Genomic DNA, 57,671 nt, shown 5'->3' with positions numbered 1-57,671 from the left:
ATCAGCTACAGGTGTCACATTGATAGTGAAGTCTTGATTCGCTTCCAATGCGGTACCCGATGCATTTTCGAAGTACACGCCGTTGTCTTCGACTTTCACCGATAAAGTGATTGAAGCTGCGTTGACATCTCCTGCATCCACAAATACACCCTCAGAAGCGTCTGTTGCTCCAAGAACGGAGTTAATATTATCTGGTGTGCCCATTAGGGTGATTTCACCAGCCATCCCCGCCCCAACAGTCACACCACTACCTGCTGGCGGCTCGACACGAAGGTCGCCCTCGGTAACTGTAAGAGTCACGGTCATGCTTTCATTTGCTTGTGCGCCCACAAAGTCGACGTCACTCACACTAATACCCGTTACTTTCTGGCCATCAGCTTCATTGATCGTATCCGTTACCGAAGTTGCAGTGATTTCAGGTGCGTCATTGGTCGCTTCAACATTCAACACTGCTGTGCCCGCGATTGTAATTGGGTCTGGAGCGCCGTTAGTGGTTCCGTCATCTGTGATTTCATAAGTGAAATTAACGTCACCAAAGAAATCTGCTGCGGGTTCAAACGTCCACTCTGTCGCACTCACTTGAGTCAGCGTGCCGGAAGCTGGATCCACTAACACAACATTATCGACGGTCAAGTTGTCTGACTCAGGATCACTTGCGTTGCTCAGCAACTCAGTAGCCGTAATAGTTACCGAACCACCATCTTCTTCGGTACTACTCAACGTTACCTCTGATGTTACCGGTGCATCGTTCACCTCAGTGACTTCGAAGGTCGCCGTTCCTGACACCGTTTGAGGATCTGAAACACCGTTCGTTGTACCGTTGTCGGTAATGTCGTAGGTTAGATCGACCTTGCCGTTGTAGCCAGGCGCAGGAGTAAATGACCATGTACCTGTTACGTTGTCGAAATCCAATGTGCCGCTGCTTGGATCAACCAACTGGACATTGCTCACCATCAAGGTGTCGTTTTCAATATCAGACGCATTCGCCAACAAATCAGCTTGGGTAATATCAACCGCCGTACTGTCTTCTGCGATATCAGAAAGTGTCACTTCAGACGTCGTTGGAGCATCATTGGCTTCCGTTACGTTGAACGATGCGCTGCCGTTAACCGATTTAGGATCGGATGCACCATTTGTCGTGCCATCATCTGTAATGGTGTACGTGATTTCAACTGGACCGTTGTAATCTGGTGCTGGGGTAAATTCCCACTCTCCCGTGCCACTGTTGAAAGTAATGCTGCCCGAATTCGGATCCGTTAACTGAACATTGCTAACCGTGAGATTATCGTTCTCTACGTCTGTCGCATTCGCAATAAGATCCGCTTCAGAGATGGAGAACACACCACTGTCTTCTTCAATATCCGGTAGCGTCACTGGCGTAGTTTCTGGGGTATCATTCACCGCTGTTACTTCAATATTGAAGCTGCTGCTGTTGGTATTTAGGGTGTCATCTACCCCACCAATTACGATACCTTCATTACCTTGGTCATCGACTGTCACGTCCACCTGAACGTCACCAAAGAAGTTCAGCTCTGGGTTAAACTCAATCAGACCGTCTGCAATGGCATTGTTTAGATCGGCCACTGTGCCTTTCAGTTCAACGGAGTCCGTACCATCACCGCTCACGGTTAGGTTGTAAGTAGCGATGAGCGTTGGATTAAGCTCCAAGATACCGCTGTCGACGTTCACATTGAGTACGTATTCAGCATTCGGATCATCGAGTACGGCATCAATATCGGTAATGCTGAAACCATCAAGCAGCATTGGCGTATCTTCTGGTGTTTCCACATCCACGGTATTGACGAACTCTGGACGATCGTTCACTGCTTCAACATCAACAGTGACATCAAACTCCTCTGCGGAGCCCAAGCTTTGACTGCCATCGAGCCCAGTATCAACGGCTTGCACTTTGAAATGCAGCGAACCATCCCATGAGTTATCGTTGCGATCACCAGAATTAAACACCACTTGATCCAAGTCTTGAGCATTGATTTCTAAGACAAAAACGCCGCCTTGGTCAGTAAATACTGTCCCATCAGGTAATGAAACGCTCGCCCCATCAGGGACATTTGAGACCTCAACTCTCAGCGTCTCTGGATCATTTTCCTGGTAGTTTGCACCATCTCCGATGGACTCTTTGTTATCAACCACTAACGCATTTACATTAATAACAATGTCTTCGCCCTCATTACCTGCAGCCGAAGTGTCGGGGTTCACATCAACATCATCACCAATAGGATTGACAATAAGCGTAAAGTTGTTGTTTCGTTCCGTTGGAACTTGTAGCAACTCCTCTTGAATGAAGACCGTAATACCTATCTCAGCCTCGCCACTAAAGTGTTTTGGCGGTTTAATTTGGATGTCACTCAGGTCAATGGACGTCTGAGTGAGATCTTTTAGTTGAATACTCCATTCGCCCCCACCGTTGTTCTTAACAACATAATCAGAGGAATTGGATTTAACGATAAAGTCATCAGGAAGTCCCGTTAACTTGAGTGAAACGAAACTCTCAGAACCATCATTATCGTTCAGGCTGATCGAAACACCAGAGCCCGATTGATTCAGCGAAATTAAAGTATCTTCGTCACCAATCACCGTGATTGGCTGCGTCGGATCGGCACCTGTAATGGTAATGTCATCAACGACTGGCGTAACTTCAAATGTGACATCGTCAGTGAAGGTTCTTACATCTATATTATCGCCAGAGTTATTCAAGATAGACTGATCAAACACAGCTTCATCAGTAATTTCTCCCTCGATATTAATCTTGACGGTATTTTGGCCACCACCTACGGGGTAATTTTCTTTTGGCTTAAACAGAACATTGTCAAGCGCACCAGCTAAAATCTCAGCTTCATTAAACTCAATACTGGTTCCTAAGCTGTTACCATTGGCATCAACAAACTCACCTAATGTTGTGTCATCAAGCTCTAACTTGATGTTCGTTAGTGTTTCTCGACCACCTTGAGTGTTGTTAAATTGATCGGCAAAATCAACACTCAAGTTAAGTTGGATTAAGCCATCTTCGTAACCAACACCATCCGCCGTGGGAACGTCGTTATTTAGATCAGTCACAGGTTGTTTGTTTGCATCCAAGCCGAAAGTACCGACGATATCTACTCTTACATTTGGTGTGACATCGCTATCCAACGGCTGATCCCCGGCTGAACTCGGAACGTCTGCAACCGGTAAAACCTGAACTGGAAACTGAACATTATTTTCTTTTTCATCACCGGACTCAGTGTCTTTAGTGACGAACCGAATTGGTAATTCGAAATCACCTGCGTAATCTTCTGCCAAGTGCATCGTCAAACCATCAAGGCCAGTAATATTTCCACTCGCATCGATATGGGCTTGGAACACGTATTTACCATTGACAAAGTCGATATCCGTCCCCGTGATCACCAAGCCAGGAGGAATACCAGGAGCTGAAGGATCGACGATAATAGTCAAGACATCCTCCACGCCATCTGCATTAATCGCATCAACTTTCGACGTTAACTGAGCACCAAGGTTGATAGAATTATCTTCCAACGCTTGAATTTGGACATCATCAGCCACCTGAATCTCTGCCGCTACACTCATTTGCGGTGTGAGAACGGTAGGAAATTCAAGTGTCACATCCGTTTGGCGCATGACCGTCGCATCTTTTTCGTTGCCCAAATCTTCGCCCAAATCATTCACTTCTGCGTAAATGGTTAAGCCAATTTGAGAGAGACCACCGTTATCGCCATCGTCACTGTCATCGTTTGGTGTTAAATCAAGTCCAGACGGCGCTTTAATTGAGAAGTTGTCTTCATTAGTTACTGTCCAACGACCTCCACCTTCATTTAGTGCACCGACGATAACCAATTGGTTGAGGATCTCAGGGTCCACATTGTGAAATTGAACAACAAGTTGAGTCACCACTTCATCTGAAGACGCATCAAACTCTTGGTATTTAATGATATGAGCGCCAGATTCGCCCCCCATAGAAGTGTTGATCGTAAAGTCAATGTTACCTTGATCATCTGACTTCACGATATCGGTAGCACCACCACCACTTTCAGTGACAAGCAGACGGGTTTGGTCGTCTATTGCCCCCGTCTTATCCTCTGGCTCAACGATTGGATTAACTTGGACATTCACCGTACCATTGATGGTTTTCTCAGCGATACCTTCACCGGGATTCAAAGCGTCAACATATTCATGGTCAATCTCTTTCACAGTGACGGTTGTGGTCAAGTCAAAGTCAGTACTTGAGTCCTGTTCCAACTGAACTTGAACATAGCCACTTTGAGAGATTTTAGCGGAAAAATCTTGCTCTGATTCACCGGCTTGCGGTGAAAGCGTTAGTGTTCCAGAAACAAGCGTTTGTGCCACACCATCTACATAGACCGTGCTGCCTGGAGGAAATCCAGAGATGGTTACATCACTAAAGAATTCATCGGTATCAGGGCTTTGTACGAGCGTCGGTTTCCAATCGATGTCAAAGCGCGTATCTTCATCTCCCTCCGATCGAACAACGTAGTTATCTTGAGCGTCAATAACGGGTTCGACCTTGATCCTTACCTCTCTTTCAATCACACGACTATGACCATCATTCTCGGTAACAATGATCGTCCCTGTAATCGCAATGTTTTCAGTTGAAGAGGCTTCCGGAATAATTTGAATACCGGAATTAAAATTCAGCCCAGTGATGTTTGCTTCGTAAATCGGTTGACCGTTACCATCATAGCCAACAAAGGTGAGGTCAACGCTTGAACCGTCTGAATCTACGACACGAACACCGTCGGGGATGTTGGACAGGATAACAGTAATGGCTTCTGAATCATCCTGTGGTCTATCGGCAACTTCACCAGATACAACCGAGAAGTTAAGGTTTACAACACCATTCTCTTCGATAGTCGTCTCTATCCCGGCCACATCTCCGTCTACGAATCGGTTCCAAACGTTCCCCGCGTCAATTAATACCGTGTCTGGTATGTCAGCAACACCTTTTACACCAACGATGACGGTCTTACTGCCCAGTGACAACACATCTTCTGTCGTACCGGTAGACAATGATGCTGTGTCTTTCACAATGCCTTCGACATTGAAAGTAAAGTCATCATTGCTGTGCAACGGAGGAAGAACTTCGACGTTCGCTAATTCAGACTCTGGCACTTCGTAATAAAGTACATTGCCGCCTGAATCGGTCACTTCTACTATCTGACTTGGGTTTGCTGAGTCCAGCCACACCAAAGTAACCCCATCAATTGAGAAGTTAGAAATGCGCACAAATAACGCTTCAGAACCATCTAAGTCCGCTGATGGTTTCATGGTGATCACTTCACTTAATTGGAGTGGGTCGTGATCAGTGACAGGGTCTACCGTATTTTGAGTTCGAGCATTATCCTCAAACACATTAATTCGGTTTACAGTAAAACTACCTTTATCCGCAACTGGGTTTACATCAATAATGATGGTTTCGGTTTCTGAGCGAGCGGTATCTTTCCCAAGCAGTGGATTGTTGTTTTCCGTCGTAATAGCGGTGACATCAATTCTGATTTCGCCCGAGAAGTTATCTATCGGATCAACTTGAACTTCATCAATTCGGCTTGCATCCACCAGATAAACACCACCGGATTTTGGTATCGCACTACCATCTGAATAGACTAACTCTGCATTACCTTCTCCTTGTGTAAAGACAAGCTCGTACACAATGCCTTCAGGGTTACTAGTGTCTTGGGTTTCAGCCGTGATGTTAAGTGCGACATTGTTTCCATCTTCATCAACCGAGTAGTTAAATTCGCTGCTTGCCGTCCACGTTGCAATATCTGCGACGGCAGCAACTTCAATGTCTAAACGACCATTAATCGTATGATCTGGCGTACCATTGTTAAGAATTTCCACGCGGATACGAGGATCGATACCAGAAGCATCGGTTGATGTATGACGATCTGGTACGAAGTACAAGTTATCTAACGAGACAAGCTCACCATTGAATGACTGCTCAACATTTGATGCGTCGAGAACAACCGTATTGCCCACAGATGTTAATTCAATGTAGTTGCCACTGCCGTCTCTGTAGTAGAACGTACCGTTGTGAGTATCAGCATCTCGAATAGTGATGTCACCTAAGCTCTCGTTACGGTCGATATCATGTAAATTGATAACCAGGTCGACTTTCGCAGGGCTAACATCCAGCGTCGACAAGTTGTCCTGAGTATTTGCAGAGTCAACGCCCACAACGACACCATCACGCCCTTGGTCTTCGAACGCAGTAACGGTAGACGTGTCAATTTGCGCATTGCGGTCTCTTATCGAGATATCCACATCGGCATCTGCGATATCGCCATCACCATCGGTTGCAACAACGTTGATGGTGAAATCAATCGAGTCGGTTTCGGTATGGTCAAGATCGTCATTCGGACGGAATGACACACTGCCATCGGTTCGAACAACCAAACGACCGATTTCAGTATCCACTCCGTCAAGAACCTTGTGAACAAATACGACTTGGTCGCTGCCGTTCAAATCGACAGAATCAGAATCAACACCGTTTTGCTTAAAGTAAATGCCTGAATCATCAGCCGAGAATGAAGTCACTTGTGCGCCGTCAGCACCAAGGTCATCATCCCCCTCTACAGGGTCTCGGAATAAACGAACCGTGCGGCTGCCTTGTCCCTCAACACGCGAAATAGATGCATCGTGCAAGGTTGGAACATCATCGGTAATCGTCACTGGTAAGTTAATACCGGCCGTATCGCCATCGACATCGGTCGCAAAGACTGGGAGATCAAGTATGAGTGTATCTTCGCCTTGAGTTGAGTGATCTAGCGCACCCTCAAGCGTAAACTTGTAAGAGCCGTCAGCGTTCAAAACTAGCGTGAATACTGAGTTACCATCAGGTGTTTGACCTTGATAAGTAAAGTTGTTGTTGCTTACCGCGGTTTGAACTAACGTCACCGCAAGACCACCTGAAGTGACTCCTGGTATCGGGTTAGAAGTAAGATCCAGCTGATAAGAGACAACGGTATCTGCCCCTTCCACCGTATCGAAATTGCCCGTCGCTTCTAGGCTGTCTTTGTTGGTTGCCTGAGAGCCGTTGGCAAGGTCATCCTCATCAACAGCCAAAGCATCTGCTGATTTAATTTCGGGAATGTCATCAACTACGGTAATTGGAAGATTCAGTGATGATGACGTGTCACCATCAAAGTCTGTTACTGTAATTGGAATATCAATGACAAGGTTGTTTTCACCTTGAACAGCGTCATGGTCGATTGGTCCCAACAGCTCAAATTGGTAGCTGTCATTATTCGCATCAAGAGACAGCGTGAAGATCTTAGTTGATGTGCCAGTAATAACCGCTTCGTAACTGGTTACTCCACCATTCGTGCCTACTAGATTCAACTCGATGCTGCTGCCGTTCGACGTTAAGCCAGACACGACTGCATCGAGGTCTGAAACTTGGTAGCTGACAATCTTGTCTGCACCAGCAACGACCTCAAATCCGCCGTTCAATACCGTAGAATCATTACTTGTCGTGTCAGATCCACCGGCAAGATCATCTTCATCAACGGTTTGTTGGCTAGAGTCTGTCACTTTCACAATCGCTGGAACATCGTCCACCACGGTGATCGGCAAGGTGATGTTATTGGACACATCGCCATCAAAATCAGTCGCGTTGACTGGGAAGTTAATGACCAACGAGTTTTCATCGTTACCCTCAGGATGATCAAGTGCACCCAACAGTTCAAATTCATAACTGTCTGCTGAACCATTTAGCGTCAGTTTAAAGACGGTGTCCGTCGTACCTTGTACATAAGCTCGGTACTCAATCACACCGTTTGAATTTGAAAACTCAACCAACTCAAGCGGTTGACTACCTGAGGTAAGTCCAGAAACAGGCGACGTTAAGCTATCCAACTGGAAGCTAACGATAGAGTCGGCACCATCAGTAACGTCAAAGTTGCCACCAATGATATTGGATTCTGGCGTGTCGTCCGAACCTTGGCTTGGAATATCATCCTCATCCACAGACAAGGTACTACCAGAGCTAATAGCATCAATGGTTGGCTTGTCATCTACGATGGTCACTGGCAAGGTCGCAGTGATGATATCGTTGTCGCCATCCGTGATCTTCACAGGTAGATTCAACAAAATCTCATCAGAGTTAACCGCGTGATCTAACTGACCAGATAACTCAAAGTCGTATTTACCATCTTGATGAAGTGTCAACGTGAAGACCGTCACTCCACCCGGAGTTTGTCCCACGTAAACAAGCGCGTCAGCAGTTGAAGCGCCAACGTCTTGAGAAAGTGTTACCTCTTCTCCACCCGATTTCAGATTCGGGATAGGATTTGAGCTTAGATCCAATTCGAAAGCATCAATACCATCTGCGCTAGTGACTTCGAATTCACCTGATACCGTTAACGACTCTTTAGTACCATCAGAACCAAGAGGTAAGTCATCTTCGTCGACACGTAGACTTTCAATATTGGTAACAACTGGAACATCGTCCACAACGGTAATTGGCAATGTGAAGGCTGGTGAAGTATCACCATCATTATCTGTCGCCGTCACAGGGAGGTTAATAACAATCTCGTTTTGCTGATTACCATCTGGATGATCAAGCGGCTTCTGTAAATCGAACTCGTAGGTGTTGTTCGTTGCATCCAACGTCAGTTCGAACACCACTTCAGCAGGATTGCCAGTGACACCTTGGTATACGTTCACGCCGTTTGCGCTAGAAGACAGGACTAAGGTGATAGCTTCACCATCTGAAGTCAGTGACGCAACAGGCGTGGTCAGGTCACTCAGCTGAATAGAGGCAACTTGGTCAGCACCTTCGGTGATATCAAAAGTACCTGAAATAACAGTATCTTCTGCACTTGCAGCATCCGTACCTGCTGGTAGGTCATCTTCATCAACGGTTTGTTCGCTGCCTGCTAGCAAACCATCAATGGTCGGAACATCATCCACAACCGTAATTGGTAAGGTGATGTTGTTCGACACGTCTCCATCAAAGTCAGTCGCGTTTATCGGTAAATTGATGACCAGTTCATTTTGGCCATCAGCATTTGGATGATCGAGAGGAGCAAGCAAATCGAACGTGTAGCTGTCATCAGAGGCATCAAGGGTCACACGGAATACTGGTGTCGTCGTGCCATCAATACGAGCTTCGTAAACTGAAACGCCACCTGCGTTTGATACTTCAACCATAACCAGAGATTGACCACCAGAGGTCAGGCCTTGTACTGGCGTCGTCAGGTCAGAAACGCTGTACTCCAAAATGCCATCAGAACCATCAGTCGCGATGAAGTTACCTGCAATGCTGTTCGACTGCGTACCATCAGATCCGACTGTTGGGATATCGTCCTCGTCAACCGTTTGCACACTTGTTGCTTCGATGCCACCAAGTGTCGGTTTGTCATCAACGATCTTGACAGGAATTGTCTCAGCAGACGTGTCGCCATCAAAGTCGGTTGCGATGATTGGGAAGTTCAGTGTCAGCTCGTCACTATCTACCGCGTGGTCGATTGGACCTTCTAGCGTGAAGTTATAAGAGCCATCGGTATTCACAGTTAACGTAAAGACCGCTTCAGAGCCCGCTGTCGCCTCGTAAGTAAAGCTGCCATCGCCATTTGCGGTTTCCGTCAGTGTGACTGCCACGCCTTGTGATGTGAGTCCAGCTACTGGTGTTGCAGAAGCATCGAGCTGATAGCTCACCACTCGGTCCGAGCCTTGTGTGGTGGTGAAGTTGCCATCGATTGAAATCGGGTCAGTTTGGTCTGAGCCAATCGTACCTAAATCATCCTCATCAACGGTAATCGCATCAACATCGGTAATAGTTGGCTTATCGTCCACGATGGTGACTGGGATCGTTTCTGTGGTGGTATCACCATCAAAATCCGTCGCGATGATTGGGAAGTTCAGCGTCAGCTCATCACTGTCTACCGCATGGTCGATTGGCCCTTCAAGCGTGAAGTTGTATGAACCATCCGTATTAACGGTCAGCGTAAATACGGCTTCAGTTCCTGCTGTTGCTTCATAAGTGTAGCTACCGTCGCCGTTTGCGGTTTCAGTCAGCGTCACTGCCACACCTTGCGATGTTAGACCATCAACTGGCGTTGCAGCAATATCTAATTGGTAGCTTACTACCCCATCAGAGCCTTGCGTTGTAGTGAAGTTGCCATCGATTGAAACTGGATCTGAGCCGTCAGAGCCAATCGCCGCTAGGTCATCTTCATCCACGCGGATGGCGTCTACGTCAGTGATGGTTGGTTTATCGTCAACGATGGTGACAGGCAGTGTTTCTGTCGACGTATCGCCATCAAAGTCTGTTGCGATAATCGGGAAGTCGATTTGCAGGCTGTCGCTATTCACCGCATGGTCTAGTGGGCCCTGCAGAGTAAAGGTGTAGCTGCCGTCTGGCTTCACCACCAATTCAAATACGTCATTGCCATTTGCTGTGGCAGTGTAAGTAAAGCTGCCATCACCATTTGCTGTCTCTGCAAGCACGACAGGCTCACCATGAGAGGTCAACCCTGCTACTGGATCTGCCGTTGCATCAAGCTGGTATTTAACAACGCTGTCTGAGCCTTCAGTTGTGGTGAAAGAACCCGACATAAACGCATCATCGTTTTGGTCTGAGCCAATTGAGGCGAGATCATCTTCGTCCACCGTGAGTGGAACAACGTTGTCGATAGTTGGAACGTCATCAGTAATCGTGACGGGAATGGTCGCGGTCGTCGTATCGCCATCAAAGTCTGTTGCAATGATTGGGAAGTTCAGTACTAATTCATCGCTGTTTAACGCGTGATCGACCGGCCCTTCCAGACGGAAGTTGTATGTGCCATCAGCATTCACGTTCATGGTGAAGACAGGATTGCCATCCGCGGTAGCCACGTAAGTGAAGCTGCCATCGGCATTCGCAGTCTCTACCAAAGTAACAGGCTCACCTTGAGAAGTTAAACCTAAGACAGGATCAGAAGTTGAATCAAGTTGGTAGCTCACCACTCGGTCTGAACCTTGAGTAGTCGTAAACGCGCCTTCCACAAACACAGCGTCAGTTTGGTCTGAGCCAATGCCTGATAAATCATCTTCGTCTACAGCCAGAGGCACGACATTATCAATGATTGGTGCATCATCCGTAATGGTGACTGGAATGGTTGCCGAAGTCGTATCACCATCAAAGTCGGTAGCAATAATTGGGAAATCAATCGTCAGGCTATCGCTGTTGACGGCATGGTCAATCGGGCCTTGCAGCGTAAAGTCGTACGTACCATCTGTTGCGACATTTAACGTGAAGACAGGATTGCCGTCAGCGGTCGCAACATAAGTAAAGCTGCCGTCGCCATTCGCGGTTTCCACCAAGGTAATCGCCTCACCTTGAGACGTTAGCCCCGCAACAGGATCAGCAGTTGAATCCAGTTGATAGCTCACCACTCGGTCAGAGCCTTGAGTGGTCGTAAACGCGCCTTCAACGAACAGATCGCCGCCTGGGTCTGAGCCCACACCGCTAAGGTCGTCTTCATCGACACTCAACGCATCCACCGCAGTGATGGTCGGAACATCATCAACAATGGTGACTGGAATGGTTTCTGTGACAGTGTCACCATCAAAGTCGGTTACGATAATTGGGAAGTTCAGTGTCAGCTCGTCACTATCCACCGCGTGATCAATTGGCCCTTCTAGCGTGAAGTTATAAGAGCCATCAGTATTCACTGTTAGCGTAAAGACCGCTTCAGAGCCCGCGGTTGCTTCGTAGGTGAAGCTGCCATCACCGTTTGCAGTTTCAGTTAATGTGACAGCCACGCCTTGCGATGTTAAACCGTCAACTGGTGTTGATGTGCCATCGAGTTGGTAGCTCACCACTCGGTCTGAGCCTTGTGTGGTGGTGAAGTTACCATCAATAGAAATTGGATTGCTTTGGTCTGAACCGATTGACGCTAGATCATCTTCATCAACCGTAATGGCATCCACGTCAGTAATAACTGGCTTATCGTCCACGATCGTCACAGGGATCGTGGCGTTTGTGGTGTCGCCATCAAAGTCGGTCGCGATGATTGGGAAGTTCAGTGTCAACTCATCGCTATCTACTGCATGGTCAATTGGACCTTCAAGCGTGAAGTTATAAGAGCCATCAGTGTTCACTGTCAGCGTAAAGACCGCTTCAGTACCCGCTGTCGCCTCGTAAGTAAAGCTTCCATCGCCGTTTGCGGTTTCAGTTAGCGTGACTACCACGCCTTGTGATGTGAGGCCGTCAACTGGTGTCGAAGAAGCATCGAGCTGATAGCTCACTACTCGGTCCGAGCCTTGTGTGGTGGTGAAGTGGCCATCGATTGAAATCGGGTCAGTCTGATCTGACCCAATCGTGCCTAAGTCATCTTCATCAACGGTAATCGCATCGACGTCGGTAATGGTTGGCTTATCATCCACGATGGTAACAGGCAATACGATTTGGCTTGTGTCACCATCGAAATCAGTAGCAATAACATTAAAATCGAGGGTTAAGCTGTCGCTATTTGCCGCATGGTCGATTGGACCTTGCAGCGTGAAGTTGTATGAACCATCCGTATTTACTGTTAGCGTGAAGACCGATTCAGTACCTGCCGTCGCTTGGTAAGTGAAGCTACCATCACTGTTTGCAGTTTCAGTCAGGGTCACTGCCACACCTTGCGATGTTAGGCCATCAACTGGCGTTGCAGCAGTATCTAATTGGTAGCTTACTACCCCATCAGAGCCTTGCGTTGTAGTGAAGTTGCCATCGATTGAAATTGGATCTGAGCCGTCAGAGCCAATCGTCGCTAAGTCATCTTCATCCACACGGATCGCGTCTACGTCGGTGATGGTTGGTTTATCGTCAACGATGGTGACAGGCAGTGTTTCTGTCGACGTATCGCCATCAAAGTCTGTTGCGATAATCGGGAAGTCGATTTGCAGGCTGTCGCTATTCACCGCATGGTCTAGTGGGCCCTGCAGAGTAAAGGTGTAGCTGCCGTCTGGCTTCACCACCAATTCAAATACGTCATTGCCATTTGCTGTGGCAGTGTAAGTAAAGCTGCCATCACCATTTGCTGTCTCTGCAAGCACGACAGGCTCACCATGAGAGGTCAACCCTGCTACTGGATCTGCCGTTGCATCAAGCTGGTATTTAACAACGCTGTCTGAGCCTTCAGTTGTGCTGAAAGAGCCCGACATAAACGCATCATCGTTTTGGTCTGAGCCAATTGTAGCGAGATCATCTTCGTCTACTGTCAGTGGAACAACGTTATTAATGGTTGGAACGTCATCAGTAATCGTGACTGGAATGGTCGCGGTCGTCGTATCGCCATCAAAGTCTGTTGCAATGATTGGGAAGTTCAGTACTAGCTCATCGCTGTTTAACGCGTGATCGATTGGCCCTTCCAGACGGAAGTCATATGTACCGTCAGCATTCACATTCATGGTGAAGACAGGATTGCCATCCGCAGTTGCCACGTAAGTGAAGCTGCCATCGGCATTCGCAGTCTCTACCAAAATAACAGGCTCACCTTGAGAAGTTAAACCTGAAACAGGATCAGAAGTTGAATCAAGTTGGTAGCTCACCACTCGGTCTGAACCTTGAGTGGTCGTAAATGCGCCTTCCACAAACACTGCGTCAGTTTGGTCTGAGCCAATACCTGATAAATCATCTTCGTCTACAGCCAGAGGCACGACATTATCAATGATTGGTGCATCATCCGTAATCGTGACTGGAATGGTTGCCGAAGTCGTATCACCATCAAAATCGGTGGCAATAATTGGGAAATCAATCGTCAGGCTGTCACTGTTAGCTGCATGGTCAATCGGGCCTTGCAGCGTAAAATCGTAAGTGCCATCTGTTGCTACGTTTAACGTGAATACCGGATTGCCGTCTGCGGTCGCCACATAAGTAAAGCTGCCATCACCGTTGGCGGTTTCCACCAAGATAATCGCCTCACCTTGAGAGGTCAGCCCCGCAACAGGATCAGCGGTTGAATCCAGTTGATAGCTCACCACTCGGTCAGAGCCTTGGGTAGTGGTAAACGCACCTTCAACGAGCAGGTCACCGCCAGGGTCGGAACCCACACCGGTAAGGTCATCTTCATCGACACTTAACGCATCCACTGCTGTGATGGTCGGTACATCATCAACAATCGTGACTGGAATGGTTTCCGTAACGGTATCGCCATCAAAGTCGGTTGCGATAATTGGGAAGTTCAGTGTCAGTTCGTCACTATCAACCGCGTGATCAATTGGCCCTTCAAGTGTGAAGTTGTAAGAGCCATCAGTATCTACTGTCAGAGTAAATACTGGGTTTCCACCCGCAGTCGCTTCATAAGTGAAACTACCATCACCATTTGCGGTTTCTGTCAGTGTGACAGCAGCGCCTTGCGATGTTAAACCGTCCACTGGTGTTGCTGAAGCATCGAGTTGGTAGCTCACCACTCGGTCAGAGCCTTGTGTGGTAGTAAAGCTGCCATCAATAGAAATTGGATTGCTTTGGTCTGAGCCAATTGACGCTAGATCATCTTCATCAACCGTAATGGTGTCGACGTCGGTAATAACAGGCTTATCGTCCACGATTGTCACTGGGATAGTGGCATTTGTGGTGTCGCCATCAAAGTCTGTTGCGATGATTGGGAAGTTCAGTGTCAACTCGTCGCTATCTACCGCGTGGTCGATTGGACCTTCAAGCGTGAAGTTATAAGAGCCATCAGTATTCACTGTCAGCGTAAAGACCGCTTCACTCCCCGCCGTCGCCTCGTAAGTAAAGCTGCCATCACCGTTTGCGGTTTCAGTCAGCGTGACGGCCACGCCTTGTGATGTAAGGCCATCAACTGGTGTTGAAGAAGCATCGAGCTGATAGCTCACCACTCGGTCCGAGCCTTGTGTGGTAGTGAAGTTGCCATCGATTGAAATCGGGTCAGTCTGATCTGAGCCAATCGTACCTAAATCATCTTCATCAACGGTAATTGCATCGACATCGGTAATGGTCGGCTTATCATCCACGATGGTAACAGGCAGTACGATTTGGCTTGTGTCACCATCGAAATCGGTAGCAATAACGCTAAAATCAAGGGTTAAGCTGTCGGTATTTGCCGCATGGTCGATTGGACCTTGCAGCTCAAAACTGTACGAGCCGTCGGTATTCAAAATCAATGTGAAGACTGCGCTGCCATTTGCCGTTGCGCTGTAGGTATAGCTGCCGTCTGCATTTTGCGTTTCGGCGATGGAGACGGTTTGTCCTTGAGATTGCAGGCCATTTAAAGGATCAGCGTTTACATCCAACTGATACTGTACGACGCCATCAGAACCTTGAGTTGTCGTAAACTGACCTTCGACCAGCGTTGACTGTGATTGGTCAGAGCCTACCAAACTTAAGTCATCTTCATCGACGGTAAGAGCAACAACGTCGTTAATGATTGGCACATCATCAGTAATGGTAACCGGTAGAACAAGTGAACTGGTGTCACCGTCAAAGTCCGTTGCGACAATAGTGAAGTCTAGCGTTAAGCTATCGCTACCCACAGCATGATCGATTGGACCTTCAAGGGCAAATGAATAAGAACCGTCAGGGTTCACTTGTAAGGTGAAGATAGCGTCCCCTTCTGCCGTTGCAGAATAGGTAAAGCTACCATCTGAGTTGACAGTTTCCGTCAGAGAGATAGATCGACCCTGTGATTCCAACCCATTGAGTGGATCAGTGCCGCTCTCTAATTGATAACTTACGACACGGTCTGAGCCCTGAGTCGTCGTGAAGCTACCTTGTACGAGCACAGAGTCGCTTTGATCGGAGCCGATGCTTGATAAATCGTCTTCATCGACGGCGAGTGCATCAAAACCATCAATCGAAGGAACGTCATCTTGAACTTGAATGACAATTTGCGCTGCTTCTGGTGTGTTCGAACCTTCGGTAAGCGAGGAGCGGTCACCATCCGCATCTACCGCGTAAACTGGCAATGAGAAAGTAAGCGAGTCATCGTTAGCCCCCGTATGGTCAAGTTGTTCATACAAGTTGAATTGGTATTCGCCCAATGCAGGTGCATCAATCGCCACATCAAATACGGTGATACGCACACCATCCAGCTCGATGAAGCCTTCGTAAGTACGTACGCCGTTACTCTCGGACGCTAGTTCTAGTTGAACAACCTGCCCTTGAGATTGGAGTTCTCCACCAACATTAAACTCTGTAGGTTCCAACTCATAGTGATCAATGATGTCACTTCCGACCGCTGTCGTGATCGACCCGGTACCACTTGTTACTGCCGCGCCTTCCTGTGAACCTTGGTCAACCCCCGCCTCGTCTAAAGACAATCCCGTCACGTTTTCAATCACTGGATTATCGCCATCAAGGATGGTCATCGTAAAGGTATTGCTTGCCGTATCTTGGTCAAAGTCAACGATGGTGGTTGGTAAAGAGAGCTCAATCGTATCTTCACCGTTTGCTTGTTCTAACGGCTTAAATTGCTCAAATTGGTAGGTACCATCGGTGTTCAGACTGATCGTTAAGACGGTTTCATTCGAGCCAGCAATGGACAAGGTGATAGTACTGCCGTCTTCAGAGAGTACCGCTTCTGTCGCCTGATTATCACTCAATAGGCCATCGAATTGACTAAGTCCTTCTTGATTAAACGTGACCGTTGCCAATTGATCACTACCAATATCAACAAAAGTGCCAATAATTGGTGTAGAAGAAGATTCAACGTTTTCAAAAGTAACGTTCTGCGGCGCAGGATCATCGCCATCAATAACGGTTGTCGTAAAATCGATAGGCGCTTGAATGCTATTACCACCAATATCTGCGCCTGTAATGTCAAAAGCGATATTGATTTGATCACCGACGATAGATACTTGGCCATCAGCGATGGACGCCACATGGTCAATACCCTGGCTAATCGTGGTAACGACCTCTAACTCTAAATCACGGCCTAAAGATGTCGCTTCGATCTCGATACGAAGCACTTCGTTACCACCTTGAGTGCCGATAATGGCATTTTGCGCTTCGTCGTAAACGAACGCTACTGGCTGACCACCAGAGGTAATGTCACTATTTAACTCGGTTAACAAAGACTCTAATGAGGACGTTTCAGGTACAAATGAAGCAGTATCAAGTGCGAGATCCCCTGCTTCAACCAGCACACTAGAAGAAATGGTTTGCGGGTAGCTAGATAGAGAAATTGAGCCTTCTGTTACGCTAGATTGCAGTGACTGCCCACCATCAGCAAAGATCGTGACATTCAAACCGTCATCTTCGTCGCGATCATCTTCTCCGCTGCGAGTCGCAGACGTTTCAAAAAAAGTAGACGCGAGTACTTCCGGGTTATTATATTCAACCGTCACGTAGCCAGCATTAGCCGAGCCTTCAGCACCTGCGCCAGCAGCTGTTGCTTCTAAGATAGCGGTAGGGTCAGCTCCGTCTAAAATAGCTTGCTGGATAGCGGCAATATCGTTGGCGTCGAAGTCAGCACTTCCAATAGCCGTTGGGTCAAAAGTCACCAAGCCATTAACTGGAGATTGTACCAATACTGGTTCTAACGGTTCAGAAGAAGGCACAGGAAGACAAGCAACACAATTTGCGTCGACCAGATAAAGCTCATTATTTATCTGTACGTCGAGAGAAGCATTATTTTCTGTGATAATAATCTCGCCAGGTCTTAACTCATCCCCCGCTTTTATGACCTTAACGTTTCCATCCAGGCCCAAAACCAAAACTTCACCTTTGACAGCATTTACAATCGCGCTCTGCGGTACCGTGTGCGTACTCATCTGACCTCCGCTAATGGCTTACGTTTCCCATTAACCTTTTTAGATAATTTCTTATTAATTTAGTGCGGCATACTGCACACCTTTATGCGATTAAACTAAGTATTGAATCATTAAACAATCGATAAATACCCTACTACCGAGCAACATAAGTAAAACTTACTCGTAGTCACAGAAATGTGACACATGTGCTGACGCGTAGATATCGAATAATTATATGAAATTGATACCTTATTCTAATTAAGTGTAGTTGTTTTAAGAAAAGAAGAGAGATGAAATCATTCAGCTAAACGCCAGACTGCCGGTTGCGATCAATAATGGAAGAAAAGCAATGAGAATGTTGTATACACCGGAGCGTGATGACAGCTTAATCAATATCGGTGACGAAAAAAACGTAACGATTAAATATTGAACAACATAAATTGCAGGACAAAATGCAACGATAAAAATGTGGCTTACGATATGAATCCCCGCACACCACGAGTTCGGTTTTGTTCTGATATACAGCAAAAAAAACACGACCAAGCTAATAATAAAATACATAAACACATCACTTGAAAATAATTATCATTTTCAATCATATGTAAATATTCCCTTACTTTCAATGGTGTTTGAGCTATTAATGTCATCGTTATTATCAATCAACACAATAAGTAAAATTATCAGTAATTCCAGTCCTAAACGTTTGCGTAATCGCTAACCTTCTCTTAACCTTGATTTGAGGCTTTTATCACGGTTTTTCCATTGATATAGTGCGTCCATACAACAAAAAAAGACCATTCGAGGCATGGAGCTTCCTCATTAATCTCAAGATGAGAAGAATTGGTACCGACAAAATTCGGCAGATTTTAAGAGGGTCAAAAAATGGACATGAATATGGTTGAGATTTTAGGTTATGCAGCTTCAATCATGGTCGCTATTTCGCTAACTATGAAAGATATTGTTAAGCTTCGTATCCTTAACTTTATTGGTTGTGCGCTATTTACCGCTTACGGACTAATGATTGATTCTTGGCCTGTAGTATTAACTAACGGTTTTATTGCTTGCGTTAACATCTACTTCCTAGCAAAAATGCAGCAGGAAAAAAAAAGCCTAGAGCCTGAGAAAGCGCAATAGCATTCAAACAATAAAAGCCCGCAAATCATAAGATTGCGGGCTTTTGCTTTTAATATTCCATTTCTATCACAGCATCCCTAAACAAGCGCTAACGAACCCAGCTAAGTGCTAATGTTTCTCGACGAGAAAACATGTCCACATGCGATGAAATGATCGCCTTAACCGTATTCAGTTTCTCTTCTGAATCCGCCTCACAGGTTATAGTTAGGCTAGATGCACAAAGGTTAAACTCCGCTTTTCCCGTCGGAAATGTCACCAAACCGCTATTTTCATTCCAAGTAGCAGGAACCTTTCGTCCAAAATGCCGACAAAGCGTCACTAAGTATTTGTCAGCGTGTTCACTATCTATTCGGGTGCTTTCTTTAATCATGAACTTACTCGTTACTTTGAAACGTCCTATGAAGAACCTTGTTAGAATTGATAAGCTGCAGAGAGCTTGAAGTTGCGACCCGGCTCGTAGTCATCAAGCGTGAAGCCACGTGCAGTACCCGAACGAGACGCGTGAGAGCTGTACAACTCGTCAAATACATTATCAATACCAAAGGTCACCGACAGTCCATCAATATCAGACGGCACCCATTGAGCGTATAGATTGTGTACATCATAACTTGCTTTCTTTGGCTGACCATCAAAGACGTTGTCTTCCTCTAGAACAAACATTGAGTTCCACCCGAAGATCGTTTCTAAAGCGTCTGACTGGTAATCCAAAGTTAGAGCAATGCTATCACCCATATCAATGCTACGCCCATTGCCCCCAGCAACAGGACCACCAGTATTCTTGTTTTTGGTGTCCGACTTAGAGTAAGAAAGTTTGCTGTTAAACTTGTCGTAACCATAAGAAGCACTTGCTTCAAAGCCTTTAATCTCAACATCACCTAAGTTGTAAATCAGGTAAGTTTGAGTCGCGTTTTGGTACTGGTCTGCAATGTAATCATCAATTTCCGTTTGGAATACCGTAATATTCGCCCCAAAGAAATGCTTATCAAAGGTTTTATCAAAACGAACACCACCCTGCGTGTTCAATCCCGTTTCTGGCTTTAGCCCATCCTCTAAAAATGCAACGTCTTGGTAAGCAATAAAGGTTTCCATTAGCTCTGGACCTTTAAATAGAGAGCGTGCACTCGCAAACAACGTCCAATCTTGAGTCACCGCCCATTCTGCTGCTAGAGCCCAAGTCACATCATCATAATTACTGGTTCCTGTCTCAGCTTTGCGTTTGTAATCATCAAAGCGCATACCTGCAGTAATAAAGAAGGCATCAGAGAAGAAGAACTGATCTTCTACAAACAGTGCGGTTGAAATCGCCGATTCGTCCATAAACTTACGACTACCGTAGTAACTCGAAGACGTTTTATCCATGTAGTCGAAGCCATAAGTGACTCGATTATCAAACTCACCTAACATAACATCTGACTGGAATTTGCCATTCAAACCAAAGTTTTGGTTTTTGGCGGTGTTCTTTGATAAACGGTTCGAGGGCCAACGAGGGGCCATCACCGTTTCGTCACGTTTAATTTCTGTCTCGGTATTATAAAGAGTGACGTTTCCTTGGTGTTGTTCGCCTCGCAACTCGTAACTCAAGGTAACGGTATCGCGGTCATAATCCGTAGGGATAAGTAACTTGCTCGACAGGCTATTATTTGCACTACCAGACATATCAGGACGCGGACTGTAATCTCCACTGTCTCGGTACATGTCATAAGAGAGCTCAAAACGATGGATGTCATTTAGTTCATACCCCAGCTTAGCCAGAATGTTGTAAACATCACCTGCAGCACCATAGGTTTTATTGCCATCACCATCTTCAAAATCATCACGCGTAACGTAATGGCCATAGACCATCGCATCAATGTTTTCGGACAAAAGTCCGTACAGTGTCAACGAACCTTGCTGGTTGTCGTTAGATGCATAGCCGCCATAAACACGCGCACCAAACTTTTCATCGTAACGAAGTAAGTCACGAGCGTCTTTCGTTTCAAAGTAAACCGAACCGCCTAACCCGTTTTGAGTCACAGAGTTATTACCTACCTGAATGTCCGCAGATTTGAGAATGTCAGGGTTCAGCGTCAAGTTACCAATATGATGGAACATGCTCGCATGCTGAGAAGCACCGTCAAGACGAATGTCCAAATCGGTTTCGCTCAAACCACGAATCGTAATACGTTGATTCACAGAGTGTGTTCCACCAACATCTACACCGGGAATATCGCGCAGTAAATCAGACATATGATCGGCTTGCTTCAGTGACATGTCGTCCGCAAACATCGACTCAGTGTTGCTGGAAACTTTCGTTCCCCATACAACGACCTCTTCAAAATGTGACTCAGTATCTTGAGCTAAAACAGGGGTTGATAGCGCCATTCCCACTGCAAGGCAAAGGCTTGAAAGCTTGATAGGTGAACAAGCAGGGCTTTCCATAACTTCATTCCTAAATATTAATGATAATAATTCTCAGGTATAATAAGCATGAGTTTTATAAATACAAAGGCGATTTGGTTATGCGAAATCGCACAAGTGTTATGAGGAAGTGTCAAATGCAGGAAGCCACAACAAAACGAACTAAAATTGCCAAGATAGCTTTAACCCAAAGACTAGAGGCGACAGAGAAACAATGGATTGTCACGCAAGGCCAACCTTGTCAAACTCAACTGGCCGAAGGTAAGTTCCTATCATATCAGTACAATGATCAAATTTTTGTTCATGGCGGGCGTTGTCTAGAACTTATTGATTCGAATATTGTTTCTACTGCACACGCCTCACTGCTGGTCACTATTCTTTTAGAAGGTAGACTCTCGTTTGGCTACGACGATTTGCAATTTGATTTAGACGCGAGCGACGGCCCTAAGGGTGTAGTGGTGAACTTACTCAAACCTGCAAATTTTCGTCGTTCACTGCTCAAAGATAACCTCATTAATAAGATCAACATATTGGTTAAGCCCCAATGGCTAGAGGCCCGCCTTGAGCAAAATTGTAGTCATCGAGCCTTTTTTAACTCTCATCAGGCGTTTCAACAGTTGGAGCTTACCCAGACGCTATGCGAACTGGCTGAAACGTTAACAAATATAGAAACACCGCAAGAGTTTCAAGAGAAGCTAGAGGTCGAAAGCTTGATCTATCAAATATTACATCAAGCCACCAAGCAAATTCCTAAGAATTTCAGTGCTAAAAACAGCAGTATTGAACGACACATTGATGGTCGGATTGAGGATATTGTCAGCTATATTGAAACTCACCTTGATCAAGAACTACGCTTGGAAAAGTTGGCGAGCCAATTCTCAATGAGTGTTTCAAACCTGCAGCGCCGATTTAAACAATCACTTAATATGACCATAAACGGCTACATTCGTTTTCGACGTCTTGAGATTGCTAGGCAACATTTGGAACGTGGCCTAGTGACGATAACAGAAGCCGCCTATGAAGCCGGATACCACCACCCTTCTAACTTCACTTATGCCTTTAAAAAGGCATTTGGTGTGCCACCACATGAAGTGATTAAAGAGTAAGGGGACTCTAGGTAACTGACTGTTATTTAGGAGTGTCTTATCCACAACATCGGTATATACTCGCCTTAAACGTTATGGAGGTTAAACATGAATATTGGTGCTGTCGCGAAGCTCACAGGGCTTTCATCTAAGTCGATTCGATTATATGAAGACAAAGGGATCATATCTCCACCAGCGCGTAGCGACTCTGGCTATCGCGAATATTCAGATAATCATATTCAAGAGCTTAACTTGGTATCACGCGCAAAAAGCGCAGGCTTTTCGTTGCAAGAATGCAAAGAGTTCGTACAACTTGCTCATAACCCCAACCGCAAAAGTAGTGAAGTAAAAGCAAGAACCATGGACAAACTGAGAGAGGTTGAAGAAAAAATTGCACACCTCATGGAGATCAAAACGCAACTTGAAGGTTGGGTTTCTTCTTGTCCTGGAGATGCAGAGAGCCGATGCCCAATCATAGACGAGCTCACCAAGTAAGCCCGCCTATCTATTGATCTCGTTAAAAACGAACTAGCTCGCTTAATGATAAGTACACATGCGCTTACCGTTCAATTCTATGATGTTAAATGGCGTTTCGTAGATGTCCTCTAGCGTAGACGCTTGAATAACATCTTCAACCGCACCACTCGCCACAACTTTACCTTTCTTAAGCGCCAATATGACATCTGAGTAACACGCCGCGAAATTAATATCATGAATCACGACCACCATGGCTTTATTCATGTCATGGGCTAACTGCTGCACAACTTTCATGATCTGAAGAGAGTGTTTGATATCTAAGTTATTAAGAGGTTCATCAAGAAAGACATAATCTGTATCTTGTGCAATCACCATAGCAATAAATGCAAGCTGTCGCTGACCACCACTTAATTCATCCAAGTATTTATCTTGAATATCTTGCAAATCTAAGTAGTCGATCGCTTGTTCTATGACCTCATGATCTTCTTTAGTCAGATTTCCTTTAGAGTATGGGAAACGACCAAAAGAGACTAACTCTTTTACGGTAAACCGCATTGTAATCGAGTTAGCTTGGCGAAGTACTGCCAGTTTTTTCGCTAGCTCTTTTGTGTCCCATTCCGCGATTTCCTTGCAATCAATGATAACACTACCGCCATCTCGCTCCGTTAAGCGCGAGGCCATAGATAACAGCGTGCTCTTTCCCGCGCCATTTGGACCGATAATCGATGTTACCTTGCCCTTTTCAAACTGAGTATTGGCCTCGTCTACGACTTTGTTTGAACCGAAAGCCTTCGTTAATTTGTCTATTACTATCATATTTATACAACTTTGTTTTTCAGCAGCAGGTATAAGAAATACGCACCGCCGATAAAGTTAATTACGACACTCAACGTCGTCTCAAAACTGAACACGTTTTCGATTATCCATTGCCCAGCAAGTAATGAACTGATGGATAGAAACGAACATCCGACCAATAGCGTTTTATGTTGGTAACTTCGGAACATTTCTCGGCTTAAGTTGGTCACTAGTAAACCAAAGAACATGATTGGCCCTACCAAAGCCGTAGAAATAGCAATCAAAACCGCTGAGATAATAAACACATTTCTCGTCACTTTAGGTACATCAACACCCAAACTTTTCGCATTGTCTTGGTCGAGCCAAAACACATCTAAAGTGCGATGCATCCTAAACAACAACCAACATGCAAACATCAAAGCCGGAGCACTAAAGTAAACCAAGTTCACTTTGACATTATTGAAACTGGCGTACAGTTTCGACTGAACAATTGCATATGTGTTTGGGTCCATCAGCAAAGAAAAGAATGACGCCGCATTGGAAAATAGCTGACCAAAGATCAAGCCGACCAATAGCAACGTAATCAAGTTCTTGCTTCCTTTTGAAAAGTAAAACCCAAACAGCAGTAGCGAAAACGACACCATTACAATGACTGCAATCGCGAAATTGACGTACAAGTTAAGAACTAAGGTACTCAACCCACCAAAAATCAACACGATCAAAATTTGGGTTAACACATACAGCGCATCAAAACCCATGATACTTGGCGTTAAAATTCGGTTGTGCGTAATGGTTTGAAATACAAGTGAAGACTGAGCAATGGCCACACCCGCTAGCACTATCGCCAATACTTTAGGAACTCTACGAGACAAAAAATATTGGTAGTTGTCAGCCGTTAGCCCAATACCAATAAACAGACACGCGAAAAGAATCGCAATGCCACCTAGCAGCAGGATTTTCGTTGAATCACGCATGTTGCTTACCTCGCAACAACATAGCGATGAATACCACGCCACCCAATATGCTGATCACGATAGAGATTGGCATTTCATGAGGGAAAATAATTAAACGACTCACCAAGTCGCAACACAACACTAAAATCGCCCCATACATGACCGTAAGCGGAATGTTCTTTTTGAGATTATCGCCATAAAAGTGACTCACGAGATTCGGCACAATCAGCCCTAAGAATGGCAACTGGCCAACAATCATCACGACACTTGCTGACATGATGGACACCAATAGCACGCCAATCGTCACAACCTGCTGATAATTCAAACCCAAGTTAATCGCGAAATCTTTTCCGATACCTACGGCAGAGATCCTTGCGGCAAAAAGATAGCTGAGGATAACCATTGGTACCGCGATGTACAGCAGTTCAAAATCACCACGCAAGATGTTAGCGAAGTTTGCGACTGTCCAAGCATTCAGACTTTGAAGTGCATCATATTTGTAAGCGATAAACGTAGTCATGGATTGGATGACATTGCCGAAAATAATCCCGACAAGCGGCACAAAAACCACGCTCTTAAATTGAATGCGCTGAATAAAGAAAACAAACGCCAGCGTCCCAAATACCGAGATGCCGAACACGAGCCAAAGGTGATTATCATTACCAAAGAAAACCACGCTCAGTACGTAGCCCAACATGGCACATTCGATCGTACCAGTTGTAGAAGGTGCAGCAAATCGGTTCTGGCTGATTTGCTGCATGACAAGACCCGCAATACTCAAGCCAGCACCAGCAAGCAATATGGCAAATAAACGTGGTATACGGCTGGTAAAGAAAAGTTCTAATGCTTTCTCATCACCTGAAAAGAGTTGTTGGGGCGTCATGTTTGCCACCCCAACAAATAACGAAACCGTGCTTAAAACCACAAGGGTTAGCAATAACTTCTTCAAAGTTAACCTCTGCTATCTTGGATTACAGTTCAACGGTTTGCTTTATCTCACTGACCATTTTTTCTGTTGCTGTCACACCAGACATCGACAAGTACCACGCGTCCACATCTAAATAAGTGATTTTATGATTTTTATATGCCGCAGTCGCTTTGACTAAGTCGTTATCCATGGATTTACGAATATCGTTATCCGGCGTACCTGTCAGAGAATTTCGGTCAACCACGAGAATATTTTTCGGGTTAGCTTCACGAATAAACTCATAAGAAATGACATCTCCGTGAGTGCCCGTTTTCACGTGCTCAACCGTTTCCAAGAAGCCAAAGTCGTTATAAATGACGCCAAATCGCGACTGGGCACCAAACGCGCTGATGTTGTCACCCATGCTCAAAATCGTTAGTGCATCATTTTTGTTCGATTGGTTGTAGTCACGGATTGCTTTGAATTGAGCATCTAGCGCTTCAATTTTCTGCTCTACTTTTTCTTCGATATTGAAGATCTTACCAATATTGCGCCATTGCGCTTGCGTGCCTTCCCAATAGCCTTGGTTCTCTTTCGCCGCAAAAACAACTGTAGGGGCAATTTCACTCAGCTCTTCATATTTCGCAGACGCTCGCGGGCCAACCAAAATCAAATCCGGTTTTTGCATGTAGATGGTTTCAAAATCAGGTTCAAACAAACTACCCGCAGAGGTGTAGTTATCTTTGCTGTATTTTGAAAGGTAACTAGGAAGATTAGACGAGTTAGATACTGCAACAGGATCGATACCAAAGTTGTCCAGCGCATCTAGCGGGCCAAAGCCAATCACAACCACACGCTCTGGGGATTGTTCTAGCTCTGTTTGACCCATGTAGTGGTCAATCACAACTTTAGCAGCGAAAGAAGGAGAAACAGTAAATAACGACAGCATAGCCGCACCGACGAATTTTTTCATTTTGTTAAGCCTTAATGAGATCTATTATCATACGCGTTCGCAATATAACGCTACTCTTTAATGCATTCAACAAAATTTAAGGTACTTTACATTAGTTACGTTTACTCAAGACTTAGATATATCAAAGACTTATAAAACCCATCAGTTCCAATACCTGGGCGTATCATTCATGCGCTTCAATAAACGCTTTGAGTGCCAGCTCATCAATAATCTCCAAACCGTTGTCCGTTTTTGTAATCAATCCCTTTTCAATCAAGTCCTTAACTGCACGTCGATAGACTCGGCCTGAGGTACCAAACCGCTCAGCCTCTTGGTTCACTTTATCAAAACCACCAAGCAGCTTATCCGTCTGATTACGGACGAGAAGATCATAGGCAATGTTGTAAGTAATGGGATGCAACAAACGATTAGTGTAGATATCCATGGAGTCTTGATAATCCTCAGCCAATGCTGAAGCGAAGAACACCATCATTTGGGGATGATTTTGCAGTGCTTCGGTTAGTTTTTGGATACAGATAACATCAACCTGCATATGTTCATCTGCTATCACATTCCATTGACAAGGAGTCTGAGTGAAGAACTCCATTTCACCATAAATATGATAGTCGCAGTTAGCTTCCCCTAATTGAAAACGTCGTCCATTTGCGGCCAATATGTTCATCGAGACTCGACCTACTGGCACAACATACAAGTACTGAAGTTGCTCACCTTGGCGGAGAATTGCTTCCCCAGCATCAAAGTAACGCGAATTTATTTGGCATTGATAAATCAAATCGCGAAAGGTGGCACTCTTTTCTTCAAGGTATGTTTTGAAGCGACCAGTCGGATAAGGGCTGATTTTCATTTTCTGCTCTCTCAGAAAAAGTTACGGACAACTATTTAAGGTGGATTGTACCCCGTAACTCCAAATAAAAAAGCGACAGTGACCTGTCGCTTTACATCTATTCTGTTTATGTGACTTACTGAGATAGAGACTGGCTAACGCTGAGCAACCAAGGCTTCTAATGCCGTAATCGCGGCACTCTTCTCACCTTGCATCATTACTTTGGCTTCATCAACGTACTGACCAACACCTTCTTTCACATCTTGTTGATACAGCACCACGTTGTTTAATATCGAAGCCACATGAAGGCCTCGTAGTCGACCGACCGTAAACAGCGCAGAGGTTTCCATATCGGCACCTAAGATGCCTTTCTTGTTCCAATGTTGGCATATTGCATCTTCGTCATCGGTATAGAAACTGTCGTGAGAACGCACCACACCAAAATGATAATGCACTTTTTGCATCGACAAGTAACGCTCAACTTCCTTTAACAGTGAAAAGCTTGCGTAGGCTGGATAAGACGAATCGACATACGCTTTAGAGCCGCCCTCATCTCTTACCGCGCCTTCGGCAATGATCAACTCGCCAAGGTGAATGCCTGATTGCATTGCCCCCGCCGATCCAACACGTACCACATGAGTCACACCGCACTGTTTTAGCTCTTCCACTGCGATGATCATCGATGGCGCACCTATACCTGTACTACACACTGAAACAGGCTTGCCTTTGTAGTTGCCGGTAAACACACGGTACTCGCGGTTTTCCGACACCATTTCTGCATCATCAAATAATGCCGCGATACGATTCGCTCGATCTGGCTCGCCGCATACAATAACGAGAGGAGAGATTTGTGTTTCATCCACTCCGATATGAGGTTGTTTGGCCATTTTTCGTTCCTTACACAGCAGCGTGCGCTAAGGTTTTATCGCCATTGCGCTTAGCGCTACGAGCCCACTCACGCGTGCCATTGGCAGCGATGAACATAAGAATCGCGTACTGAACAGACATTGCGTAAACACCTTGCGTCGCGTAGATACCCACACTGATAATGTTAATCACAACCCATAGAATCCAGTTTTCGACGTATTTACGTGTCATCAGAATTTGTGCAACAACAGAAAGTACTGTCATGGTTGCATCCCAGAACGGGAACGCGTCAGGTTCAAGCACCGGTTCAGCCAAGCCAGCACCAAAGAGATTCAAGCTATCAACAGCAATGTTTGCTAGCGCAAAGAAAAATGGGTCGATATAGATCGTTAATAATGCGATACATGCAACGCTAATAGAGGCAGTAGTAATAAGTTTCCGTTTATTTAACCAGCGAACCTCCAGCGTTTCACCTTGTGCGTTTGGACGAGTCCACGCATACCAGCCGTAAATGTTCGCACAGAAGAAAAATAATTGAAGAAGCAATAATCCGTATAACTGAATTTGAAAAAAGATAACGGCAAAAAGCGTGACATTCAGCAAACCGAATAAGTAGTTGATGGTTTTTTCTTGGCTGGCAAACCAAATGCAAAGCAGTCCAAAAACGGTACCGAAAGCTTCGATCCAGCTCATTGCGTAGCCGTCGCCAATCGGAATGTTAACGAGAGTATTATTAATATCGAGTAAGGCAAAGAGGTCCATAACATGTCCTTTATTATTTTGTTTGGAATACGCTTATATTAGAGCGTGATCCCCAACAAAAAGGAGGACATTTGTCCTCCTCTTGATGCACTCGATCATAAATCAGATTCATTACTTACTTGAAAGTACCTATTTATCTCAATTATTCATTCCAAATGAACTAGGACTCGTGTCCTAGGTAGCGCTTTTTGAACGTCGATGCTGACGCGAACAGTAAAGTAGAAGCAAATGTAAACACCACGCCAGCCAAGTATACATACTCTTCATTCGCAAGTAGTTCATAAACACTCACGACAAACACCGTTAATACTAGTGAAATATTGAAACGGTGAAACCACGGCCTCTTTACTGAATACTGTGCATATCTCTTAACTAACATAAAGATTTTCCATTCATCTCAATAATTTATAAATCTAATTATAAGCTTTATTAATAATAAGCTTTTTAAGCACTATCGACACGAAATCTTTCGAGTTACTCGCAAAAAATCACACTTTTCAAATGTTGAGTTAATAAATTCGAACATCTGTTTTGCATGCTTATTTATTTTTAGCCCATTTTTTTATAAATTATATGCACTAAATTTGTTAACCATGCGTTTGTTTTTAATTAAGAGAAATTCGTCACACTGTTGCGTACAACCAATGTTGGTTCCAGTTGAACGACTTGAGCGTCGTTAGATTTGTCGTCCAGTCTTCGGACAAGAGTCTCAACGGCAGCCTGCCCCAAACGGTACTTAGGCTGATGAATGGTAGTTAGCGATGGCGACATAAATTTCGCGATATGGATGTCATCGTAACCAATAATGGATAGGTCGTCCGGCACTTTAATACCGAGCTCATTTGCGGCGTTAATCACACCCATCGCCATCATATCGTTAGAGACGAAAATCGAGCTGGGTAATGCGCCACGTTGAGCCATTTTTTTGAACGCTTGATACCCACCCTCACATTCGAAGTCCGATTCAATGATCCAATTGGCATTAAATTCCAAGCCCGCTTCGTTCATTGCTCGCTTATAACCTTCGTATCGCATTTGCGCTTGGTGTTTAATCAAAGGGCCAGTGATGCACCCAATTTCGGTATGGCCGCAATCAATTAAGTATTTCGCCGCTAAGTAACCGCCACGAAGTGAGTTGTCTTGGATTTTATCGCTTGTAAATAGCATCGGCCCCCAGTCCATTACCACAACTGGGATATCTGGGTAACGCTCAAATACATCGATACGCTCTCCTTCTAGCGACGAGCACATCAAGATCAAACCATCGACACGCTTTTGCAATAGCGTATTAATGGATTGACGCATACGTTCGTTATCACCCTCGGTGTTACATAAAATGAGGCTGTAGCCTTTTTGGTAGCAGCTGCGTTCGACGCCTTTTACGACTTCGCCAAAGAATGGGTTGGTTGAGGTTGTCACGAGCATACCAATGGTTTTGGTACGATTGACTTTGAGGCTACGCGCCAACGCAGAGGGCGCGTAGTAGTTAAGCTCTTTTGCGGCATTGTTAACGCGTTCAGAGATCTCTTCGCTCACAAAACGCGTCTTGTTAATAACATGGCTCACTGTTGAAGTGGAAACCCCTGCCAGTTTTGCGATGTCTTTCATCGTCGCCATGTTACTACTCCTATTTTAATGAGGCGTTGTGCGCCTTATTGTTCAGCGAGAAACGCGTCCACCTCTTCGCGGGTTGGAATCGACGTTTGCGCGCCAAAGCGGGTCACAGAAATTGCAGCCGCCGCATGTGCAAACTTAATCGCTGATTCTAAAGGTAAATCTTCTAGGAGACCAGTGACGAATGCCCCATTAAATGTATCGCCCGCAGCGGTAGTATCCGTCGCTTCAACGCGGAAACCCGAGATGATTTCGCCTCGACCGTTTTGGCTTAGCCAAACGCCTTTTGCACCGAGTGTGATCATGACAATTTCTATACCTTTACCATGTAGCACATTCGCCGCTTCTTGCGCGCTTTCGTTGTCTGTTACAGTAATACCTGTCAGAACTTCAGCTTCGGTTTCATTTGGCGTAATCACGTCAATGCAAGACAGTAATTCATCAGACAATTCACGAGCTGGCGCAGGGTTCAAAATTACGTTGGTTTTGGCATCTTTCGCGATTCGCGCGGCTTTCTCAATGCCGCACATCGGCGTTTCCAATTGCATTAGCAAGTAATCTGCTTGGCGAATACTCTCTAAATCTGGCTCAATCGCTTCTGCTGTCAGTTTGGCGTTCGCTTCAGCTGAAATGCAAATGCTGTTCTCACCACTGTCCGACACTTGAATCATCGCGATACCTGTCGGGCAATTTGGCTGCATCTTCACACCAGTGATATCGATGCCGTCCATTTTGAAGTTTTCGCGAATGTTAATGCCGAATGAGTCGTCGCCCACACAAGCGATAAAACCTATGTCTGCATTTAATCGCGCCGCCGCGACGGCTTGGTTGGCACCTTTGCCACCTGGGATAACTTGATAGTTGCGACCATGCAGCGTCTCGCCTGGGCGAGGGAAAGAAGGCACTTGAAGAACATGGTCAGCGTTTACACTACCTAACACCACTAACTTATTCATACGGTTATCCTCGGTTCTGAATGAACCCTTTTTAAAAACTGTTTAGGAAAATACATTAGATGACTTTAACTTCTCTTCCTGATGAAGGAGTCTCGATAAAAAGCCAAAGGCATCTATACCCCACACTTTGCAGTATTTTGGGTAAGTTTGCCCTCACCTCCTAAACGACAGATATAAACGGAGGAGAGAGCAAAAATTAGGATGATTTATTGAACTTAAAACTTACTTAGTGACTACTTTTAGTGGTACTGGGATGTACTCTTCTACTTCTTCACCTTTCAAAACTTTGTCAGCCGTTTCAACACCTAAAGCACCGATAAGGTCTGGTTGCTGAGCAATAGTTGCCGCTAGTTTGCCACGGTTAACTGCTGCAATGCCGTCTTCCGTACCATCAAAACCAACGATAACGACATCTTTGCCAGAAGCTTGAACTGCACGAAGTGCACCTAGCGCCATTTCATCATTCTGTGCAAATACCGCTTGTACATCCGGGTTAGCCGCTAGCAGGTTTTCCATTACGTTTAGACCTTTTGTGCGGTCAAAGTCAGCCGGTTGGCTAGCAAGAAGATCCATATCGCTGCCCTTCACTGCATTCATAAAGCCTTCACCGCGCTCACGCGCTGCCGATGTGCCCGCAATACCTTCAAGTTGAATGACTTTTGCTTTTTCGCCGACTTTTTCCATGATGTAGTGGCCTGCCATTTCACCACCAATTACGTTGTCCGACGCGATGTGACTCACAACTTCACCACGGCTTGCACCACGGTCTAATGTCAACACAGGGATCTTAGAACGGTTCGCCATACGAATTGCATTAGACACTGCATCAGAATCCGTTGGGTTGATAAGAATTGCTTTTACGCCGCGAATACTTAAATCCTCGATGTTCGACAGTTCTTTACTCGGGTCATTTTGCGAGTCCAGTACAATTAAGTCGTACCCCAATTCTTTCGCTTTTGCTTCCGCACCGTCTTTCATCGTTACGAAGAACGGGTTGTTTAGCGTCGAAACCACAATCGCCATGGTATCTTGAGCTTGCGCCGCTACCGATATGGTTGAAGAAAGAAGTGCAGCAGAGATAAGAGTTGCAAGTTTTTTCATCGTTCTAGTCCTTTGTGTAGGGTGAGCCAGTACACGTCCCCTGACTCGGTTTGTATTCACTGTTTTATATATACAGATTGTTATGAATTACTTGTTTTTGTTGTCTACCAATACCGCCAGCAAGATAACCACTGCTTTTGCAATCATTTGGTAGTAGGAAGAAACATCAAGTAGGTTAAGTGCATTGTTCAAGAAACCGATGATCAGCGCACCAATCAAGGTACCCATGATACGACCTTTACCGCCCATCAAGCTGGTACCGCCAAGAACAACCGCTGCGATAGCGTCTAGCTCGTAGCCCATACCCGCTGTTGGCTGCGCCGAAGAAAGACGAGACGTTACAATAATGCCTGCAAGCGCTGCTAACATACCGCAGATGGCGTAGACACCAATCTTCACTCGGTCTACATTGATACCTGATAGGCGAGTCGCAGACTCATTGCCGCCTAGTGCGTAAACATAGCGACCAAAGCGCGTGTGGTTAAGTAAATACCAAGCCGCTGCAAACACAACCACCATTAACCAAACAGGAACCGGAATGCCTAGCGCGTAGCCAGTACCAAACCATGCGAACGCATCCGCGGTGTCAGTAAAGCCTGTCGAGATTGGACGACCTTCGGTGTACACCATGGTCACACCGCGTAGTAACGTCATGGTAACCAGCGTAGCGATAAATGCCTGCACCTTACCCTTCGCAATAATGATACCGCTGATCGCACCTAACGCTGCACCTGCGACTAAAGCAGTTGGAACCGCCACCAGCACCGGAACCTCAAGCGCAATCATGCTTGCCGCAAAGGCACCACACAATGCCAATACCGAACCAACACTTAAGTCTATGCCTGCTGTTAAAATAACTAATGTCATACCCACTGCGATAATGGCATTCACGGAGGTTTGACGAAGAATGTTGAGAATGTTGTCGACCGTAAAAAAGTTCGGGTTCAAAAATGACACAACAACGATCAGAAAGATCAAAGCTATCAGTGATTTTTGCTCAATCAGCCACTCTTTTGTGAACAACTTCTTGTTGCCAGTTTCGGTTGGTTTGCTCATGGTATTCGTACTCATGCTGCTTCCTCATTGATCTCTTTGCCTACGGCACAGGCGAGTAATTTTTCTTGATCGGCGTCTTTCGCATCAAATTCGCCAGTGATACGACCTTCATGCATCACTAAAATACGGTCGCTCATGCCGAGCACTTCAGGCATCTCGGAAGAAACCAAGATGATGCTCATGCCTTCGGCCTTAAACTTGTTGATGAGCTGATAAATCTCTTTTTTTGCTCCGACATCAACACCACGTGTCGGCTCATCCAGAATCAGAACTTTAGGTTTCGTCATTAACCCTTTCGCTATCGCAACTTTTTGCTGGTTACCACCAGATAAGTTGCCGATGATTTGATCTCGCGTTGGGGTTTTAATGTTGAATAACTTAATAAAATCTTCCACAGCAATCACTTCGTCGCTGTGTTGAATCTGGAAGCCTTTGGTCAGCTGGTTTAGCGAACAAAGTGACATGTTCTCCTTAACCGAAAGACCTAAAACCAAACCATCGCCTTTGCGATCTTCAGAGATGTAAGCGATACCATTTGCCAAGCCATCTTGCGGGCTAACCGGGTTAATAGTTTTGTTATCAAGATTGATAACACCATGCTCACTAGGTAATGCGCCGTAAATGACTTTCATGAGTTCAGTGCGGCCTGCGCCCATCAAGCCAGAAATTCCAAGAATCTCACCACGCTTGAGAGTAAAGCTCACATCCTGAACGCCAGACCCAGTCAAACCAATGACTTCAAGACAAGTTTCGCCATGTTGGACATCAATACGTGGATATTGCTCTTCTAATTTTCGGCCAACCATCATTTCAATTAGGCCATCTTCATCAGTGTCGGACACCTTGCACTCACCGATAAACTTACCATCACGAAGCACTGTAATATCATCACAGATTTCAAAGATTTCTTTAAGACGATGCGAAATGTATACGATGCCGCATCCTTGCTCGCGGAGCTCATTAATCACTTTAAACAGTGATTCCGTTTCGGTATCGGTCAATGCGTCCGTTGGCTCATCCATAATGATGACTTTCGACTCAAACGAAAGTGCCTTTGCAATTTCCACCATTTGTTGTTCACCAAGGCTTAAATCGCCAAGCAATGTTTTTGATGAATGCTTTACATTCAGACGTTTTAAAAGCTTGTCAGCCTCGTCATACATTTTGCCCCACTGGATACGCCCTAAGGAGCCAGTGAACTCTCGTCCCAAGTAAATATTTTCGGCAATCGTCAGTTCAGGAATCAGGTTCAGCTCTTGGTGAATAATGCTAATACCAGCTTCCTGTGAATCGCGTGGACCTTTAAAGGCCGCCGGCTGACCTTGATATTGAATGCTCCCTGCATCCATGTGGTAAATGCCTGTCAACACCTTCATTAACGTTGACTTGCCTGCTCCATTTTCACCCATCAGCGCCATCACACGGCCTGGATAAACATTCAGGCTTGCTTTGTCGAGTGCTTTTACGCCCGGAAACGCCTTCTCAATTTCGCTTAGTTGTAGAATGGCTTGAGTCATAATCTGTCCTCAATATCTCTGGCTTAAAAAACCACGCCCGCTTGGAAAATAACGTTCGCATATGGCGAGCATTCGCCCGTTCTTACGATAGCGCGACTTTGGGCCGTGCGTGCTTTAAACGCTTCATGTGACACGTAGCTCACCTCAATAGATTTGCCCGTTTCTTCACTCTCTTTGCTCAGTTCGTTGAGCAACGCTTCATGCAAAACTGGGCTTGCATCAGAGAACTCTTCCGCAATGATGACCCCTTCGATTTGGGACTCAGATAGAATTACGCGAACAGTATCAAGAAAACTTGGTACCCCATGCGTTAGCGCCAAATCGATTCGCTGAACATGCTCTGGGATTGGTAGACCAGCATCACATATAGTGATCTCGTCGGTGTGGCCTAGCGTCGCCACCAAGTAAGAAATATCTGAGTTAATTAGGGTACTTTTTTTCATCTCATCGACCTTTCGGTTACACGTTCATACAACCATGAGCGCCTGTTTTAAAGTGTTTTGTTATTAACAGAAAACTCATCGAAACGTTTCGATGAAATAATAATTCGTCATCGCAATTTGACCAGTGTGAGATCGATAAGGTGTGAGAATGATCTGTAATTCAATTGTCATTGAATAGGAAAAGTGCACTTGAGTCACACTTTATCATCGAAACGTTTCGATGACAGTATTTCCCTGTCATTACAGTTAGGTTTTATACAGGGAGGGAGGAAAAGAGACGTCCAACTACTGAGAAAACCTCTAGTTAATAAGCTCGAAACCTTTCACGTCATCACAATTCTTAGATAGCTGCCTGATTTTGGAGAACGCTCACCTTACAATCTGGTTACAATTTGCCAAAACACATCATCCGTTCAGTACCTTACCTGGTACGCGACGTTTGTAGGGACACAAACGGAAACTAAGAACCATAATGAAGTTAAGCAATAGAGTCATTTTGCTTGTCGCGCCAGTGATCTTATTAAGCGCGTTAGTATCTAGCTATATTATTTATAGCATTCAAAAAGTGACGCTCATCAAGCGGGAAGACAGCTATATTCAGTTGCAGATGGAAAAGCTCGCCGGGCAGTTTCGACAAGCGAATATTTTTCTTAATAGCTATGCCTATACGCTCAGTAAAAGTGATGTATTACAAGACTATTTGGTAAATCATAACAACCCCCTATCGTGAACGAGTCTTGTTTAACCGATTAGACGAGACCGCTGAAGTATTGAGCCATGGTTACAAAGGCGATGCGAGCATGGCGATCCTCGACGGAAAACAAAACCTTCTCTACTACACAGAAAACAAATATTACGAATCATCGGGCGTGGTCGACCCAAAGGTGTTAGAGTACATATCACGAAGTTTCAATGAGAGAGAGGCTTTCAGTCACACTGGCTTTATTTATAACTCCAGTGGACAAAGCATTCTTCTTCAATATGAGGTCGTCGACAAAAGAACGGGGACTCACCCTTTGAGCTTTGACTCGAAAAATGTGTTTTTTGTGGTAGTTTCCGTATCACTTGAAGCCTTTAACGAGATTAAGCATGAAATCGAGTTTGACACGCACAGCGTGATTACTTTCGCCGACAAACCCATTTATCTTGATATTCCTCTCGCTCAAACCATTGAGCTACTGCCGCACTTTTATGCCGTGCTTTCTCCTGCCGAATATTTAATGTGGAATAAAGTCGATAAAGTGTGGCTAGAACTTGCTTTCTCTTTTGGCGTAGCGGCGTTTTTCACCATCACATTAATCATTTTGGTGTTGTACCGCTATGTGTTGCGCCCTGTTTCTCGCCTTGATAAGCAGCTGAACGAACTTGAATCTAATCAACGTGACAATATTGAAAAGCTAGAAACAAACGATGAAATAGGACGCCTCTCTGCACGCTTTTTTGATATGTATGAGGAACTTAATGTCATCTATAAAAAGACAAAACGCCTAGCTGAAACGGATCACCTGACGCAACTCGCCAATCGCCATCGTTTTCATGAGCTTGCCACTCGTGAACTTATCTCCCCTTCGCAGTTTCTGTGGGTTGTTTACGTCGATCTTGATAACTTTAAATACGTGAATGATAAATACGGGCATGAATTGGGAGATAACTTATTAAAAGTGTTCTCATCACACATCAAGAATGCCTGTCAAAAGTTCTCGCACGATTACAACAGCCCCTGCTTTGCCGCCAGGTTATCTGGTGACGAATTTGCAATTTTGCTGAGCTCAAATCAAGAGGTAAAACGCTTGCCTGATTTGCTTGCATCAGAGCTGCTAAAACCGATTAGTAATCTCAGTTCATCTTGGAGTAATTCATTTCCCGTTACGGCAAGCGTAGGTATTGCACAATATCCTCAAGACGGTACTGACATCGCGAAGTTACTCTCCAGTGCCGATGCGGCTATGTATCAAGCAAAACGGGCAGGGAAAAATCAATACGCCTATTATTCAGCCGCTCTCAATATTGAGTCTCAAAGACGAAGTCAACTTGAACGTGCGCTCCGAAAAAGCAATGTAGAGGAAGAATTTCACCTTGTTTTTCAACCCTATATGAACAATCGAAGCAACGAAATTGAGGGGTTAGAAGTCTTGTTGCGCTGGGAAGCCGAAGGTATCGGCCCTATCCCTCCAAAGGAGTTTATTCCAATTGCAGAGCAAGCCGGATTATTTGATAAAATTGACCGCTGGGTTTTCGCCAATGCAACGGCGGAATACCATCAATTAAGGAATATTTTCGGTAAGGATATTGTTCTTTCGGTCAATCTTTCATCAGCAGAGCTAAACTCGATAGAAATGGCAAACTACATCCATGAACAAGCGACACTGCACAGTGTTAAACCAGAATGTATTGAGATAGAAATAACCGAAACCTTTGCCGCAGAACAACAAGGAACGGCTCTACTTGATGAGCTATCAAAACGTGGCTACCGTCTTGCAATTGATGACTTTGGTTCTGGTTACACATCGTTAACTCAGCTCGTTCAGTATCCGGTTCAAAAAATCAAATTTGATCGAGAGTTCCTCGTTACATTGATGAAGACCAACAACGGCCATGTGATCAAACCTATTATTGAGCTATGCCATGCCCAGAATAAAACGGTTACAGCAGAAGGTATTGAACACAATATGATGCATGAATGGCTATCGGCATACCGCTGCGACTATATGCAAGGCTATTTATTTGGCAAACCAATGACTAAAGAACAATTGAGCTTGTGGTGGCAATCGGCAAATGACGACAGTCGATTTGATGCGTCCATGGCCAGCTCAATTAGGGTTTCAAGAACATAAGTTAAGGGGAGACGTACAGCTGTCACAACTGTGGCGGCTGTATTTAGTTATATATGAGCTTCATTGATAGATGCTCAGCTTTTGTTCCCCCATACCTATATCTATGACTTTAGTCGAGTAAATCACTATTTATTCGTTTTTAAACCAGCACTTCCTTGAAATCCAAACCGGTCAAATTCAGCGCTTTGACGCTATCGTACAAGCCACCTTTTTTGTCCGTGCAAAACGTTCTGAGCCCAGCACCTTTTACTCTGAACAAGTCAGATTCATTAACGGCTTCCCTATTCAAAACGAGTTTCTTAAACGGTCTAGCACGACTTAGCTTACCATGACGAAGATTATACTCGGTAGCAGAGGTATCAATGGCATCAATTTGAGTGACAATGTTTAATGCTCGCCAAGGCTTTCCTTGTAGATTTAATGGTAAAAATTCGACATTCTCGCTCAACACATCGAGCTTATCCGCAATAGAAGCGGATACAGCAAGAGTAAAAGATCCCCATGCTGCAATATCAGGCCTGGGTAATGGCTTTTCACCCTTAACGTCTAACCATTCAATATCAATACTTTTCCAACTGGCTTTAACAGACTCTCCATAGAGTTGGATAGGTTTGCTTGCCGTTACTTGAAGAGACATTTCCAATGGCGACTCTCGCAACATTGCAAAATCATTAACATTGGGAGTGACAATAAACACTTTATTAAATGCTGTCATAACCGTCCTTAAATCAATTTGAGCGCTTTCAAACCAAACATAATAAATAGAGTTTACTTTCATGTTCAAAAATTTAATGAATTCAGATCTGGCGTTCTTATCTTTTAATTTCTAAGTTTTATTATTTATATATTTTAATCCACACGATAGAATTATTTTTTAAATTTTTACTATGTACCCTTCCTTATGTAATCGAATAAATTAGAGAATAAACAATAGCACGCATCACTTCACTTTTGTCGAGCTCATCACTCTCACTTAAACGATACATTCACAAGTTCAATTTTTGTACGACTTAGACTTGGCTTTGTCAATCGTGAATTAAAAACAACCGATTCACCGCTGTTTTACTGCCTTTTCTTACCACCCTGTTGTTTATTCATACATTATAAATGCACTTATACACATAACGATTCGGCGTTACGATTTGTTACGAGTTAAATCACAAACTTTTGAGGTATTGGATAAAGCGTAGAAAAAGAAAACACATTGAAATAAAAAGAGTTTCTAAAGTACGAAAAATAAAACGCCGTTTTTATAAATTAGCAACTTCACAAATATCCTTAAACACAGTTTTATTAATTACATATATCAGATATTATTTACGCCGAAGTTTATAGAAACCATCGTTAAACTTCATATTTTATATAAGTTTCAATTAGTTAGTTTTTAACTCGAAAACTTATCGTCAACCCAATATCAAGCACCTAAGCGTGCAATAAGAAACATTGGGAATAGAATTATATTGATGTGCATGTTGTTTTAACGAATGCATGAAGCAATCGGTAAATTTGTAACACCATAGAGTTTTATTTAGCCAAGATGAAAAAGTTAATTTTATTATTTACATGTGCGCTGTTGTCTGTCTCACCTTTTGCTTTTGCAAAACAATCAGATAACGAACCCAGGGATCATTTACGACCAAAGCAAGTTGAACATGTGTTTAAACAAGCCAAGCTAGATGGCATAGTAGACTTTAAGTTGTTCAGTGACGCTTACATCGCTTATCAGAAGACACCCGATAGAAAGAAGTCGGTACTAACGATCATCGACTATAGTAAACCATCAACTGAAAAGCGTTTTTATGTGGTTGATTTAGATAAAAAGAAGCTAATCTACAATACGTATGTTTCTCACGGCGTGAACAGCGGAAAGAAAACAGCGACACAGTTTTCAAATGTCGTGAACTCGCGAAAAACATCATTGGGCACTTTTTTGACTGATACCACTTACTACGGCTCAAATGGCTATTCACTTCGATTAGATGGGCTAAGCTCTGGATTAAACGACAAAGCTCGCGAGCGTTACATTGTCGTGCACGGTGCCGATTACGCAAACCCTTCCTTTATCAAGAAGAATGGATACCTCGGACGCAGTTGGGGTTGCCCTGCTTTACCAGAGAAGTTGTCTCGCGAGATCATTGACACTATAAAAGGCGGCAGCGTTATTTACGCAAGCGCGTAATACCTATGTGACACATATGGGGAAGAAAAAAGAAGATTCTATTTCTTCCCCAGTAATAATCCTGTTAGCTTAATCGTCCTGTGCAACGACTCTCTTTCCATTTTCGCTTACTCGAAAGCGAAAATTATTGTGTTATTCGCTCATATACCTAAGTGCGATCAGAAAACTCTGTTCATCCCCCTTCCATCTCGTTAGTATACGCTGAGTTCATCAGACACTGGCTTTCATCGTTATCATAGTTCCACTAAGATTCCTTAATCATGGTGGGTAACTGTGGCTTTATATGTTTAGGGTTACTTCTTGCGTTATCTACACCGTATATTATTGATGCTTTCTTTGTCCCTGCTCTCAGGGCTCATCACAGCTTCATATGCGCATGAGTGGCACCACACCAAACATTACACTTCCGAGCGTTTACTTAAACTCTCACAACAAGACGATTTTGAGCTAGCACACACTGATTTTCATGCCTCAGCTTCTCTGAGTTCTTGGGGATCAGAAAGTTACTACCTACATATAAAGCGCGAGTTGTTCGGGCTTGTCTCCTGTCGCCGAACATCAGCTACTGATGGCGTTTTATCATCAGATTTTACTCCTGATTATTTTTTACTTATTGCTTTCTCTTCTCCACCACTACTGGAGTTGGCAAAACAAGCATCTCGCTTACCTCTAGACAGTTATGGCGGACTCATGAGTCAACGCTCTCTTTATCGCCTCTCAGGAAGAAAGGAAGCGAACTTAATGTACGTCTTTACTCATGGTCGCAACGCCTTCTCTGTTGTTTAACTTTTTATGACATACAGAGAACACGAAAATGTAACGATAAGAGCCAATATGCTCATTGTTACTAGAACCAATTTGAGGTCCATATAATGACAAGAATCGCTACAACAATCGCACTAGCATTACTATTTTCAGCGGGCTCAACCTTTGCAAACACAGAAACTAAGCCAGAAGAAATGAGTAACGACACTCTGTTAGAGTGTGCCAACGTTTCTAACGCACGTATTGCAGTTCCGGAACACAGAGCGATGTTCAGACACTACTTAATGTCTGAGAGAGACTACAGCTTTGACCAGCTATCGTCTGCCGAACTTGAATTTAAAGCAGCAGATAAGAATGAGTCTGAAGTAGAGAACATCTACAAGTCTCAGTGCAAAGAAGTTGGCGAATACTTATATAGCATTGGCTATTAAATTCGAAACCCTAACGACACTCAAAAAGAAAGGCGCAATGTATGCGCCTTTCTTTTTACTGATAAAAACCTGTCGATTAGATGTCTAATCTGCATACAAGCTTAAAAGTGCAAATCAAGTAAACTTACTGAGAAAACTCAGACACATCCTTGGGTTTACAGAACGCTCGACGTGCTTTAACAAACAAGAAACTAAGCACCCCAATCACAAGAGTAATTATTGGTGCCGCCATTAATAGCATTGTGATTGCTTTGCTCATATTTTCCGGTAGCAAAGGAAGTAATGAACCAAAACCGCATAGTATCAGCGTCCATAAAATCGCACTCAGCCACGCAAAGTAATGGAATTTACTAATACGTTTCACTCGCAACCCCATCATTAATGGCAATAGGGAACGAACAACCGGAATAAACCGCGCGCACAAAAGCGCAACCAATCCATGTTTACTGAGTAATACGTCGACTTGTTCCAAACGCTTTTGAGGAACCGCACTCACCCAGCCTTGGACCTTAGGTAAGCGATTTAGCCACTTGCCTTGTAAATAAGCCGCCCAACTTCCCAACCCCGCACTAACAGCTATCACCAACATGATCATAATTGGGTCAAGGACGCCAACCGCCGCCAGCGTACCGGATAATACGACGACACTGTCGCATGGGAAAGGTGCAGCAGGAATAAAACCACTTTCCAAAAAGATAATCACAGCAACAACAAAATAAACCAAACCTGCACTGCCTGGCGCCATTAACGCCGTGAAATCTTGATGCCAAAAAGCACTCAAGACCTGAATGATCGAATCAAACATAAACCGCTCCTAAGCATAATTAACCAAAAGTTGCAAAAACATGGAATGTGTTAGCGAGCATGTATAAATCGGTATATGAAATTCGACTCTTTTCTCACGCCGATTCTGTATTTAGAGTGAGTAAAAATATTTTCAATACAACAACCTAAAGCCTCATTACCGATGCGTTTTAGCCGCTTCATCGAGTAAATTGCCGAACGATGCGCCCACCATGCTACATCAAGCATTTCAAACCACTCGGGTTCTACATCGTCGTTCGAGCTCATTTCCTTAGCATGGCTAACCCTCAATACATTCCGGCTGTTTAAACTCGGAAAGTCTTGTTGTATTGAAGAGATGGGATGTTCTGAAAAGTGCTTCGACTTAGCGTCAACAGCGATATTCTGGTTATGAACGGAAAGAAAATTTGGGTGTGAGTACGCAAGGCTCATGCTCGGAGCCAACAAGCAGAACAGTAGTCCGAGTAAAGCAATCAGAATCGTACGCACAAAGGTAACCAAAACCAAAATAATAAGTTCTTTTAACCCTGTGCGTAACTATTGGCAATTAGTATTCTTAATCGTTAAGAATACTAATTATTTTTCACCGTAAGGGTAGCTTTCAAACATCTTCGCGATTTCTTCTTGGATGAGAGATTCTCTTTTCTCAGAGCTCATTGACTCAGACAGTTTACGACTTGAAACGCCTTTCCAAACGACTTGATTAGCCTTTGCATCAACCAGTTCAACCACCAACTTCCCATACTTACGTTCTTTATATCTTTCTGGGCTTGAAGTGATCACACCAAAGCTATTCCAGCCATAGCCAAAGCTCACCGACGATCCTGAAGAAACAAGCTCGGATTCTTCTACGATATCATGATGTACGTAAAGGTCACCGCCACTATTTACCTTATTTAAACCCTTACCCTCAAGCTGTTCAGCAAGCCCTTGTTCAATACGTCGACCATCAATACTGGTAGGAGCTTCCGCCTGAGCACCGAAGTCAAACGTTCTGTAAGCTGAAAAGTCGGCTTGTTTATCAACATCGGTTGTAACGGTAGTACAAGCAGATACCAGCATCACCACCAGCCCTAATATCAAACCTCTCATCATGTTAAATCTCCTTTGGTTAAGCTGACTGTTTCAGCAGAATTACCCTGTGTTATACATACGCATCAACAGTAAAAAGTAATCATTTCAATATCTAGTCTTGACCATGAAACGTGACTGTTCAATAAACGAGATTAACCTTTACACAGAAAATCTTGAATATCATCAACATCTAAACACCTAAGAATTCGGTGTTTACGACCTAATTGGAAGCCCTAGGCTTAGTAGCGAAATCGCGAGTGCCACAAAAAACCAGAGACAATGAACACTTTAACATCAGTCCGCTACTTTTTTAGGCAACTGACAAACATTTGATGAGAAAAGACTTTTCTTTTTCGTGCAGTGTGGCATATTAACTGAGTCCTATCGATGCGCGGGCATCGTATAATGGCTATTACCTCAGCCTTCCAAGCTGATGATGCGGGTTCGATTCCCGCTGCCCGCTCCAATCTCTTTATCTCAATTTACTCATAAAAATCCGATGGCGGAGCGAACAAACGGCGGCAGCGTTGTTTCCATGATAAGTTTGGTCGAGTTACGTCATAAAACATGTCTTTCCATTCTGCAAACGTCACGCGGATGGGATTAAAGCTGTTTACAGGTTTAGAAACCCCATACCGAACCGTTTCCACCTCTGGTTCAAACGTTCCGAACATTCGATCCCAAATAATTAATACACCAGCATAATTTTTGTCGATGTACTGACGGTTCACACCATGATGAACGCGATGATGAGACGGCGTGTTAAATACCCACTCTAGTGGCCCGAGCGAACGAATTGATTGGGTGTGAACAAAAAACTGTAAGCCCAGATTAAACAACACAACGAAGACAACCCATTTTGGCTCAAAACCAATAATCACCAAGGGCAACCAAAAAATCCACATCCCCGCTAGCGGATACATTAAACTTTGACGAAAGGCGGTACTGAAGTTCATTCTTTCCGAACTGTGATGAACAACGTGCGCGGCCCACATCCAACGAATACGATGGCTAGCCCGATGAAACCAGTAATAGAAAAAATCTTGCAGGACAACAAGTAAAAGAAAAGCTGAGACGCTCATTTCGATATCAAACAAACGCCAATCGAACCACCACAAATACAACTGAGCAATCAGTAAACCCGTGAGTATGTCTGTCGCTTGGTGTAAGCCCGCAAGAACAAAATTACACGCTACTTCAGGGAAGTAATACGTCGCGCTTTCAGGCAAGCGTCCCCTTCTTTGTCCGAACCAATATTCGGCAAGCATGCAGAAAAAGAAAACTGGAGCCAGAATCATCAGAAGTAATTCTGGGCGGTCCATCAACTGCGTCCAATCCATTGTGTTTCTACCATTTTGCATAGTGATCTTCAGTAAGACCCATAACTTCTTCTAACTGATGTTTGATGCCATTTCCATCGATAATATAGCCAGAGAAATAACCGATGTACTGACGAAAGTTACTTTTGAGAAGCCAAAAATTTTTCTTCTCTGAGCGTCGATTCAAAGGCGTGAACTGTAAGTTAACTCGTTTATCTTCAGACGTAATATGCCACTTTTGCCCTTCATCACTTCGTGAAAACTGAAACTGCACAGGTTGCAAAAAGTGACGCTGACCATTAATCCACAATACATTTTCGCAATAGCCAGTTTCATTAACGCCAGCTGCCAAGTTCAACCCCAGACGCCTGTCATCCTCAAAGCAATTGATACTCGCCCAGCGCCAACTTGTTTCTCGCCGCATGTACCCAGCGGAAAAATCGTAACCAGCAGCCACCTCTGAAAGATCTTGCTCTTTTCCTAATATGAACAAGTTACCGTCTACTGCTAACGCATTGTGCTTCTGAGTATATGTCCAACCCGCATAACCTGTTGGCGTACACAACATTAATGGCAAACTCATATTTTCTGGACGTAAATAGAGATCCGCATTGACTGACTCTGTCACAAAGTGGACGTGCCAAATACCATCCTTAATAGAAAACTGAACTCTTTTGTTAGCAAGATGGGCAAGACTGCACCAACTGGAAGGCTGAGTTTGATAACCTATATTAAAAGGTTTCAACCATTGTTGCTCAATCAACTTATTCTTTTTAATATCAAACAGGTAGCAAAAGCCGGATGCTAAATACCGTATATCAGCAATCGCTACTCCAATGACGTAATCAGGTGTGACCAAATTGACGAACTGAAACTGCTTATAATCGCGGTAACGGCGCCACTTAGACACTGGCTTATCCATCTCATCGAGGTAAGTAAATTTATCTAGCTGTAACGATTTTGGAATTCCATCAAGGTGGCCAAACGCTGGTAGACCATTCTGCTGAATAAACGAGTTCAGAACCTTAAGCTCATCCATATAGTTGTCTTTTCACAAGTTATCACACACAAAAACTTTAACATGACGTTAACATAAACAATTTGCGTAACTGCACAACAACATCGACTAAAGTGATTTCTGCTTGTTATATGTGAAACTGATCACTCAACCACCCGCTTACTTAGCTCGCCCTACCTATCTCAACCAACACAGCCCGGGTTAGAAGCTGCACATTCTCATCCGCAGGAAAGACCACTACAACCATTGAATCTTGGTCAAAATCACTATTTAATGGAAATACATTCATATAAACTGATTGCTTATTCACATCAAGGAAGAAATCTATGTCATACATACACGATACTATTGTTGCGTTGCAACACAGTAGCCCTGCGCAAAAAGAATTTTACCAAGCGGTAGAAGAAGTATTAACTTCTCTCGCGCCGGTAATAGAAGGCAATAATAAATATAAGGAACAAGCGATTATCCAGAGGATCGTCGAGCCAGAACGTCAAATCATGTTTCGAGTTCCTTGGGTTGATGATGCTGGAAATGTACAAGTAAACAAAGGTTATCGAGTTGAATTCAACTCTGCTTTGGGGCCGTACAAAGGAGGATTGAGATTCCATCACTCAGTCAATGCGAGCATCATAAAATTTCTCGGCTTTGAGCAAATCTTTAAAAACGCACTGACTGGCCTTCCTATCGGTGGCGGCAAAGGCGGTTCAAACTTCGATCCTAAAGGAAAATCCGACGGCGAGATCATGCGATTTTGCCAATCATTTATGAACGAGTTGTACCGTCACATCGGTCCTACCACCGATGTGCCCGCAGGCGATATCGGTGTCGGGGCGCGCGAAATTGGCTATATGTTTGGTCAATACAAACGATTGACGGGCCGCTACGAAGGTGTGCTTACAGGCAAGAGTCTTCTTTGGGGTGGCTCACTCGCCAGAAAAGAAGCGACAGGGTATGGCGCCGTCTATTTTGCAGAATGCATGCTCAACGACCGCAACGATTCATTGAAAGGGAAAACTTGCCTCGTTTCTGGTGCTGGCAACGTGGCTATCTACGCCATTGAAAAACTGTACCATATGGGAGCAACGCCGGTTACATGCAGCGACTCTCGAGGTACGATCTATCATGAGCACGGTATTGATCTTAAGCTCCTCAAACAACTGAAAGAAGTGAAAAGAGCAAGCTTAGAAGAATATTTAGAAACTTACCCTGAAGCAGAATACACACCAGAGGGCGACTATCCTAATGAAGGACATGCTGTTTGGCGATATCAGGCTGATGCTGCCTTCCCTTGTGCGACTCAAAATGAATTAACGTCAGACGACGCACTGGCTCTTATCGAAAACGGATGTATTTTGATTAGTGAAGGGGCGAACATGCCAACCACCCGTGATGCTGCCAATATTATCGTGGACTCAGACATAGCTTATGGGCCTGCCAAAGCAGCCAATGCAGGCGGCGTTGCAACCAGTCAACTTGAAATGGCGCAAAACGCGAGCATGCAAAACTGGACGTTTGAACAAGTGGATAGTCAGTTGCAAACCATCATGAAAAATATTTTCATCAATGCAAACGAAACCAGTAAAGAGTTTGGCCAACCTGGAAATTTAGTTTTAGGCGCCAACATTGCAGGTTTTAGAAAAGTCGCTGATGCAATGATTGAGCAAGGTGTCGTCTAGATAAACGAGCCAGCAGGATGACTGCTGGCTTAATATAACTCCGCAATAGGCCGCGCTTTTGATAAAGAGCTTCACTTAATTCGCAATAAGCGTTGTCACTTCTGTTTTAACGGAGTTGGCGATAAAGCAATTCTCATGTGCCATGTGGTGCAGTTTTTCTAATTGAGATGGTGTCGGTTGTTTTTCACCTGAAAATGTTATCTTAGGGTTTAACGTTACCTTTGATACCCACTCTTTTCCGTTTTCGCCTTTTTCAAGCTCCCCTACCGCTTCATCGAAGTAACTGTCCACAACGTAACGCCGCTTTGCTGCAATAGACAGGAAAACGAGCATATGACAACTAGAAAGTGCCGCGACAAACGCTTCTTCTGGATCAACGTTTTCTTCTACGGATAGTGGTAATGGTACTACGTGGGGAGATGGAGATGCTGGGACTTGCAACCCTCCATCAAATTGCCAAATGTGTGCCCTACTATACTTATTATCACTAAACTCTTCCCCAGCTTTACGATGCCATTTGATTAAAGCGGAATGCTTACTCATTCTAACTCCCTGATTTTCCGACGACGAATCAACACTATCCGTCCTTGCCACAGTAAACCACAACAAAATGAGTTAAGGAAAGCATCGCACTCACAGGGACTATAAAATCTGTTGAGGATCGGCATTGTTCTTCTGGATATCATCCAAAAGTCTATGAGACTGATGGATGTTGACCTGTAACCGATTGATCAGCATCTGCAACTGCTCAATCTCGGGACTTTGGTTGGCTTTAAGTTGAGTTTCCAGGGCCTCCGTTTGGCTCGCCAAAATAGGTAAACTTAGGTTCAGTGCCATCCCTTTCGTTTTGTGCAACGTCAGCGCTAATGAAGCAAAGTCTTCAGCCATAAAGTATTCAATAAGCTCATCAACAGATGTCTCAAAATCGACAATAATGTTTTTTAGCAGCTCGTCAAGCGCTTCTGGCTCATCTCGTAAAGAAGTAAACATGCCTGAACGGGAGAGTTCTTCCTCTGTTAACCTTAAGTTCTCGATTGGCTTACGTTGCAACTGAAGCACATTGCTGTCACTCGTTAGTGGCGGATTCTGTTTCGGTTCGAGTCTGGCGGCAAACTGTTTGAGAGCGTCTGAAAAGCTCTCATGCTGTAGCGGTTTCGTAAGCACATGGTCTGCTCCTGCTTCAATAAAGCTATCGTGAGCTTCACGAAATACGTCTGCCGTGTACGCAAAGAGTAATGTCTTGATACCTAACTCTTGTCGGATAACGCGTGTCGCCTCAACGCCATTCATCTCGGGCATATGGTTGTCCATCAAGATCAGGTCGTACTCGTTCTCTTTCGCCTTTTTAACCGCGATTAATCCATTTTCTGCAACTTCCACTTCATGCCCAAGCTTTTCGCAAAACCCTTTTGCCACAATGGCATTCACACGGTTATCATCAGCAAGTAGTATCTTTAAATGGTGTGATTTTGCGCGAGGTTTCGGTGCTTCTTGCTGCTTTTTCGGAGCAGATTCTACCCAAGGAATCGGCAACTCAACGATAAATTGACTTCCAACGCCTTCTATACTCTTCAGAGTAATATGGCCACCCATCAAATCGGTTAGTTTTTTGACGATGGCTAACCCAAGCCCTGTTCCGCCGAACCTTCGAGTCGTTGATGAGTCTGCTTGCTCAAACGAGTTAAAAATATGCTCGTGCTTGTCTGGCGCAATACCAATACCGGTGTCGCTCACGCGCATGACCAACAACTGATTCGATTCATCTAACTCAGTTCTAACCAGCACATGCCCTTCATTGGTAAACTTCACCGCGTTACCGGCGAGATTAAACAAGATCTGTCGTAAACGCGCACAATCTCCAGTAAATTCAGTATATTCAGAAACCTCGTTTTCCAAGATTAACTCGATATTTTTTTCATCAACAAGTGGTTTTATTGCGCTACACACCGGAGAAAGCACTTGATCGAGCTTAAACTTAGCTTGCTCAAATTCCAGTTTGTTTTCTTCAACTTTAGAAAAATCCAAAATATCGTTGAGGATAGTCATCAGATGCTGGCCAGAATCAAGAATAACCCTAATATGCTCTTTCGTCGTCGGCTCTTTGGTCTCTTCTGCAATCATTTGAGAAAGCCCTAGTACACCATTCATCGGCGTCCTTAGTTCGTGACTCATTGCAGCGAGAAAATTTGATTTCGCTTTTGCCGCTCGCTCGGCTTTGTTTCTCGCCTCTTCAATTTCAAGATTCAACTGTTTTAAGTTATGCATTCGGTGATGTGACTGATAAACAAACGCGCTAACTAGAAACATCACCGCAATAAATACAAACAACCACGTAAAACGCGCCTCACTTTGAGCAATATTGAGTAACCGATGCTCTGAGCTTTCGACAAACTCAATATAAGTGTGATCAAGCAGTTCATTCGTCAGCAATTCAATTCTTTTATCACTCGTTTGAAGCCGCTTAAGGAAGTTCGCTTCCTTTTCACTCTCAACTTCCGTTTGTGTTAGAAGCAACTGGTTGAGAAATTCAAAATAACGACTGCCACCCAATGATTGACCGCTCTCGATAGAAACATCTTGCTGATATAAATTGAACAACATGAGTAATGCATACCGATTTTCTACCTGAACACCAATTAACATATCAAGCTTCAACGTTGTTTGAAGCACTCGCTCCTTAAACTGTTCAAGCGTATCCCTAACTTTTATACGATTGGGTGTCACGGGAAACCAAACTGATGCCTTTGATGATTCCAACAGTGCCTGTGCTGCGATTTCTATCTCTACTAAAGATGTTGTTAACTCATAGTTTTTTCTATCTTCAACGGCATATCGGTTCACGATAACATCACGCTCTTCAATCAACTCATGTCCGATGTTCATTAGCTCTGCATGAAATTCTTGAGCGTTTTTTGAGTTCATATACGACATATACGCCAGTGTGCAGCACGTCAGTATCCCAATAAAAAAGCAAAAGTTGATCAGTTTGAATTTATTCATTTTCCAACACCTCTAAAATTATGGGTCTAGGTGCTGTCAACGACTGCAAGAATGCTTCAATGTCCGCGACATTCTCATCGTTCATCGTTATACCGAGCTGGGTTTTAGCCATGATTTGTATCGCGTCGGATAACTTATCGACTTGCCCATTATGAAAATAAGGACTCGTTAGCGCGACATTGCGTAAACTGGCTACTCTAAAATAGAATCGCTCTTCATCCTCTATCGTAACGAGCTGCCTGCCCGAGTCCTCTACTACTGGCTTATCCTTGAAATAGGCGAACCTTTGGATCATCGCTCCGCCGATATTTTTGCCCTGATGACACTGCACACAACCTGAAGTCTGAAATGTTTTCCAACCTCTGATTTGCTGTTCACTCAGTACATGCGTGTAACCCAATAAGTAAGCATCGAATGGTGCGCCAGGCGTCTGCAGCCCTTCAACAAACTCCACAATAGCGGACTTGATATTATGAACGTTAATCGGCAATTCACCGTCACGATTAAATAGAGCTTGATAATGTTCACTCTCTTTTACATATTGCTCTATTGTTTGCCAGTTTGAGTCCATTTCCATTGGATTGTGGATTGGACCATCAATCTGAGCCATCAAGGTGTTTTCCGTACCATCCCATAAAAAACGATAATTTAACGCTGCATTAAACACTGTTATAGAATTTCTAATTCCATCACCTTTCACTCCCGTAGAGACAGGTGTATTTTCAGCGCCATTGGTTTGCAGATTGTGGCATGTCGCGCAGCTAACATTACCATTTGACGATAATTGAGGATCGCGGAAGAGATGCCAGCCAATTCTCGCTAGCTTAATATCCACATTAGGATCACCCTGTATGGGCTGAACTAGGGAGATATCACCTAACATCTTCGCGTTTCTTGCGGTTGTTGTTTGGCTCAAAATGAGTGTTACAACAGCTAGTGCGATTGCGCTGAATTGCCTCATCAACTACATACCTTAAACTTGTCATTGATATGAATTTAGTTGCATTTTGGCGTTTTTTCCACCGACAGGAAGTTGAAAAAACGAGTTAAGTATTGCTTTGTTTAAGGCTTTGGTTGAAGAGGGAGTAATAAGGCGAATAGGAAGAAACCTATCGCCTTATGAGTAGCTAACGTATTGAAATCTGAGTTTAGTGTAGAAAAGCCAAAAACCGTTGAAACCAAGTCACCTCTCCATAGGAGATCAGATCGAAAATAGTAAAGAAAACGGCACAGATAACGGCCAACTTAATCAAACGCTGAACAATAAACATAAACATCACAATTACCAATAATTTGCTTTAGTTTACTATCTCACACAGCGTTTATATATAAAAAAGTAGTCTCCTAATTAGCCTCGGGAACTTATTCATTAGAACCTATACTCAAGCATCTCTAAGTTATTTGGATATACTTGAATTAGGATTTCAAAAAGTCCCTGTGACCACACAAGGAGGACTGCATGAAACGACTATGGATATGGTTCTTACCTTTACTCTTGATTGCCAGTCAAGCACTGGCGAATACCGTTTGGATTGTTCCTGTCAAAGGCGCTATAGGGCCTGCTACTAGCGACTATTTATCTCGTGAAATAGAAGAAGCTCAACTAAACGGTGTCAGTTTAGTGATCTTAGAGATGGACACACCAGGCGGCTTAGATAGCGCAATGCGACATATTATTCACGCGATTACCACCTCCTCGACTCCCGTTGCAACTTGGGTCGGCCCATCTGGTTCTAGAGCTGCCAGTGCAGGAACATACATCTTGCTCGCTAGTCACGTAGCCGCCATGGCTGAAGCGACAAACCTCGGAGCTGCAACGCCCGTCGCGTTAGGTGGTACGCCTCAACCTCCTTCATCGGATGATGGCAAAGATCAAAACGCGGAAGAAACGCCAGAAGGAACCAACGAAAGCTCAGAGAAAGTTCCCGCTAAAACCGCAATGGAGAAAAAGGTAATTAACGACGCCAAAGCCTACATTAAAGGCTTAGCAAAACTTCATGGACGAAATGCAGAATGGGCAGAGAAAGCAGTAAGCGAAGCGGCGAGCTTGGATGCAACAGAAGCATTAGAATTAAACGTGATCGATTACATAGCCAATTCGCCAGAGGACTTAGTCAAAGCCATAGATGGGCAAACAGTTAAAGTAAACAATCGCACTGTGACATTGTCACTTGAAAATCCAACATGGGTTGAAAGAACGCCAGATTGGCGAGCAGAAATGTTAGCCGTTATAACCAATCCAAACGTTGCCTACATTCTAATGCTCATCGGCATCTACGGTTTACTTCTTGAATTTTACAACCCAGGAATTGGCTTACCCGGTGTGCTAGGTGGGATTTGTCTGCTTCTTGCCATGTACGCACTACAAATGATGCCCGTCAACTACGCAGGTCTTGGTCTGCTGTTACTCGGTATTGCACTAATGATAGCGGAAGCATTCAGCCCGAGCTTTGGTATTTTGGGCTTAGGCGGCGTTGTCGCCTTTGTACTCGGTTCGATATTTCTCATGGACAGTGAGTTACCAGGATTCCAGATCGCCCTTCCTTTGATTTTTGGTATTGCCATATTTTCCGTGGCTCTAATCGTGCTGACCGTCGGCCTGCTGCTCAAAATTCGTCGCCGGCGTGTAACGACGGGTTTAGAGACTTACCCTGGGAAGGTCGCTGTGGTAAGCGATGACTTTATCGATGGCGAAGGACGCGTTCAACTCAACGGTGCGTTATGGCGAGCTAAAGCCAAAGACCATCAACAATTCAAACAAGGTGATCACGTCACCATTGTTAATGTTAAAGGGCTGACCTTAACTGTGATGCCTGATGACCGCCAAAATAAATAGGAGGCGCTTTATGATGCTCTATACCGTTGCGGTGATCGTGGTGCTGCTGTTCGCACTAGCGACCCAAATGTTCAAGGTTTTGAGAGAATACGAACGTGGGGTTGTGTTCTTTCTTGGTCGATTTCAAGAAGTCAAAGGACCTGGTTTGATCATCCTTATCCCATTTATTCAGCAAATGGTGAGGGTTGATTTACGTACTGTCGTTTTGGATGTGCCGACACAAGACTTAATTACAAAAGATAACGTTTCTGTGCGCGTCAACGCGGTCGTTTATTTTCGCGTAGTCGATCCTCAAATGGCGATTAACAATATTGAAAGCTACAGCGATGCCACCAGTCAGTTAGCACAAACCACGCTGCGCTCGGTATTGGGTCAGCATGAACTCGATGAATTGCTATCAGAGCGAGAACGCCTCAATAAGGATTTACAATCCATTCTCGATCAACAGACTGATGACTGGGGAATCAAGATTGCTACGGTTGAAGTCAAACATGTTGATTTAAATGACAGCATGGTCAGAGCCCTAGCCCGTCAGGCAGAAGCAGAACGTAACCGTAGGGCGAAGATCATTCACGCTACTGGTGAGTTAGAGGCTTCAAATAAATTAAAAGAAGCAGCGCAAATGCTCAACGAAGCACCGAATGCACTGCAATTACGTTACATGCAGACACTCACTGAAATCACTACAGACAAAACATCCACTATTATTTTTCCAATGCCGATCAATCTTGTCGAAGCTGTCAGTGATATCGCCGAAGCGGTGAAAAAGAATAAAGAGACACAAGATAAGTAAGGTTCTGACCGTAGGAAGTAACGGCCACTCACGTTACTTCCTTATTTGGTACTCGCTTTAAGGAAGTGCCCATCTTCTTTATCACATTCTTGTTTCATTACTTCTAAGCCCGTTTTAAAGCATGTTCGCCAAGCGGTTTCAACATCGGCATCGTACCCGGAATCACACTGTCGAACCGTTTCTAACAAACTCTCAAGCCAAACATCAAAATCCTGCGGCTCTATACCAATTTCGGCACTTGCATGCTTTTTCCCATACTTTTCCACCATTTTGTGCGCTTCGGTCGAGGTATCTGCCATCATAAAAAACACGATAGACCCTCTAAGCATTCTCACTTGTTGGTACATGTCTATACCGTCAAACTTCTGTCTAAAGTTGGCGCTTTTCGACCATAAATTTTTGTAGAACAAGTCGAAAAACTCCTGATCTGAAGTACAACGTTCATAGCTATCATTAAAAACTTCAATCACGTTCATGTTGCTTTCCCCTACGCCTCAATATGAGTTTAATTTAATATCAAATAAAAGCTTCCAAATAAGGACTTTTAAGTTTCAAATCGATCAACTCACATCGATTTTCAACAAAAAGTAAAAAGTGATTTAAATAAACACCCTCTTATCAATGAAAAAATATCCATTATCATGAACCCATATTCGAGGTACGCATGGTTGTCGATGCTAGTGCATCCTCATCTGTCATCACATAAAGAGGATATAAACGTGTCCCATCAAATCATTACCGATCTAAATAACCGTTACACTGCAAAAAAATATGATGAAACCAAGCGCGTTTCTCAAGAAGACATGGCGATAATCAAAGAAGCACTGCGTTTGTCGGCGTCTTCTATCAACTCACAACCATGGAAATTCATCGTTATTGAAAGTGATGAAGCGAAGCAACGTTTCCACAATACGTTTGCAAATATGCACCAGTTTAACCAACCACACGCGAAAGCCGCATCACATACGATTCTGTTTGCTTACGATCCTAAATTTACTAAAGAGAAATTTGCGAAACGTGTGGATGCAGAAGTAACATCTGGCCACTTGCCAGCGGAGATGTACAACAACTTTATGGGTGCTTACGCTTTTGCCGATGCAAATACGGACGAAAATGGCTTCAACGGAAACTGGACAAAAGCACAAGTCTATTTGGCACTAGGCAACCTACTACACACATTGGCACGACTAGGCATTGACTCAACACCGATGGAAGGTGTCGATCCTGCTCTGATTGGAGAAGAGTTTAAAGAAGAGCTCGAGGGCCATATCTGTGAAGTTGCGCTAGCGATTGGCTACCATAAAGATGGGGAAGATTATAATCATGGTCTTCCAAAAGCGCGCCTTGCAATGGATGACGTAATTACGACTCTATAGTCGACCATTGTCTTAGCTTAGCGACTTAAATCATTGTTTAAACTAAAAAGAGCCGCACATTAATGCGGCTCTTTTTTACTTGGTTCTGCGTCAACTTTACGCAACTTGCTCTGACTTAAAATTACCAAGCAATGCATCGTAAAGCTCATTGTCGCTCAACACACCAACCAGTTTATTATCTTCAACCATAAGCAGAGGTTGATTGCTACGCTGTTTAAGTTCAATCGCTTCTCGCATACTGATTTCTGGGCTAACCTGAACCAGAGAGTTTTCATTAACTTCGTCAAGGTTCGAAGAGTCGCTCTTCCATTGAATCAACGATTTATCTTTATCCGCTAAACTTAACCCCTTGCTCTCTTGTATCACCCAAATATCTTTGTCAGGGCAAATCAGAACACGCGTATCTTCGCGAACCAAATCGTCACGCATTAAGGAACGTCCCTTCAGCACATTTAATGGATTAGTGTGAGCAACAAAGTCCGCCACATAATCGTTTTCTGGAGCAAGAATGATCTGTTCTGGCTTGCCATGTTGAATCAGCTTTCCTGATTCCATAATGGCGATGTTGTTGCCGATTTTAAGCGCCTCATCCAAGTCGTGACTCACAAAAAGAATGGTTTTGTTTAGCTTTTCTTGCAGCAGAATCAATTCATCTTGAAGCTGAGCACGAATCAATGGGTCAAGCGCTGAAAACGGTTCATCCATTAACAAGATATCAGTGTCCATCGCAAACGCTCGCGCTAGGCCAACACGCTGCTGCATACCACCAGAAAGCTCGTGCGGGAATTTGGTTTCCCACTCAGATAAACCGACCATTTCGAGCTGTTCACGCGCCTTTTTACGACGCTCTGCTTTACCAATGCCTTGCATCTCTAGACCAAACGCTACATTGTCTAACACCGTTAACCAAGGCATCAATGCAAACTTCTGAAACACCATGGACACGCGGTGCGTACGAAGGTGGCGCAGTTTCTGTTCGTCACAGTTAGAGAGCTCAACCATATCGTCGCCATCTTTAATTTTCAGAGAGCCACGAGAAATATCGTTCAATCCGTTAACCGTTCGCAGCAAACTTGATTTACCCGAGCCTGAAAGCCCCATCAAGACACAGATCTCACCCTGTTTCACGTTCAGCGAAACATTATCAACCCCAACCACTTGGCCAGTTTCATCAATGATTTCTTGTCGAGACTTCCCTTGATCTAGTAGTGCTAGCGCCTGTGCTTGTTGCTGACCAAAAACGACATCAAGATTTTTAATAGTAATAGCGTCCATGATTATGCCTCCTTCTGGTTTGGTGCTTTACACAAGCGATCAAGAATGATGGCAACGAGTACAATCGCTAAACCCGCTTCAAAACCTTGCGAGATGTTTACCGTATTCAGTGCGCGTACGACTGGTTTACCAAGTCCATCAGCACCAACAAGCGCCGCAATGACTACCATAGACAGAGACAACATAATGCACTGCGTAACGCCAGCCATAATACTTGGCAATGCCGCAGGTAACTCCACCTTAAACAGTAGCTTCATGCGGCTGGCACCAAATGCTTTACCCGCTTCAAGTAGCTCCTCCGGAACTTTAATAATGCCGAGGTACGTCAATCGAATTGGCGCAGCGATAGCGAAAATGATGGTCGAGATTAGACCAGGGACAATACCTAAGCCAAACAGAACCAAGGTTGGAATTAGGTAAACGAATGTCGGTACGGTCTGCATCAAATCGAGTATTGGCCGCAACAAGGTGTATAACCAAGGACGGTGCGCCGCCATAATGCCCAACGGCACGCCAATTAATACGGAAATCGTTGTCGCTGCAAACACAAGGACAAAGGTTTCCAGCATTTCTTGCCAGTAACCAAGGTTGAGAATTGCGAGTAAGGCCAACACGATAAATACGACAAGAGGAATGCTGCGATGTAAGAACCAAGCAATTGCCGCCGTCATAATGATTGGCGCTGCAGGTGGCATCCATTTAAAAATGTCCAC

Annotated in this window: 39 protein-coding genes, 1 tRNA gene and 1 pseudogene (2 of these 41 only partly in view); 12 read left to right on the top strand and 29 right to left on the bottom strand. The window is 44.3% G+C overall.

What is annotated here, in order from left to right:
* Nucleotides 1-17,736, bottom strand: the 5' portion of a protein-coding gene (locus R7O13_RS02620; protein ID WP_318302906.1) for a retention module-containing protein. It extends 882 nt beyond the left edge of the window; 17,736 of the gene's 18,618 nt are visible here — the first part of the coding sequence; its start codon is at nucleotides 17,734-17,736; the stop codon falls past the left edge of the window.
* A gap of 861 nt (nucleotides 17,737-18,597) precedes the next feature.
* Here R7O13_RS02620 and R7O13_RS02615 point away from each other — a divergent pair.
* Entirely contained in the window at nucleotides 18,598-18,849 is a 252-nt protein-coding gene (locus tag R7O13_RS02615) for a YgjV family protein (RefSeq protein ID WP_005376619.1), read from the top strand.
* An 88-nt stretch (nucleotides 18,850-18,937) separates the two neighbouring features.
* Here the strand turns inward: R7O13_RS02615 and R7O13_RS02610 are convergent, their stop codons facing one another.
* Together R7O13_RS02610 and R7O13_RS02605 are read right to left on the bottom strand one after the other, a co-directional pair.
* Entirely contained in the window at nucleotides 18,938-19,219 is a 282-nt protein-coding gene (locus R7O13_RS02610; RefSeq protein ID WP_005376622.1) for a DUF2218 domain-containing protein, read from the bottom strand.
* A 41-nt stretch (nucleotides 19,220-19,260) separates the two neighbouring features.
* On the bottom strand, nucleotides 19,261-21,267 hold the full coding sequence (locus tag R7O13_RS02605; protein WP_005382608.1) for a TonB-dependent siderophore receptor: 2,007 nt from the start codon (nucleotides 21,265-21,267) through the stop codon (nucleotides 19,261-19,263).
* Between the two features lie 116 nt (nucleotides 21,268-21,383).
* Between R7O13_RS02605 and R7O13_RS02600 the strand changes: the two genes are divergently transcribed.
* Both R7O13_RS02600 and cueR read left to right on the top strand, forming a co-directional pair.
* Entirely contained in the window at nucleotides 21,384-22,352 is a 969-nt protein-coding gene (locus R7O13_RS02600) for a helix-turn-helix domain-containing protein (RefSeq protein WP_206954594.1), read from the top strand.
* Between the two features lie 87 nt (nucleotides 22,353-22,439).
* Nucleotides 22,440-22,826 (top strand): Cu(I)-responsive transcriptional regulator, encoded by a 387-nt coding sequence (gene cueR, locus R7O13_RS02595; RefSeq protein WP_005376627.1) that lies wholly within the window; start codon nucleotides 22,440-22,442, stop codon nucleotides 22,824-22,826.
* 42 nt (nucleotides 22,827-22,868) lie between these two features.
* On the opposite strand, the gene vctC is transcribed toward cueR, so the two are convergent.
* The 14 genes from vctC to rbsD form a co-directional block, all read right to left on the bottom strand.
* On the bottom strand, nucleotides 22,869-23,624 hold the full coding sequence (gene vctC, locus R7O13_RS02590; protein WP_025767868.1) for an iron chelate ABC transporter ATP-binding protein VctC: 756 nt from the start codon (nucleotides 23,622-23,624) through the stop codon (nucleotides 22,869-22,871).
* A gap of 2 nt (nucleotides 23,625-23,626) precedes the next feature.
* Nucleotides 23,627-24,577, bottom strand: a complete 951-nt coding sequence (gene vctG, locus R7O13_RS02585) for an iron chelate uptake ABC transporter permease subunit VctG (RefSeq protein WP_005376631.1) — start codon at nucleotides 24,575-24,577, stop codon at nucleotides 23,627-23,629.
* The gene (gene vctD / locus R7O13_RS02580) at nucleotides 24,570-25,505 is read right to left on the bottom strand and encodes an iron chelate uptake ABC transporter permease subunit VctD (RefSeq protein WP_206954593.1); all 936 of its coding nucleotides are present in this window, start codon (nucleotides 25,503-25,505) and stop codon (nucleotides 24,570-24,572) included. The genes vctG and vctD overlap by 8 nt, the downstream gene beginning before the upstream one ends.
* Nucleotides 25,506-25,527: 22 nt before the next feature.
* On the bottom strand, nucleotides 25,528-26,436 hold the full coding sequence (locus tag R7O13_RS02575; RefSeq protein ID WP_005376635.1) for a siderophore ABC transporter substrate-binding protein: 909 nt from the start codon (nucleotides 26,434-26,436) through the stop codon (nucleotides 25,528-25,530).
* A gap of 163 nt (nucleotides 26,437-26,599) precedes the next feature.
* On the bottom strand, nucleotides 26,600-27,280 hold the full coding sequence (locus tag R7O13_RS02570; RefSeq protein WP_005382613.1) for a Crp/Fnr family transcriptional regulator: 681 nt from the start codon (nucleotides 27,278-27,280) through the stop codon (nucleotides 26,600-26,602).
* Between the two features lie 134 nt (nucleotides 27,281-27,414).
* On the bottom strand, nucleotides 27,415-28,146 hold the full coding sequence (locus R7O13_RS02565) for a nucleoside phosphorylase (RefSeq protein ID WP_064354716.1): 732 nt from the start codon (nucleotides 28,144-28,146) through the stop codon (nucleotides 27,415-27,417).
* A gap of 10 nt (nucleotides 28,147-28,156) precedes the next feature.
* A complete protein-coding gene (gene pnuC / locus R7O13_RS02560; protein WP_225473020.1) occupies nucleotides 28,157-28,888 on the bottom strand; it encodes a nicotinamide riboside transporter PnuC in 732 nt (243 codons plus the stop codon).
* Nucleotides 28,889-29,048: 160 nt separating this feature from the next.
* Nucleotides 29,049-29,267, bottom strand: a complete 219-nt coding sequence (locus R7O13_RS02555; protein ID WP_005499106.1) for a hypothetical protein — start codon at nucleotides 29,265-29,267, stop codon at nucleotides 29,049-29,051.
* 230 nt (nucleotides 29,268-29,497) lie between these two features.
* Nucleotides 29,498-30,505, bottom strand: coding sequence for a substrate-binding domain-containing protein (locus R7O13_RS02550; protein WP_064354714.1), 1,008 nt, complete (start codon nucleotides 30,503-30,505; stop codon nucleotides 29,498-29,500).
* A gap of 35 nt (nucleotides 30,506-30,540) precedes the next feature.
* Nucleotides 30,541-31,458, bottom strand: coding sequence for a ribokinase (gene rbsK / locus R7O13_RS02545; RefSeq protein WP_053307611.1), 918 nt, complete (start codon nucleotides 31,456-31,458; stop codon nucleotides 30,541-30,543).
* Nucleotides 31,459-31,680: 222 nt separating this feature from the next.
* A complete protein-coding gene (rbsB, locus tag R7O13_RS02540) occupies nucleotides 31,681-32,559 on the bottom strand; it encodes a ribose ABC transporter substrate-binding protein RbsB (protein ID WP_318302897.1) in 879 nt (292 codons plus the stop codon).
* 87 nt (nucleotides 32,560-32,646) lie between these two features.
* Nucleotides 32,647-33,630 (bottom strand): ribose ABC transporter permease, encoded by a 984-nt coding sequence (rbsC, locus tag R7O13_RS02535; protein WP_005382618.1) that lies wholly within the window; start codon nucleotides 33,628-33,630, stop codon nucleotides 32,647-32,649.
* A complete protein-coding gene (rbsA, locus tag R7O13_RS02530; protein WP_005373147.1) occupies nucleotides 33,627-35,132 on the bottom strand; it encodes a ribose ABC transporter ATP-binding protein RbsA in 1,506 nt (501 codons plus the stop codon). The genes rbsC and rbsA overlap by 4 nt, the downstream gene beginning before the upstream one ends.
* A 23-nt stretch (nucleotides 35,133-35,155) precedes the next feature.
* Entirely contained in the window at nucleotides 35,156-35,575 is a 420-nt protein-coding gene (gene rbsD, locus R7O13_RS02525; protein ID WP_005382620.1) for a D-ribose pyranase, read from the bottom strand.
* Nucleotides 35,576-36,047: 472 nt separating this feature from the next.
* Here rbsD and R7O13_RS02520 point away from each other — a divergent pair.
* Nucleotides 36,048-38,409: pseudogene (locus R7O13_RS02520) on the top strand (EAL domain-containing protein).
* A gap of 139 nt (nucleotides 38,410-38,548) precedes the next feature.
* On the opposite strand, the gene R7O13_RS02515 reads toward R7O13_RS02520, so the two are convergent.
* Nucleotides 38,549-39,124 carry an imm11 family protein gene (locus R7O13_RS02515; RefSeq protein ID WP_025767876.1) on the bottom strand — a complete coding sequence of 192 codons (576 nt, stop codon included), beginning with the start codon at nucleotides 39,122-39,124 and terminating at the stop codon, nucleotides 38,549-38,551.
* An 822-nt stretch (nucleotides 39,125-39,946) separates the two neighbouring features.
* Here R7O13_RS02515 and R7O13_RS02510 point away from each other — a divergent pair.
* From R7O13_RS02510 to R7O13_RS02500, 3 genes are all read left to right on the top strand, one after another.
* Nucleotides 39,947-40,588 (top strand): murein L,D-transpeptidase catalytic domain family protein, encoded by a 642-nt coding sequence (locus tag R7O13_RS02510; RefSeq protein WP_005373154.1) that lies wholly within the window; start codon nucleotides 39,947-39,949, stop codon nucleotides 40,586-40,588.
* A gap of 327 nt (nucleotides 40,589-40,915) precedes the next feature.
* Nucleotides 40,916-41,374: a hypothetical protein gene (locus R7O13_RS02505; protein WP_017633653.1), complete on the top strand. Its 459-nt coding sequence runs from the start codon at nucleotides 40,916-40,918 to the stop codon at nucleotides 41,372-41,374.
* 86 nt (nucleotides 41,375-41,460) lie between these two features.
* Nucleotides 41,461-41,784: a hypothetical protein gene (locus R7O13_RS02500; protein WP_042522561.1), complete on the top strand. Its 324-nt coding sequence runs from the start codon at nucleotides 41,461-41,463 to the stop codon at nucleotides 41,782-41,784.
* A 124-nt stretch (nucleotides 41,785-41,908) separates the two neighbouring features.
* Here the strand turns inward: R7O13_RS02500 and R7O13_RS02495 are convergent, their stop codons facing one another.
* The 3 genes from R7O13_RS02495 to R7O13_RS02485 all read right to left on the bottom strand — a co-directional run bounded on the left by R7O13_RS02495 (nucleotide 41,909) and on the right by R7O13_RS02485 (nucleotide 43,683).
* Entirely contained in the window at nucleotides 41,909-42,589 is a 681-nt protein-coding gene (locus R7O13_RS02495) for a DedA family protein (protein WP_115386592.1), read from the bottom strand.
* Nucleotides 42,590-42,639: 50 nt separating this feature from the next.
* Nucleotides 42,640-43,077: a hypothetical protein gene (locus R7O13_RS02490; RefSeq protein ID WP_318302895.1), complete on the bottom strand. Its 438-nt coding sequence runs from the start codon at nucleotides 43,075-43,077 to the stop codon at nucleotides 42,640-42,642.
* Between the two features lie 87 nt (nucleotides 43,078-43,164).
* On the bottom strand, nucleotides 43,165-43,683 hold the full coding sequence (locus R7O13_RS02485) for a DUF4136 domain-containing protein (RefSeq protein ID WP_053304498.1): 519 nt from the start codon (nucleotides 43,681-43,683) through the stop codon (nucleotides 43,165-43,167).
* Nucleotides 43,684-44,053: 370 nt separating this feature from the next.
* On the opposite strand from R7O13_RS02485, the gene R7O13_RS02480 reads away from it, so the two are divergent.
* A tRNA-Gly gene (locus R7O13_RS02480) sits at nucleotides 44,054-44,128 on the top strand.
* A 16-nt stretch (nucleotides 44,129-44,144) separates the two neighbouring features.
* Here R7O13_RS02480 and R7O13_RS02475 read toward each other — a convergent pair.
* Both R7O13_RS02475 and R7O13_RS02470 read right to left on the bottom strand, forming a co-directional pair.
* Complete coding sequence (locus R7O13_RS02475) at nucleotides 44,145-45,002, bottom strand: sterol desaturase family protein (RefSeq protein WP_005373167.1); 858 nt, start codon at nucleotides 45,000-45,002, stop codon at nucleotides 44,145-44,147.
* Between the two features lie 7 nt (nucleotides 45,003-45,009).
* Nucleotides 45,010-46,020 carry a DUF2804 domain-containing protein gene (locus tag R7O13_RS02470; RefSeq protein ID WP_318302893.1) on the bottom strand — a complete coding sequence of 337 codons (1,011 nt, stop codon included), beginning with the start codon at nucleotides 46,018-46,020 and terminating at the stop codon, nucleotides 45,010-45,012.
* Nucleotides 46,021-46,325: 305 nt separating this feature from the next.
* Here R7O13_RS02470 and gdhA point away from each other — a divergent pair, with 305 nt between their 5' ends.
* Nucleotides 46,326-47,678 (top strand): NADP-specific glutamate dehydrogenase, encoded by a 1,353-nt coding sequence (gene gdhA / locus R7O13_RS02465; protein ID WP_005373174.1) that lies wholly within the window; start codon nucleotides 46,326-46,328, stop codon nucleotides 47,676-47,678.
* Between the two features lie 75 nt (nucleotides 47,679-47,753).
* Here the strand turns inward: gdhA and R7O13_RS02460 are convergent, their stop codons facing one another.
* The 3 genes from R7O13_RS02460 to R7O13_RS02450 all read right to left on the bottom strand — a co-directional run bounded on the left by R7O13_RS02460 (nucleotide 47,754) and on the right by R7O13_RS02450 (nucleotide 51,639).
* Complete coding sequence (locus R7O13_RS02460) at nucleotides 47,754-48,221, bottom strand: OsmC family protein (RefSeq protein ID WP_017820322.1); 468 nt, start codon at nucleotides 48,219-48,221, stop codon at nucleotides 47,754-47,756.
* A gap of 99 nt (nucleotides 48,222-48,320) precedes the next feature.
* Nucleotides 48,321-50,678 carry an ATP-binding protein gene (locus R7O13_RS02455; protein ID WP_318302890.1) on the bottom strand — a complete coding sequence of 786 codons (2,358 nt, stop codon included), beginning with the start codon at nucleotides 50,676-50,678 and terminating at the stop codon, nucleotides 48,321-48,323.
* On the bottom strand, nucleotides 50,671-51,639 hold the full coding sequence (locus tag R7O13_RS02450) for a cytochrome-c peroxidase (RefSeq protein WP_017820324.1): 969 nt from the start codon (nucleotides 51,637-51,639) through the stop codon (nucleotides 50,671-50,673). Before R7O13_RS02450 ends, R7O13_RS02455 begins: the two co-directional genes overlap by 8 nt.
* 498 nt (nucleotides 51,640-52,137) lie before the next feature.
* Between R7O13_RS02450 and R7O13_RS02445 the strand changes: the two genes are divergently transcribed.
* Nucleotides 52,138-53,514 carry an NfeD family protein gene (locus R7O13_RS02445; RefSeq protein WP_206954253.1) on the top strand — a complete coding sequence of 459 codons (1,377 nt, stop codon included), beginning with the start codon at nucleotides 52,138-52,140 and terminating at the stop codon, nucleotides 53,512-53,514.
* Between the two features lie 10 nt (nucleotides 53,515-53,524).
* A complete protein-coding gene (locus R7O13_RS02440; protein WP_005373196.1) occupies nucleotides 53,525-54,307 on the top strand; it encodes a slipin family protein in 783 nt (260 codons plus the stop codon).
* A 41-nt stretch (nucleotides 54,308-54,348) separates the two neighbouring features.
* Here R7O13_RS02440 and R7O13_RS02435 read toward each other — a convergent pair whose 3' ends face one another.
* The gene (locus tag R7O13_RS02435; protein ID WP_213869859.1) at nucleotides 54,349-54,783 is read right to left on the bottom strand and encodes a globin; all 435 of its coding nucleotides are present in this window, start codon (nucleotides 54,781-54,783) and stop codon (nucleotides 54,349-54,351) included.
* Nucleotides 54,784-55,026: 243 nt separating this feature from the next.
* Here R7O13_RS02435 and R7O13_RS02430 point away from each other — a divergent pair, with 243 nt between their 5' ends.
* Nucleotides 55,027-55,683, top strand: coding sequence for an NAD(P)H-dependent oxidoreductase (locus R7O13_RS02430; RefSeq protein WP_042523604.1), 657 nt, complete (start codon nucleotides 55,027-55,029; stop codon nucleotides 55,681-55,683).
* Nucleotides 55,684-55,779: 96 nt separating this feature from the next.
* On the opposite strand, the gene choV is transcribed toward R7O13_RS02430, so the two are convergent.
* Both choV and choW read right to left on the bottom strand, forming a co-directional pair.
* Nucleotides 55,780-56,958, bottom strand: a complete 1,179-nt coding sequence (choV, locus tag R7O13_RS02425; RefSeq protein ID WP_042523602.1) for a choline ABC transporter ATP-binding protein — start codon at nucleotides 56,956-56,958, stop codon at nucleotides 55,780-55,782.
* A gap of 2 nt (nucleotides 56,959-56,960) precedes the next feature.
* Nucleotides 56,961-57,671, bottom strand: partial view of a choline ABC transporter permease subunit gene (choW, locus tag R7O13_RS02420; RefSeq protein WP_005392552.1) — the 3' portion only. The gene runs 132 nt beyond the window's last position; 711 of the gene's 843 nt are visible here — the last part of the coding sequence; its start codon lies beyond the right edge, outside the window; its stop codon occupies nucleotides 56,961-56,963.

Source organism: Vibrio sp. Y176 (genome assembly GCF_033438945.1).
The sequence above is the reverse complement of the archived record's forward strand: the minus strand, read 5'-3'. Positions and strand labels throughout refer to the sequence as shown.

What these genes read in the sequence shown, in the direction of transcription:
- R7O13_RS02615 (WP_005376619.1), top strand. Translation starts at nt 18,598, where the DNA reads ATGGACATGAATATGGTTGAGATTTTAGGTTATGCAGCTTCAATCATG.
- R7O13_RS02610 (WP_005376622.1), bottom strand. Translation starts at nt 19,219, where the DNA reads ATGATTAAAGAAAGCACCCGAATAGATAGTGAACACGCTGACAAATAC.
- R7O13_RS02605 (WP_005382608.1), bottom strand. Translation starts at nt 21,267, where the DNA reads ATGGAAAGCCCTGCTTGTTCACCTATCAAGCTTTCAAGCCTTTGCCTT.
- R7O13_RS02600 (WP_206954594.1), top strand. Translation starts at nt 21,384, where the DNA reads ATGCAGGAAGCCACAACAAAACGAACTAAAATTGCCAAGATAGCTTTA.
- cueR (WP_005376627.1), top strand. Translation starts at nt 22,440, where the DNA reads ATGAATATTGGTGCTGTCGCGAAGCTCACAGGGCTTTCATCTAAGTCG.
- vctC (WP_025767868.1), bottom strand. Translation starts at nt 23,624, where the DNA reads ATGATAGTAATAGACAAATTAACGAAGGCTTTCGGTTCAAACAAAGTC.
- vctG (WP_005376631.1), bottom strand. Translation starts at nt 24,577, where the DNA reads ATGCGTGATTCAACGAAAATCCTGCTGCTAGGTGGCATTGCGATTCTT.
- R7O13_RS02575 (WP_005376635.1), bottom strand. Translation starts at nt 26,436, where the DNA reads ATGAAAAAATTCGTCGGTGCGGCTATGCTGTCGTTATTTACTGTTTCT.
- R7O13_RS02570 (WP_005382613.1), bottom strand. Translation starts at nt 27,280, where the DNA reads ATGAAAATCAGCCCTTATCCGACTGGTCGCTTCAAAACATACCTTGAA.
- R7O13_RS02565 (WP_064354716.1), bottom strand. Translation starts at nt 28,146, where the DNA reads ATGGCCAAACAACCTCATATCGGAGTGGATGAAACACAAATCTCTCCT.
- pnuC (WP_225473020.1), bottom strand. Translation starts at nt 28,888, where the DNA reads ATGGACCTCTTTGCCTTACTCGATATTAATAATACTCTCGTTAACATT.
- R7O13_RS02555 (WP_005499106.1), bottom strand. Translation starts at nt 29,267, where the DNA reads ATGTTAGTTAAGAGATATGCACAGTATTCAGTAAAGAGGCCGTGGTTT.
- R7O13_RS02550 (WP_064354714.1), bottom strand. Translation starts at nt 30,505, where the DNA reads ATGGCGACGATGAAAGACATCGCAAAACTGGCAGGGGTTTCCACTTCA.
- rbsK (WP_053307611.1), bottom strand. Translation starts at nt 31,458, where the DNA reads ATGAATAAGTTAGTGGTGTTAGGTAGTGTAAACGCTGACCATGTTCTT.
- rbsB (WP_318302897.1), bottom strand. Translation starts at nt 32,559, where the DNA reads ATGAAAAAACTTGCAACTCTTATCTCTGCTGCACTTCTTTCTTCAACC.
- rbsC (WP_005382618.1), bottom strand. Translation starts at nt 33,630, where the DNA reads ATGAGTACGAATACCATGAGCAAACCAACCGAAACTGGCAACAAGAAG.
- rbsA (WP_005373147.1), bottom strand. Translation starts at nt 35,132, where the DNA reads ATGACTCAAGCCATTCTACAACTAAGCGAAATTGAGAAGGCGTTTCCG.
- rbsD (WP_005382620.1), bottom strand. Translation starts at nt 35,575, where the DNA reads ATGAAAAAAAGTACCCTAATTAACTCAGATATTTCTTACTTGGTGGCG.
- R7O13_RS02515 (WP_025767876.1), bottom strand. Translation starts at nt 39,124, where the DNA reads ATGACAGCATTTAATAAAGTGTTTATTGTCACTCCCAATGTTAATGAT.
- R7O13_RS02510 (WP_005373154.1), top strand. Translation starts at nt 39,947, where the DNA reads ATGAAAAAGTTAATTTTATTATTTACATGTGCGCTGTTGTCTGTCTCA.
- R7O13_RS02505 (WP_017633653.1), top strand. Translation starts at nt 40,916, where the DNA reads ATGCTTTCTTTGTCCCTGCTCTCAGGGCTCATCACAGCTTCATATGCG.
- R7O13_RS02500 (WP_042522561.1), top strand. Translation starts at nt 41,461, where the DNA reads ATGACAAGAATCGCTACAACAATCGCACTAGCATTACTATTTTCAGCG.
- R7O13_RS02495 (WP_115386592.1), bottom strand. Translation starts at nt 42,589, where the DNA reads ATGTTTGATTCGATCATTCAGGTCTTGAGTGCTTTTTGGCATCAAGAT.
- R7O13_RS02485 (WP_053304498.1), bottom strand. Translation starts at nt 43,683, where the DNA reads ATGATGAGAGGTTTGATATTAGGGCTGGTGGTGATGCTGGTATCTGCT.
- R7O13_RS02475 (WP_005373167.1), bottom strand. Translation starts at nt 45,002, where the DNA reads ATGGATTGGACGCAGTTGATGGACCGCCCAGAATTACTTCTGATGATT.
- R7O13_RS02470 (WP_318302893.1), bottom strand. Translation starts at nt 46,020, where the DNA reads ATGGATGAGCTTAAGGTTCTGAACTCGTTTATTCAGCAGAATGGTCTA.
- gdhA (WP_005373174.1), top strand. Translation starts at nt 46,326, where the DNA reads ATGTCATACATACACGATACTATTGTTGCGTTGCAACACAGTAGCCCT.
- R7O13_RS02460 (WP_017820322.1), bottom strand. Translation starts at nt 48,221, where the DNA reads ATGAGTAAGCATTCCGCTTTAATCAAATGGCATCGTAAAGCTGGGGAA.
- R7O13_RS02455 (WP_318302890.1), bottom strand. Translation starts at nt 50,678, where the DNA reads ATGAATAAATTCAAACTGATCAACTTTTGCTTTTTTATTGGGATACTG.
- R7O13_RS02450 (WP_017820324.1), bottom strand. Translation starts at nt 51,639, where the DNA reads ATGAGGCAATTCAGCGCAATCGCACTAGCTGTTGTAACACTCATTTTG.
- R7O13_RS02445 (WP_206954253.1), top strand. Translation starts at nt 52,138, where the DNA reads ATGAAACGACTATGGATATGGTTCTTACCTTTACTCTTGATTGCCAGT.
- R7O13_RS02440 (WP_005373196.1), top strand. Translation starts at nt 53,525, where the DNA reads ATGATGCTCTATACCGTTGCGGTGATCGTGGTGCTGCTGTTCGCACTA.
- R7O13_RS02435 (WP_213869859.1), bottom strand. Translation starts at nt 54,783, where the DNA reads ATGAACGTGATTGAAGTTTTTAATGATAGCTATGAACGTTGTACTTCA.
- choV (WP_042523602.1), bottom strand. Translation starts at nt 56,958, where the DNA reads ATGGACGCTATTACTATTAAAAATCTTGATGTCGTTTTTGGTCAGCAA.